A 50,225-nucleotide genomic window follows, 5' to 3' on the forward strand; every position below is an offset into this window, starting at 1 on the left:
CGCGTCGTCTATGTCCCCGGCAACCACGACGAGATGGTCAAACCCTTCGACGGCTTCGATTTCGGCGGAGTCGAAATCCGGCGCGAGGCGATCCATGAAACCGCCGACGGCCGCAAATTGCTCGTCGTCCATGGCGACGAATTCGACGCGGTGATGCTGGCGCACCGCTGGCTCGCCTTCGTCGGCGACGCTGCCTACACCGCGCTGATGAAATGCAATGTGGTCGTGAACCGCATCCGCAGCGCGTTCGGCCTGCCCTATTGGTCGCTGTCGATGGTCGCCAAGCACAAGGTCAAGAACGCGGTCCAGTTCATCGGGCGCTACGAAGAAGTCGTCGCCCACGCCGCCCGCTCGCGGGGGGTCGACGGTGTCGTGTGTGGCCATATCCACAGCGCCGAGATGCGCGAGATCGAGGGCACCGAATACTATAACGACGGCGACTGGGTTGAAGGTTGCACCGCGTTGGTCGAGCATCATGACGGCACGATGGAAATTTTGCACTGGGCCGAGGAAGTCGCGGCACGCGCCGTGCCCACCGTTCTGGAACTCCCCGCCCCGGCGCGCGCCGCATGAGGATATTGATCGTCAGCGACGCATGGGAACCACAGGTCAACGGCGTCGTCCGCACGCTGCAGGCGACCGTCGCCGAACTGCGCAAGGCGGGGCATGAGGTCGGCGTCGTTTCGCCCGACCTGTTCCGCTCGGTCCCCTGCCCTTCCTACCCCGAAATCCGCCTCGCCTTTGCCGGGTGGCGCAAGGTCGGACGGCATATCCGCGCCTTTGCGCCACAAGCGATCCATATCTCGACCGAAGGCCCGCTGGGCCTGGCGGCGCGGCGCTGGTGCCTGAAGCACGGCTTTCCCTTCACCACCGCCTATCACACCCGCTTTCCCGAATATGTCGCGGCGCGGCTGCCGCTGTCGCCAACATTCGTCTGGCGCTTCATCCGCTGGTTCCACCGCCCCGCGCGGCACATCATGGTCGCGACGCGCAGCCTGGCGCGCGAGCTCGCCGAACAGGGGCTGGGCCAGACGATGATGTGGGAACGCGGCGTCGACCACGACCTGTTTCGCTCCGACCGCGCGCCGCATCCCGCCTATGCCGACCTGCCGCGGCCGATCCAGCTCTATGTCGGGCGCGTCGCGGTCGAGAAGAACATCGGCGCGTTTCTCGATGTCGCCCGCCCGGGGACAAAAGTCATCGTCGGCGATGGCCCTGCGCTTGGGGCGCTCAAGGCGCAGCATCCTGGCGCGCTGTTCCTCGGCAAGCTCGGCGGCGAAGCGCTGGCGTCAGCCTATGCAGGCGCCGACGTCTTCGTGTTTCCCAGCCGCACCGACACCTTCGGCCTGGTCGTCATCGAGGCGCTGAGCTGCGGCACGCCGGTCGCCGCCTTTCCCGTTCCCGGCCCCGGCGACATCATCCGCAATGGCGCGGGAGCGCTCGACGAGGATCTCGGCCGCGCGATCGACACCGCATTGGCGTGTGACCGCGCCGATGCCGCGGCGCTTGGCGCGCGATACAGCTGGGAAAGCTGCACCGCGCAGTTCGCAAAAGCGCTGTCCTTCGTTCCCACTGATGCGGAAATATTAAGCCCCTCCCCTTCAGGGGAGGGGTTGGGGTGGGGTCTGTCGGCATAGGGCAAGGCCGCGAAACCCCACCCGCTGCGACTAACCAGCAAGCTGGTAAGTCTCGCTGCCCTCCCCTGAAGGGGAGGGACAAGTTCGTTAAAACGTCTTGCGCCACTCCAGCTCGATATAGCGGCCCAGCGGGTCGATATACCCGGGCTGGTAGTTCAGCGGCACCACGCCGTTCGCATCGGTGATCCGGCGCTGCGCATCGAACAGATTGTCGAATGACAGGCGCAAACGCGATCCCTTCAGGAACGGCAATTTCTCGATCAGCTTTGGTTGCTGATTCAGATCGGCAAACAGGCGCAGGTTGAAGGTCGCGAGGTCGCCAAAGTTCAGGTCACCCGCGGTGCCGCCGGTGACGGTGCTGCCGCTGTCATATTTGGCGCTGAGCCGCACACCCATGCCCTTGTAGAACAGGCCGCCATCGAGTTCGAGCAGGTGGCGGTTGCTGCCGCCGCCGCTGCCCGTCGCCGATCCGTCGAGCAAATCAAGTTCGGGAACACCGGGACGGATCAGGATTTTGTCGGTCAGTTTGTAGGTGTGATACAGCGACACCGACCAGCGGCCGCCCTGAGGCCCGCCGCCAAACATGGCGCCGGGGCCACCGCCGCCACCACGACCGCCGCGGCCGCCCGCCCGCGGACCACCACCGCCGCGCGGCCCCACCGCACCAACTCCCGGTCCACCGCCGGGACGACCGGCCTGATCGGGCTGGCCAAAGCTTTTCCCGAAATTCAGCCCCCAGCGAATCTGCGAATTTTCGACTTGGTCGAAATTGACTGGCCGCTGATCAAGCGCAATCAACACGCCATTGGCGTCGCGCGTCACGCGGTCGGGAAACGCCGCTTCGATCTCGGGCGTCAGCAGCGGCAGGCTGTTCGATGTGTCGCTGCTCTTGTTGCGGTTATAATTGACCGACAGCCGCAGCCCTTCGACCATCGGCACTTCCCAGTTCAGCCCGAGTTTCAGGTCGCGGCGCTGTTCGGCGAGCAGGAAAGGATTGCCGCCGGTCGTCGTCGTGATTTCCACCGTCTGGCCGGTCGCAAAGTCGTAATAGGTGACCGCGGGGGTAACCAGCGGGGCCGCGCCCAGCTGCTGGATCCCGGGCGCCGCCTCGTCATTGTTGAAGCTCGCAATGAGCGACAGATTGTCGGTGACGCCCCAGTTGAGGCTCGCGCCCCAGCTTTTCAGCGCTTCGAAATCGCTGGGATTGGCAACCTGACCGCTCAGCGTCAGCGAGACGCGGCCGATGTTGCCGATCTCATATTCTGGATCGAGCAGCGGCACGGTCAGCGACCCGAACACGCTGGGCGTATCGCGCCCAAGGTCGGTGGTCGTGATCAGGCCCGAGCGTTCGGACTGGCTGTCGAAGCGCAGCCCCGAATAGCTGCCGGTCATCGACAGGCGGATCGGGCCGGCCCAACCCTCGGTCACCGTGCCCGACAGGTTGGCGCTCCCGCCAAAGCTTTGCTGGCTGCTGTCGAACCGGTCGCGCGCGCCGGTCACCCGGTCGGTGAAGGTGCGCTGATCGGCATCCCCATAATTGCCCGACAGCGACCAGCGCCAGTCGCCGAGCATGCCGTTGACGCTGGCGGTCGTCGTCAGGTTACGACTGCGGCTGTCGCGTTCGAGCGGGACATCGCCGCCTGACACCACGGGGCCGAGTAGCGACAGGCTGTCGGTCTGGTCCAGCCGCACGTTGAGTGAGGCGTCAGTGACCTTGTCCAGGCTGCGCTGGATCGTCGCATCGATCAGATAGGTGTCGCTTTCGGGCAGCAGGCTGCGCGTCGCGGGGCCAAGCCCGCGCTCATCCTCGGTGAGCATGGTCGATTGCTCCCAGCCCGCGTTGATGTTGACGCGGCCATTCTCGCCGATGGCTAGAAAGCTGCCCTCGACTTCGCTCTGGAACCGTCCGCCCTGCGTCGGAATGCCGCCTTCGGCCTCGACCGCGACCTGCCGGAAATTGGGCTTGAGCACCATATTTACGACGCGTTCGTCGGCCGAATAGCCATATTGCAGCGCGACTTCTTCGGGGAAGATCTCGACCTTGGCGATCGCCTCGGGGGGCAGGTTGCGCACCTCGCCAAAGCCGCCGATCCGGCGTCCGTTGACCAGGATGATCGGCCGCCCGCCGCCACGCCCGCGGCCCGAGCGGGTTTGCGGCGCCAGCGCCTCAAGCAGTTCGGACACATTCGACACGCCATAGCTGGCGATCGCCGCCTCATCGAGCTCGGCCTCGGCCTTGATGTCGGTTTCTAACTGTCCGGCCAGACGCGGCGCGGTCACGACAATTTCGTCGCCGTCGATCTCGTCATAATCGTCTTCGGGGTCGCTGGACGCGCTGACGACTGGCGCCGACGGCTTGTCGGCGACCGCAGTCACTGCGGCGCTGGAAGGCATCGCGTCGGTTTCGGCCATCGCGGGCCAGGCGAGCGCGGCGCTGGCAGTAAGCAGCAGGGCGCGCGCGGAAAGGGAGAGGTGGGCATAGGTCATTGGGGGAGAGCCTTTTGTTTTTTCTTGCTTCTTATTGGCGCGGCAGGACTGAACCCTTGCTGACGCGCATCTTTGTGGCCGGTTCATTTATGTCGCAATTGTCGCAACAATGTGTCGAGGCGAGCGCGGTTCCACGAACGGGTCATATCGACCGCTGGACAGCATGGCGCGCTACCCTTATCGGCCAGCCATGCCGACTCCAGCCCCATCCGCCGCGCCAACGTTCGATCATGGTGAATCCATCCTGATCATCGATTTCGGCAGCCAGGTGACCCAGCTCATTGCCCGCCGCGTCCGCGAAGCGGGGGTATATAGCGAGATCGTCCCCTTCACGCAGGCCGAAGGTGCGCTTGAGCGCATGCAGCCCAAGGGGATCATTCTTTCCGGCTCGCCCGCCTCGGTCCCCGCCGACGGCAGCCCGCGCGCGCCGCAATCGGTGTTCGATAGCGGCCTGCCAATCCTCGGCATCTGTTACGGGCAGCAGGTGATGAGCCAGCAGCTCGGCGGCCAAGTCGAACCCGGCGGCGCCGACGGCGAGCGCGACGGCGAATTCGGCCGCGCCTTCCTGACCGTCACCGAGCCCTGCGTGTTGTTCGACGGATTGTGGGAGGTCGGTGAGCGCCATCAGGTGTGGATGAGCCACGGCGACAAGGTCACGCAGTTCGCCCCCGGCTTCCGTATCGTCGCGGTCAGCGACGGCGCGCCTTTTGCGCTGATCGCCGACGATGAGCGCCGCTATTATGGTACCCAGTTCCACCCCGAGGTCGTACACACGCCCGACGGCGCCAAGCTGATCGCCAATTTCGTCCGCCATGTCTGTGGGTGCAGCGGCGACTGGACGATGGCTGAGTTTCGCGCGACCAAGATCGCCGAAATCCGCGCCCAAGTCGGTGACAAGCGCGTGCTGTGCGGCCTGTCCGGCGGGGTCGACAGCGCGGTTGCGGCGGTGCTGATCCACGAAGCGATCGGCGAACAGCTGACTTGCGTCTTCGTCGACCACGGCCTACTGCGCATGAACGAGCGCGAGCAGGTCGAGCGGCTGTTCCGCGACCACTACAACATCCCGCTTGTCGTGGTCGATGCAGAGGAACGCTTCATGGCCGGGCTCGCCGGGGTCACCGACCCCGAGGCGAAGCGCAAGTTCATCGGCGGCGAATTCATCAATGTGTTCGACGAGGAAGCGCAAAAGCTCGGCGGCGCCGACTTCCTCGCGCAAGGCACGCTGTACCCCGACGTCATCGAATCGGTGTCGTTCACCGGCGGGCCGAGCGTGACGATCAAGAGCCACCACAATGTCGGCGGCCTGCCCGCGCGGATGAAGATGGCGCTGGTCGAGCCCTTGCGCGAATTGTTCAAGGACGAGGTAAGACTGCTCGGCAAGGAGCTGGGACTGCCTGATATTTTCGTCGGCCGCCACCCCTTCCCCGGCCCCGGTCTCGCGATCCGTATCCCCGGCGAAGTCTCAAAAGACCGGTGCGATATCTTGCGCAAGGCCGACGCGGTCTATCTCGACGAGATCCGCAACGCCGGCCTGTACGACGCAATCTGGCAGGCGTTCGCGGTGCTGCTGCCGGTCAAAACGGTCGGCGTGATGGGCGATGGCCGCACTTATGATTTCGTCTGTGCCCTGCGCGCGGTAAACAGCACTGACGGCATGACCGCCGACATCTACCCCTTCGACGCCAGCTTCCTCAGCCGCTGCGCCACGCGCATCATCAACGAGGTGCAGGGCATCAACCGCGTGGTGTACGACTATACCTCGAAACCGCCGGGCACGATCGAGTGGGAGTGACGCATCATGGGCAGCGCCGAACGACTTGACGTCGAAGCCTCGGGCGGCTGCCAGTGCGGCGCAGTGCGCTATCATGTCACCGCGGTGCTCGACAGCTCGCATATCTGCCATTGCCGGATGTGCCAGAAGGCCACGGGGAATTTCTTCGCGGCGCTGATCGGCGTTCCGCGTGACGCGATCACCTGGACGCGCGGCAGCCCGGCAACCTTCAACAGCTCGGACAAGGCGGCGCGCGGATTTTGCCGGACATGCGGGACGCCGCTGCTGTACGACTATGCCGACAGCAAGCACATCAACGTGACCACCGGATCGCTCGACGAGCCCGCGCGATTTGCGCCCAAGGTTGAATTTGGCCTCGAAGGCCGCCTGCCCTGTTTTGCCGACCTGCCGTTAAAGGCAGAGGGTACGACCGAGGAAACGACGGCGGCCTATGTCGGCGCGATCAAGGCAAGCAATCATCAACACCCCGACCATGACACCGAAAGCTGGCCATCATGACCCCCACCGCCACCATCCTGCTGCTCGGTTCGGGCGAACTCGGCCGCGAATTTGTCATTTCGGCGAAGCGGCTCGGTTGCCGTGTCATAGCCTGCGACAGCTATGCCGGCGCGCCCGCGATGCAAGTCGCCGATGATTTTGAGGTCTTTTCGATGCTCGACGGCGACGCATTGCGTGCGACGATCGAGAAGCGCCGGCCCGACCATATCGTTCCCGAGGTCGAGGCGATCCGCACCGAAGTGCTTGTCGACGTCGAGGCCGCCGGTTTCCACGTCGTCCCGTCGGCCCGCGCGGCGCAGCTCACCATGAACCGCGACGCCATTCGCGATCTGGCCGCGAGCGATCTTGGCCTGACGACTTCGACCTTCGAATATGCCGAGACGCGCGAAGCCTTGCACGCGGCGGCGGCGCGCATCGGTTTCCCGCTGGTGGTCAAACCGGTGATGTCGTCGTCGGGCAAGGGCCAGAGCACGGTCAAGGACGCGGACGGCATCGACGCGGCGTGGGACTATGCCGCCGCCGGGATGCGCGGCGACCGGCTGCGGGTCATCGCCGAGGCGTTCATCGATTTCGATTATGAAATTACGCTGCTGACCGTCCGCCACAAGGACGGCGTAACCTTTTGCCCCCCGATCGGCCACCGCCAGGAACGCGGCGATTATCGCGAAAGCTGGCAGCCCGCGGCCATGTCGGACGCGGCGCTCGCCAGCGCGCAGGCCATGGCGATCAAAGTCGTCGATGCGCTGGGCGGCCACGGCATTTTCGGGGTCGAGTTTTTCGTCAAGGGCGACATGGTGATCTTTTCCGAACTCAGCCCCCGTCCGCACGACACCGGCATGGTCACGCTGATCTCGCAATCACTGTCCGAATTCGACCTTCACGCCCGCGCGATCCTTGGCCTGCCGATTCCCGACATTTCGGTTCCCGACGCCAGCGCCAGCGCCGTCCTGCTTGCCGACCGCGATGCCAGTGATTTCGCAATCGTAGGCCTCGCCGATGCCTTGACCCCGCCGAATGCCGCTACTTCGATCGACGTCCGCATCTTTGGCAAACCCGTCACGCGCCCGTATCGGCGCATGGGCGTAACGCTGGCGCGGGTGGCAGGCGGCACGACCGATGAGGCTAGGGCCGCGGCGGTCGCAGCTGCGGCAAAGCTGACGATCGATTATCGATGACCGGCGCCGTTCGCCGCCTCGGCCCGGGCGACGTCGCGGCGATGCGCGACCTCAATGCCCTCTATGCCGCGGCTTTCGAGGATAGCGAAACCTATCGCCGCGACACGCCCGACGACGCGTGGCTGGCCCGCCAGCTTGGCAAGCAAGCAATCATCCTGCTCGTCGCCGAATGCGAGGGCCGCATTATTGGTGGTCTCACCGCGTACGAACTGCCCAAGCTTGAGGCCGCGCGCAGCGAGATCTACCTTTATGATCTTGCGGTTGACGCGGCCCATCGCCGCCGCGGCGTCGCTACGGCGCTGATCGCCGAACTCCAGCATATCGCTGCCGAAACCGGCGCCTGGGCGGTGTTCGTCCAGGCTGACTATGGCGACGATCCCGCGGTTGCGCTATATACCAAACTCGGCGCGCGCGAGGATGTGATGCATTTCGACCTGCCACCTTTGCCGCGCGCCAAGGGCTGAACCCGCTGAAGGGGAAGCGCGATGCTGCGCTGGTTCATTCGTATCATCCTGGCGCTTGTCGCGACCGTCGCCGCGCTTTGGCTGACCGTTAGCTATATCACCCCGCAGCCGGCCATCTGGGCGATCCGCGCGCTGTTCGATTCGGGGTCGGACGCGGCGAGCGCGAAATTGCTTCCCAAGGTGCCAGCCGATGTCGAGACGATTGCGGCGCTCCGCTACGACCCCGGCGATCCCGACGCGCTGCTCGACGTCTTTCGCCAGAAAGATGCGACCGCGCTGCAACCCGCGATCGTCTGGGTGCACGGCGGCGGTTTCGTGTCGGGCAACCGCCGGATCGTCGCCGAATATCTGAAGATCCTCGCCGCGCAGGGCTTCGTCACGATCACTGTCGATTACACGATCGCTCCCGAAGCGCGCTATCCGACCCCGATCCGGCAAACCAACATGGCACTCGGCCATGTCGTCGCCAACGCAGCGCGCTACGGGATCGACCCTGACCAGATCCTGATCGGCGGCGACAGCGCGGGCGCGCAGATCGCGGCGCAAGTCGCCACGATCGCGACAAATCCCGCCTATGCAAAAGCCGTGGGGATCGCGCCCGCGGTCGTGCCCGACCGGATCAAGGGCGCTATCCTTTTCTGCGGCGCGCACGATGTGACGATGCTCAATCTCGACGGCGCGCTCGGGCCGTTTCTGCGCGCCGTCGTCTGGGCCTATGGCGGTAGCCGCACCGCGATGAACGATCCGCAGTTCCGCCTGATGGCCCTGCCCGATCATGTCACCGGTGATTTCCCGCCTGCCTTCATCACCGCGGGCAATGGCGACCCGCTGCTCGGCCAGTCCGAGCGGCTGGCCAGCCGCCTGAAAGCGGCAGGTGCGCCGGTCGAAACGTTGTTCTTTACCAAAGATCACACCCCCGCACTGGGCCATGAATATCAGTTCGATCTCGACAGCGCCGCGGGCCAGGAGGCGTTTGGCCGCACCGTCGCCTTTGCGCGCCGCGTGACCGAGAAGAAAGCGGGAACCTCGCCCTAGGCCACCCGCGCCGCCGCTGCTACACCGCCGCCATGTCCGAGAAGAATCATCTCTATCTGGTCGATGGCTCCAGCTACATCTTCCGCGCCTATCACCGCCTGCCGCCGCTGACCAACCCGCATGGGGTGCCGGTCGGTGCGGTTTATGGCTACACGACGATGCTGTGGAAACTGGCGAAGGATCTCCACGACGCCGACGGGCCGACGCACCTCGCGGTCATTCTCGACCATAGCAGCCAGTCGTTCCGCAACGAGATTTACGACCAGTATAAAGCAAACCGCCCCGAACCGCCCGAGGATCTGCGCCCGCAATTCCCGCTGATCCGCGACGCGACGCGCGCCTTTTCACTGCCGTGCATCGAGACCGAGGGGTTCGAAGCCGACGACCTGATCGCTAGCTATACCGAAGCCGCTGTCGCCGCGGGATGGGACGTCACCATCGTGTCGTCGGACAAGGATCTGATGCAGCTGATCCGTGAGCCAGCGGACAGTCCGCATGTCGATATGCTCGACACAATGAAGAACGTCCGCCTCGGCCTCGACGCGGTGAACGAGAAGTTTGGGGTCACCCCCGATCTGGTCGGCGATGTGCTCGCGTTAATGGGCGACAGCGTCGATAACGTCCCCGGCGTGCGCGGGGTTGGACCCAAGACCGCGACCAAGCTGATCGTCGAATATGGTGATCTGGAAAAGGCGCTCGCGGGCGCCGAGACGATGAAGGCGTCGAAGCTGCGCGACAATCTGATCGAACATGCCGACATGGCGCGCTTGTCGCGGGTGCTGGTCGAGCTGAAGCGCGACTGTCCGTTGCCCGATGCGCTCGACGACCTGAAGCTGGGCGCGATCCCGCCCCTGCCGCTCAAGGCGTTTCTCGACGAGCATGGCTTCCGGTCGCTGTCGGCGAAACTCGACTTGGGCGGCACTCCCGGTGGGCCGCCGACCTTTCCGCGTGCGGACACCGCGCCCGTTGCGAGCGCGAACACAGCGCCGTCGACCCCGGCGCTGCCGCCGATGCCCGCGATCGACCGCTCGGCTTACGAATGCGTCACAAGCCTTGACGAGCTCGACCGCTGGATCGCCGAGGCCCGCGCCGCGCATATCGTCGCCATCGATACCGAAACCGCCAGCCTCGACAGCGTCACCGGACGGCTGGTCGGCGTCAGCCTCGCGACGGCGCCGGGCAAGGCGTGCTACATCCCGCTCGGCCATGGCGGCACCGATATGTTTGCCGAGAAGCCCGAACAGATTGCAATGGACGCCGCACTGGCGCGGCTCGGCGACCTGTTCGCCGACGATGCGGTGCTGAAGGTCGGGCACAATCTGAAATATGACATCGGCGTGCTCGCGCAGCATGGCATTACCATCGCGCCTTATGACGACACGCTAGTGATGAGCTTCGCGCTGGACGCAGGCAAGCATCAGCACGGCCTCGACGAGTTGGCCAAGCTCCACCTCGATCACACTTGCCTGACCTTCAAGGAAATGTGCGGGACGGGCAAATCGCAGATCAGCTTTGCCGAGGTCCAGCTCGACCGTGCGACCGAATATGCCGCCGAAGATGCCGATGTCGCGCTACGACTATGGAAGCTGCTCAAGCTGCGCCTGCCGATTGAGGGCGGGACACGCGTGTATGAGATGGTCGACCGGCCGCTCGCGTCCATCGTCGAGGGCATGGAGCGCGCCGGGATCATGGTCGACCGCGACTATCTGGCCAAGCTGTCGGGCGAATTCGCGACCGAAATGCTGCGGATCGAGGGCGAGATCCACGCGCTGGCCGGCCAGCCCTTCGCGATCGGCAGCCCCAAACAGCTCGGCGAAATCCTGTTCGACAAGCTCGGGCTGAAGGGCGGGCGCAAGGGCAAGTCGGGCGACTGGTCGACCGACCAGAATGAACTGGAACGGCTCGAACGTGACGGCGTGCCGATCGCGCGCAAGATTCTCGAATGGCGCCAGCTCGCCAAGCTGAAATCGACCTATACCGACGCTCTCCAGCAACAGATCAATCCCACCACTGGCCGCGTTCACACCAGCTACAGCCTGGTCGGCGCCCAGACCGGGCGGTTGTCGTCGACCGACCCTAATTTGCAGAACATCCCGATCCGCACCGAGACCGGCCGCCAGATCCGCGACGCCTTCATCGCCGCGCCAGGCCATGTGCTGATCGCCGCCGACTATAGCCAGATCGAGCTCCGGCTTGCGGCGCACATGGCCGATGTCCCCGAACTGAAGGAAGCGTTCGCACAGGGGCAGGACATTCACAGCGCGACCGCGATCGAATTGTTTGGCGAAAGCAACCGCGACACCCGCGGCAAGGCGAAGACGGTCAACTTCTCGATCCTCTATGGCATTTCGCGCTGGGGTTTGGCGGGACGCCTCGAGATCACCCCCGACGAGGCGCAGGCGCTGATCGCGCGCTATTTCGAGCGCTTCCCCGGTATTTCCGATTATATCACCGACACGCTCGAACGCGTGCGGGCGACCGGCTATACCGAGACGCTGTTCGGTCGCAAAACCTGGTTTCCCCGCATCAAGGCGGCGAGCCAGAACGAGCGCGCAGGCAGCGAACGCGCCGCGATCAACGCTCCGATCCAGGGAACCAGTGCCGACCTGATCAAACGGGCGATGGCGCGGATGCCCGCGGCGCTGGCCGATGCGGGGCTGTCCGACGTCAAGATGCTGCTCCAGGTGCACGACGAACTGGTGTTCGAGGCGCCTGCCGATAAGGCCGAAGCCGCTGGCGCGGTGATCCGATCCGTAATGATGGGCGCCGCCGAGCCCGCGCTCACGCTATCCGTCCCGCTGGAGGTCGAAATCGGCATCGGCAAAAGCTGGGGCGAAGCGCATTGATGGCCGCCCTGCTGTACGTTGCGGCGCTCGTCGCCGATCCCGCTGCTGCGTCGGCCCCGGCTGCCGTGGCGGCTGCGGCGCCCATCGCCGACGCTGATCTGCGCGAATTTGTTGCGATCGCCGGGCGCAAGGTTGCGGGGCGTCCGGTCGGCGGGCCGATTGCAAGCGCCGACAAGGTGCTGCTGATCGCCCGCGACGACAAGGGGTTTCCCTTAATCGCCACCAGTGTCGGCTTTCCAACACGCCAAGCATTGCCGACTCCGCCCCAAGGGACGCTCGCGGTCGTTCGCTTGCGCCAGCGTTACGAAACCCCTGTCCCTGGCCCCAGTGCGAGCGACCTTGCGTTCGTCGCCGCGAATCGGATACCGCTGTTCGTCATCGGCGAATGGGCGCGTCCCGCCCCGATGTGGGAGGTCGCGTGGACCGACGACGCGGTGCGCTATCGCACCGTCGGCGATGTGGGTGAAATCGGTCCCTGGCAGGACTGAACGACGCCCCGGTGCGCCATGCTGTCGGCACCGCCCTTTCCCACCCGGACATTTCGCTCTATGACGCGTTGATGACATTTGGCTGGCGATAATGTGACAGCCAGCATCAAAGGGTTTCCATGAGCAAGTTTCAGCCCGTCGCGCAGGCGCCGGTTCGTATTCAGCAAAACATTCTCGCGCGCAGCGAACGCCGCCTCCTCAACTGGATCTGCCCGCACCTGCCGCAATGGGTGACGCCCGATAAGCTGACCGCGCTCGGGTTTTTCGGTGCCGTCATGGTGGCGGCGGGATATATGCTCAGCTGGCTCGATAGCGAATGGCTGGGGCTTTGCCTGATGGGCTACATCGTCAACTGGTTCGGCGATTCGCTCGACGGCAGCCTCGCGCGCTGGCGGGGCATCGAGCGCCCCAATTATGGCTATTTCGTCGATCATAGCGTCGATGCGTTGGCGACCTTGCTGATGGTGAGCGCGATCGGGATGAGCCCCTATATGCGCTTCGACGTCGCGCTGATGGCGGTCATCGGCTATTTCCTGCTGTCTATCCACACCTTCATCGCCGCCAAGGTCGTCGGTGAGTTTCGCCTGTCGTACATGGCGGGCGGGCCGACCGAGCTGCGGTTGATGCTGATGGCGATGACGATCGCGATGCCGATCGTCGGCGGCGCCGACATCCGCGGCACCAATTTTTCGGTGTTCGACCTGTTCGCGCTGGTCGTGTCCAGCATCCTGGTGACGTTGTTCATTGTCCAGACGTCGGCAACCGCGCGAATGCTGCGCCGCCGCGGCGCCTGAGCGGATCAGGGCCGCGGGCGCGCCTGCGGATAGGTGCCGAGCAGACTGAGCGACTTGGTCTGGAAATCCAGTTCCTCCAGCGCGCGATCGACGCGCTCGTCGCCGGGCGCCCCGACGATGTCGGCGTAAAACTTGGTCGCGGCAAAGCTGCCGCCGACCTGGTAGCTTTCCAGCTTCGTCATGTTGACGCCGTTGGTCGCAAAACCGCCCAGCGCTTTGTACAGCGCCGCCGGGATATTCTTCACCTCGAAAATGAAGGTCGTCATCGACGCCACGCCGGCAGGCGGCGGCATCGGTTCACGCGCCAGAACGACAAAGCGCGTCATATTATGGTCGGCATCCTCAATCCCCGCTTCGTGCAGCGTCAGCCCGTACAGTTCGGCGGCATGTGGCGGCGCGATTGCGGCCAGCCCAGCCTCGTCGCTGTCGGCAACCCAGGCGGCGGCGCCCGCGGTATCGCTGTGCGCGACGGGCGAGATATGATGGGCGCGCAGCCAGTGGCGGCATTGGCCAAGCGCCTGTTCGTGGCTCATCGCGCGCGTGACCGGACCCAGATTGCGACTCATCAGCCCGTGGCGGATGCGCAAAAAATGTTCGCCGACGATCGACAACCCGGATTCGGGAAGCAGGAAGTGGATATCGGCGACGCGGCCGTGCAGGCTGTTTTCGATCGGAATGATCGCGCGATCGACGCGTCCGTCGCGCACCGCGTCGATCGCATCCTGAAAGGCGTAGCAGGGCAGCGGCAGCGCGTCCGCGTCATATTCGCGCGCGGCGAGGTCGCTGTTGGCGCCGGGCGCCCCCTGAAACGCCAACCCGCGCGCAGGTTCGGCAAGCGCCTTCATCCGCATATCGTCGACCAGATGCTGTGCCGAAGCCGAATAACTGCCCATGATTGCCTTCCCGCGTTACCGCGGCGGCGCATAGCCGCAGGGCCGCACCCGCGCAACCGGTGTGCGTGGTCGCAATCGCCGACTTCATCCCCTTGCGCCGCCGTCGCCGCGCCAGTAAGGGAGCGTCCAAATCAGATATGCGTCCGACAAGCGGGCGCCAGCTAACGGGGCTGCAAGAGCATGGATAATCGCAACAACACGATCGCTGGCTGGGTGCTTTTTGCCGGTATTTGCGCGCTGGGCTTGACCATCGGGTCGGGCATGTTGTTCGCCGGTCACAGCCCGGAGAAGCCCGGTTATCCGATTGAAGATGCGGAAGCCGGTGCGGGTGCCGCAGCCGCGGTGCCGATCGCCAACCTGCTCGCCGCCGCCGATCCGGTGAAGGGTGAAGCCGTGTTCGCGAAATGCGCCGCATGCCACACCATCGCCTCGGGCGGCGCCAATGGCATCGGCCCGAATCTGTGGGGCGCGCTTGGCAAGTCGCACGGCCATGTCGCTGGCTTTGCCTATTCGGATGCGCTCAAGAGCGTTCCCGGCAATTGGACGTTCGAAGCCATGGACGCCTGGCTCGCCAGCCCACGCAAATATGCACCGGGTACCAAAATGTCGTTCGCGGGTCTCAGCAGCGCCGAAGACCGCGCGAACCTGATCCTGTATATGAACACCCAGGGTTCGAACCTGCCGCTGCCCGCCCCCGAAGCCGCTGCGCCTGCCGAAGGCGCTGCCCCGGCCGAAGGCGAAGCGGCTGCCGCACCCGCTGAAGGCGCCGCCGCCGCGCCGGCTGCAGACGCCGCCGGTGCTCCCGCTCCGGCCGAAGCCAAGAAATAATGCGGATTGCGCCTGTCCTGCTGGCGGGCGCCTTCGCCCTCGCCAGCTGCGGCAAAGGCGAAACGCCGCCGGCCGACGTCGCCTCTGGTGACGCGGTGGACTCGCCTGCGGCTGTCGTCGCGCCGACCGCGGCAATGGGCGAGCAGGTCTTCAAACGCTGCGTCGCCTGTCACACGGTGGACAAGGGCGGCCGTAACGGCATCGGCCCCAACCTGCACGGCGTCGTCGGCGCCGCGGTGGCCGCAAAGCCCGATTTTTCCTATTCAAGCGCGATGAAGGCCAAAGGCGGCGTCTGGGACGAAGCGACGCTGGATGCCTATCTCGAAGCGCCGATGAAGGCGATACCCGGGACGCGAATGGCGTTTGCCGGGGTCATCGACGCCGCGGATCGCCAGGCGTTGATCCTGTATCTGGAAAGCCAGAAATAACATGGTCGCCCGCGCGAAGGCGGGGCTGCTGTTGGTTTAGAGCGGTGTGCGTCAAGTTTGAACCATTCGCCCTGAGCTTGTCGAAGGGCCGTTCTTCTTTGGGACGCTGAAAGAAAGAGCGGTGCTTCGACAAGCTCGGCACGAACGGGGTCGGATGATGATCCAGATTCAACGCAAAAAGGTTTGGTGAGCGGCGCAGGAGTAGGCCGGTAGCGGCCCCCGCCTGCGCGGGGCGACGGCTCGATTACCTACTCCTCGATATGCGCGTAAAAATCCTGCACGATCTGCCATGCCTCGTCGGCAGTCTCGACAAATTTGAACAGCCCCAGGTCGCGCGCGCTCACCACCCCCTCTTCGACCAGCGCCTCGAAATTGACGACGCGTTCCCAGAACTCCTGACCGAACAGGACGATCGGGATCGGCTTGATCTTGCCGGTCTGGATCAAGGTCAGCAATTCGAACATCTCGTCGAAGGTACCGAACCCGCCCGGGAACACGCACACCGCGCGGGCGCGAAGCAGGAAGTGCATCTTGCGCAGCGCGAAATAGTGGAACTGGAAGCTGAGATCCGGCGTGACGAAACGGTTCGGCGCCTGCTCGTGCGGCAGCACGATGTTCAGCCCGACCGATTCCTTGCCGACGTCGTCAGCGCCGCGATTCGCGGCTTCCATGATCGAGGGCCCGCCGCCCGAACAGACAACGAAGTGGCGACAGCCATTTTCGTCCGGTGGCACCTGGCTCGCCAGCCGCGCCAGCTTGCGCGCCTCTTCATAATATTTCGCCTTGGCTTTCAAACGGCGCGCGATATTGCGCTGGACATCGTCGGTCGCCGCGGCTTCGAGCGCGTCGGCCTCGGCGGGCTCGGGAATCCGCGCCGAGCCATAGATGACGAGCATCGATTCGATCTTCGCCTCGTCGAGCAGCAATTCGGGCTTGAGCAGTTCCAGCTGGAAGCGCACCGGGCGCAAATCTTCGCGCAGCAGGAAATCATTGTCCTGAAATGCCAGCTTGTAAGCGGCGCTTGCCGTCTGCGGAGTGGTGGTCGCCTGCTTGGCGAACTGCGCGTCGTCCTTGGCTTTGTGGAAGCGCGAGCGATGGGGTTGTTTATCTTCTGCCATTGAACAGCGGCTAGCCGTTCGGCGTGACTTTGCCAAGTCGGTGGCGTCGTCGCGAACCCTAACTCCACTTCGTCATCCCGGCGAAGGCCGGGATCACTATCAAATCAGGGGCGCCAGCTCAGCTAACGGCAATATCCATTGCCGCTCATGTCGAAGTGAAAATGGTTGTAATGCGCGGCGTTATAGTCCGGCCCGAGCACGGTGCCGAAGCGGCGGCAGCCCGATTTGTGCAGCGCGCGGAGGAAGTCCTGTGACGCCTTGTCGCCATGCCACCCGCCGTCGAGCATGATCCGCCGTCCGTCGGCGAGCACGAAACCCGATACATCGACCGCGTTCGAATAAGCGTGCTGCGACAGTCGGCCAGAGCGGCCGCCGTAAATGTTGCGGCAGCTATAGGTGCCGAACGTCTCGATCTTCACCACCTCTTCCCCAAAATATTTCCGCGCCGCGGGCTTCACCGCAAACTGCGCCCAAGCTGCGAAACTCCTTGCCAGCGGACAGGTCATCGCGCCCAGATTGGTCGTCGGGGTGCCGATGTCGAGCAGCTTGACCGAGTCGATCGAGCTACACCCCCCGCCATGATCCTGATTGGGAAGCGGCGTAAAGCGCACACCGGCCTGCTTCAGTTCGAAGGCGCATTGCTGCGCTTCGGCGCTGGTGAAGGACGGAGTCGGCGCCACTTGCGGACGCTTCGGCGCGCTGGCTATTGGACGCTTTGGGTCACCACGCTTCATCACGTCAGGGCTGCCGAAACACGCCGAGACCGCCAGCGCTGCGGTGGCGGCGATCAGGATCCGGGGCTGCAAGAACGACGGAAACGGCATGGCGTCAAAATACCGACAAGATGGTTAACAAGCTCTTTATACTTGCCTCAACTCACCCGAAATATGGCGCGGCCCACGCATTTTGTTTGACAGTTGCGTGTCCGACCCTAAACGCGGCGCCGGGCCACGCGGTCCCAACGCCGCGCGAGCTCTCTGCAAGGAGAGACTAAATGAGTGAAGTGCCGAAACCCGAATTGCGCCCTGCGCGCCCGTTTTTCTCGTCCGGACCCTGCGCCAAGCCGCCGGTCTGGTCCCCCGACAAACTAGCCACCGAATCGCTGGGTCGCTCGCATCGTGCGAAGATCGGCAAGACGCGGCTCGCTTATTGCATCGACCTGATGCGCGAGATGCTGCAGCTGCCCGATACGCACCGCATCGGCATCGTCCCGGGCTCCGACACCGGCGCTTTCGAAATGGCAATGTGGACGATGCTCGGCGCCCGCCCCGTCACGACGCTCGCATGGGAGAGCTTCGGTGAGGGCTGGGTTACCGACGCCGCGAAGCAGCTCAAGCTCGATCCGACCGTCATCCGCGCCGACTACGGCGAGCTCCCCGATCTGACGCAAGTCGACTGGTCGAACGATGTCCTGTTCACTTGGAACGGCACCACGTCAGGCGTCCGCGTTCCGAACGGCGACTGGATCGCCGACGACCGCGAAGGGCTGAGCTTCGCCGACGCGACCAGCGCGGTGTTCGCTTACGACCTGCCGTGGGACAAGATCGACGTCGCGACCTTCAGCTGGCAGAAAGTGCTCGGCGGCGAAGGCGGTCATGGCGTGCTGATCCTCGGCCCGCGCGCAGTCGAGCGCCTCGAAACCTACACCCCTGCCTGGCCGCTGCCGAAGGTCTTCCGCCTCGTGTCGAAGGGCGCACTGACCGAAGGCGTGTTCAAGGGCGAAACGATCAACACCCCATCGATGCTCGCGGTCGAGGATGCGATCTTCGCGCTCGAATGGGCGAAGTCGCTCGGTGGTCTCGATGGCCTGAAAGCGCGCAGCGACGCCAACGCTGCAGCGCTCGACAAGATCGTCGAAGAACGCGACTGGTTGAGCCACCTCGCCGCCGATCCCGCCAGCCGGTCGAAGACATCGGTCTGCCTGTCGGTCGCGGGCGCCGACGCGGATTTTATCAAGAAATTCGCCGGCCTGCTCGACAAGGAGGGCGCAGCATACGACATCGCTGGCTATCGCGATGCGCCTCCGGGCCTTCGCATCTGGTGCGGCGCGACCGTCGACACCGCCGATATCGAAGCGCTCGGCCCGTGGCTCGACTGGGCTTACGCCAGCCTTTCGGCCTGACCCCTTAATCGTCATTCCCGCGAAGGCGGGAATCCCGCTTTTTCCAAGTCACGCCCAGCATCGAACAAGAAAGCGGGACCCCCGCTTTCGCGGGGGTGACGAGAAATAGGATTATCGAAATGACCGCACCCAAAGTTCTGATTTCCGACAAAATGGACCCCAAAGCCGCCGCGATCTTCAAGGAACGCGGCATCGACGTCGACGTCATCACCGGCAAGACCAAGGACGAGCTGATCGCGATGATTGGCGCCTATGACGGCCTTGCGATCCGTTCGGCCACCAAGGTCACCGCCGACGTCCTCGCCGCCGCGACGAACCTGAAAGTCGTCGGCCGCGCCGGGATCGGCGTCGACAATGTCGATATTCCGGAGGCGTCGAAAAAGGGTGTCATCGTGATGAACACCCCCTTCGGCAACAGCATCACCACCGCCGAACATGCCATCGCGATGATGTTCGCGCTCGCGCGCCAGATCCCCGAAGCCAATGCAGGGACGCAGGCGGGCAAATGGCCGAAGAACGACTTCATGGGGGTCGAACTGACGTCGAAGACGCTCGGCCTGATCGGCTGCGGCAACATCGGCAGCATCGTCGCCGAGCGCGCGCTGGGCCTGCGCATGAAGGTCGTCGCCTTCGATCCCTTCCTGACTCCCGAGCGCGCGATAGAGCTCGGGGTCGAAAAGGCCGATCTCGACACGCTGCTCGCCAAGGCCGATTTCATCACGCTGCACACCCCGCTCACCGACCAGACGCGCAATATCCTGTCGGCCGAAAATATCGCCAAGGCCAAGAAGGGCGTGCGGATCATCAACTGCGCGCGCGGCGGGCTGATCGACGAAGCGGCGCTGAAGGATGCGCTGGAATCGGGCCATGTCGCGGGCGCCGCGCTCGACGTGTTCGCGCAGGAGCCCCCTGCGGCCGATCATCCGCTGTTCAGCGCGCCGAACTTCGTCTGCACCCCGCACCTCGGCGCCTCGACCGACGAAGCGCAAGTCAATGTTGCGATCCAGGTGGCCGAGCAGATCAGCGACTATCTGCTCACCGGCGGCATCACCAACGCGCTCAACGTCCCCAGCCTGTCGGCCGAGGAGGCGCCGAAGCTGCGCCCCTATATGAGCCTCGCCGAAAAGCTCGGCAGCCTCGTTGGTCAGCTCGCGCACGACAATCTGACCACCATCTCGGTCGAGGTCGAAGGCGCCGCCGCCGAGCTGAACCTCAAGCCGATCACCGCCGCGGTGCTCACCGGCCTCATGCGCCGCTATTCGGACGCAGTGAACATGGTCAACGCCCCGCACCTCGCGCGCGAGCGCGGGCTCGACGTCCGCGAAGTGCGCCATGACCGCGACGGCGACTACCACACGCTCGTCCGCGTCACCGTCGCCACCGAACAGGGCGACCGCTCGGTCGCGGGCACCTTGTTCAGCAACGGCGACCCGCGCCTCGTCGAGATGTTCGGGATCAAGGTCGAGGCCGATCTTGACGGCCACATGCTGTATATCGTCAACGAGGACGCCCCCGGCTTCATCGGCCGCATCGGCACCGCGCTCGGCGAAGCCGGACTCAACATCGGCACCTTCCACCTCGGCCGCCGCGCCGCAGGCGGCGAAGCGGTGCTGCTTTTGAGCCTCGACTCGCCGATGCCCGAGCCGCTGCTGTGGCAGCTGTGTCAGCTTCCGGGCGTGAAGACGGTGAAGGGTTTAAAGTTCTGACCAAGCTTTCCCCTCCCGCAAGCGGGAGGGGCAGCGAGGCTTACGAGCTTGCTCGTTAGCCGCAGTGGGGTGGGCTGATCGCAACGTCGCTGCCCACCCCCGACCGCTCCCGTCTGCGCGAGGGGAGATTTGTTGAACTCCCTTCGCCACCCGCCTAAGGCCGCACCCATGCCTCGCACCCCCGCCCTGCTGCCCGAAGGCCTCCGCGACCGCCTCCCCCAACAGGCGGAAGCTGCGTCGCGCGTCACCCGCGCGCTCGTCGATGCCATGCGCGCGCATGGCTATGGCCGCGTCGCACCGCCGCTGGCCGAGTTTCGCGAAACGCTGGGCGGCGACGACGATCGCACCACTCGTGACCTGCTGCGCTTCACCGACCCGGTGTCGCAGCGCACCCTCGCGTTGCGCCCCGACATCACGCGGCAGGTCGGCCGCATCGCGACGTCGCTGCTTGCCCAAGCACCGCGTCCGCTGCGCCTTTGCTACGCTGGACAGGTCGTCAAACTTCGCGCCAGCCAGCTCCGCCCGGCGCGCGAAATGCTTCAGGTCGGCGCCGAGCTGATCGGCAGCGACAGTGTCGCCGCGGCGCGCGAGATCGTTGGTGTCGCGATCGACGCGCTCGAAGCCGCCGGCATCGGCCCGGTGACGATCGATTTCACCCTGCCCGACGTCGTCGACCTGCTCGCGAACGGCCCGCTGCCCGTCGAAACCGACATCCAGCAGCTGCGCGACGAACTCGACGCCAAGGACGCCGGCGCGCTGACCCGCATCGGCGCCGCCGCCTATCTGCCGCTGCTCCGCGCCACCGGGCCGTTCGATCAGGCCATCGTCGCCCTGCGCGCCTTCGACACGTCGGGCGTGCTCACCGCACGCATCGATGCGCTTGAGGCCATTGCGACACCGGTGCGCGACCGCGTCACGCTGACCCTCGACCCCACCGAACGCCACGGCTTTGCCTATCAAAGCTGGTTCGGATTCCAGATTTTCGTTCCTGGTCAGGGCGACGCAGTCGGGCGCGGCGGCGGTTATGCGATACCGGTCGGCGAACAGGAAGAGGCCGCGGTCGGCTTTTCGCTTTATCCCGATCCGTTGATCGACGCGGGGCTTGGCGCCGAAGATGACAGCGATCGCCGTATTTTCCTGCCGCTCGGCCATGATCCCGCGCTGGCCGCCAGCCTGCGCGCCGACGACTGGCAGACGGTGGCGGCGCTGTCCGACGCCGACGATGCGCTGGCGCTGGGATGCGGGTGGCGGCTGGGCAGCGATGGACCGGTCGAGGTCTGAACACCCGATAGTGATCGTCATCCCGGCGAAGGCCGGGATCTCACACTCACGCCAATAAGCAACGTCGAGATCCCGGCCTTCGCCGGGATGACGGATGTGTCAAAAATCCGAAATCCCGAACCGCGGCACGCCCTGGTTGACCCCCGGTGGATCGAGCACGGTCACATCCAGCACTACCGGCTCGCCGATCCAGTGCGCCAACGTCGTATGGTCGGCCAAATCGTCGTCGGTCAGTGGATGCACCAGCGCGCGCAGGCCGGTCGCTTCGATGGCTGCCACCACGGCGGCTTGCGAACGCGCCCGAAAATGCACCTCATATTGCGCAATCGGATGCGGCCCTGCGGCGCCATCGGTCATCGCGCCGACGAAGAGGATCGCAGGATCATCCGCAAAATCCTCGCGCAACGCCGCGGCGGCAGGCCGCTCGGCAGCGTCGTAATAGATATGGGCGTGATAGGGCGCGTCGGGGTTAGTCATGACACGGTGCCTTCCTTGATCCTCGTCACCCCGGACTTGATCCGGGGTCCAAGCGACTAACGTGGTCATGGACCCCGGATCAAGTCCGGGGTGACGAGATGGGGATCATCACTTGCAATTCTGGATCTTTCAGGCGCGCTCTATCCCCCGAACACCCGCTTCAACCACGCATCGACCGTCGCGGTCGCCGCGTAGGCCGGATCGCCTAGGCTGCGGTTGATCTCGGCATGGCCTTTCAGCCCCTCGCCGGGGAAACTGCCATGTTCGACCCGGCTGCCACCCGCTGTCAGCGCGGAGCCCAAAGCCTTCGCCTGCCGCACCCCATCGGGCCGCTGGACATAGAGCAGGAGAAACTCCGGCGCGTTAGGTGCCGATGCATGCGCGGTCGGCGACAAGGCCTTTTGCCGCGCCGGATCGGTGCCAAACGCCTGCGCATAGGTTTTTTGCATGATCGACGGACCGTCCTTCATTTGCGCCGGCACATCGTAAGCGGCGCCGTCATTGGGGATTATCCCCGCGACGTCAGCGAACGACAGCCCGGAGCCCTTCAGATAGCGTTCGTCGGTCCCGACCAGCGCGACCAGATGCGCGCCCGCGCTGTGCCCCATCAACACGATTCGCCGCCGGTCGATACCGAGCGCCCCGGCGCGATCGATCACCGCCTTCACCGCACTAGCCACGTCCGCCGCCTGTTGCTCGACCGTCTCGGCGGGGACGAGGCGATAGTTGATCGAGGCAAAGGCATAGCCCTGCTCCGGATAATGCACGGGCTTGAACCGCCCGGTCGCATTGTCCTTGCTGCCGCGCTTCCACCCGCCGCCATGGACATAGACGATCAGCGGCGCCGGCCCTTTCGCGCCCTTCGCGCGCCAGATATCCAGCACCTGTAGCGGGTCGCTGCCATAGGCTATCGTCTCGCTGCCCGGCGCCCTCGGCCCTTGCTCGGCGCCCATGCGTTCGGCCATCCGCTCGCGCAGGCGGTCGCGCAATTTCTCGCGGGCATCGCTTGTCGGCATGCCGCTCGCTATCACAGCGGTCGCCGCGAAAAAGCCGATCCAGTATCGCTTGCTCATATCCACACCTCCATCGCCCCCCGGCGCGCGCACCTTGTCCGACGCAATTGTCGCAAATTCATCCCACCGCACCTTGCCTCGCCGCCCAAATCGGCTAAGGCCGCGCCGGGTCAAATGACCTCGTTCAGCAGGACAGCATCATGGCAAATGTTACCGTCATCGGGTCGCAATGGGGCGACGAGGGCAAGGGCAAGATTGTCGACTGGCTCGCCAGCCGCGCCGATGCCGTCGTCCGGTTTCAGGGCGGGCATAATGCCGGTCATACGCTCGTCGTCGGCGAGCAGGTGTACAAGCTGTCGCTGCTTCCCTCGGGCATCGTCACCGGGACGCTGTCGATCATCGGCAACGGCGTCGTGCTCGATCCGTGGGCGCTGCGCGACGAGATCACCAAGCTGCGCGGTCAGGGTGTCGTCATCAATGCCGAAAATTTTGCGATCGCCGACAAGTGCGCGCTGATCCTGCCGTTCCACCGCGATCTCGACGCGCTGCGCGAGACCGCTGCGGGCGCGGGCAAGATCGGGACGACCGGGCGCGGCATCGGCCCGGCCTATGAGGACAAGGTCGGGCGCCGCGCGCTGCGCGTCTGCGACCTCGCGCACCTCGACAAGCTCGAACCGCAGCTCGACCGCCTCACTGCGCACCACGACGCGCTGCGCGCCGGGTTCGGCGAACCACCGATCGACCGCGAGCGCCTGATCGCCGACCTCACCGAAATCGCCGACTATGTGCTCGAATATGCGCAGCCCGTCTGGAAGCGGCTCAAGAAGGTCCGCAAGGCGGGCGCGCGCATCCTGTTCGAGGGCGCGCAGGGCGTGCTGCTCGACGTCGATCACGGCACCTATCCCTTTGTAACCAGCTCGAACACCGTGAGCGGCACCGCCGCGTCCGGTTCGGGCCTTGGCCCGGGCGCGGTCGGCTTCGTCCTCGGCATCGCCAAGGCCTATACGACACGCGTCGGCAGCGGCCCCTTCCCCACCGAACTTGAGGACGCCATCGGCCAGAAACTTGGCGAGCGCGGGCATGAATTCGGCACCGTCACCGGGCGCAAGCGCCGCTGCGGCTGGTTCGACGCGGTGCTCGTGCGCCAGAGCTGCGCCGTATCGGGCGTCACCGGCATCGCGCTGACCAAGCTCGACGTGCTCGACGGCTTCGACACGATCCGCATCTGCACCGGCTATCGCCTCCGCGGTAAGATCCTCGACTATTTCCCCGCCCATTCGGCCGATCAGGCCGAGGTCGAGCCGATCTACGAGGAAATGGACGGCTGGCAGGAAACGACCGCCGGCGCGCGCAGCTATGCGGACCTGCCCGCGCAGGCGATCAAATATATTCAGCGCGTCCAGGAACTAATCGAAACCCCGATCGCGCTCGTGTCAACCAGCCCCGAGCGCGAAGACACGATCCTGATCCGCGATCCGTTCAGCGACTAACAGCCCGCCAGTCGTCGCACTGGCGCGGCGACTGGACGCGGTTTCGACCGCTGTCACCGAACTGCCTTCGCGTGTCGCTAGTCGGCGTCGGGATGACCAGCCGCGACACCACGCACCTCCTCGCTCGCCCCGACATCTACGATGCCTTGCCGCGCCCCGCGCGCGAGCGTCTGGAGGTTGTCGCCTTTGGCGCGATCCAGTGGCCATGGTTGCTGCGGTCGCTATGGGGTGGCCGTAAAGCCGATAAAGCGGCCCTCCTGCACCGCCTGAACCTTGCCGATGACGCGTTGCCGCACCTCGGCAGCTGGAAAGCCGACACCCGCTTTCTGATGCATATCGTCGATGCCATTGAGCAATCGCGCCCCGCGACGGTCGTCGAACTCGGCTGCGGGGCGAGCAGCCTCGTGATCGCCAAAGCCTTGTCGATGTTCGGCGGCGGTCGGCTGATCAGTTATGACCAGCACCAGGAATTCGTCACCGCAACCGGCGAATGGCTTGCGGGGCAAGGCGTCGCAAGCGAGATTCGCCACGCACCGCTCGGCCCGCCGCCCGGTGACTGGCCGGGACTCTGGTATCAGCTTTCCGACCTGCCAACCGATATCGGCCTGCTGGTGATCGACGGACCACCTTGGGCGCTCCATCCGCTGGTGCGCGGCGCCGCCGAATCACTGTTTCCGCGCCTCACGGACGGCGCGATGATCCTGCTCGACGACGCGGCGCGGCCCGGCGAACGCATCGTCGCGCGGCGTTGGCAGAAACGCTGGCCGGGGATCGACTTCGCCTTCGATCGCCGCGGCGCAAAAGGCACCTTGGTCGGCCGCGTGACCACCTAACGTGTTGCCGTTGCCACGTCGCGGATCGCGGCGACGAATCCCGCGGGATCATCCTCCTGAATGAAATGCCCCCCATGCAAGGTTCGGTGCGCCATGCCGTGTGCGCCCGGCACGCGTCCGGTGAACAAGGCATCACCGCCGCGCGTGATCGGATCGCCGTCGGAAAAGCAGCACAGGAACGGCTTGTCGAACGTCTCCAGCGCCGCCCAGGCGCGTTTCTGGTCGGGGACTGCGACATTGTCGCCCAGCGGCACGAAGGATGGATAAACCCTGGCGGCGACCTTTGACGCGCGGGTCGGGAACGGCGCGTTATAAGCGGCAATTTCGGCGGCGCTCAGTTCGCGCTTGGCGCCCGCGTTGATGATCTTGCCGATCGGGAACACCGGGCTGTAGCGCGAAAAGGCGCGCCAGATGGCGAAGGCGCGCGGCGCAGGCTGGCCCTCGGGCAACCCGCCGTTCGACAACGCGACCCCGGCAAATCGTTCGGGCATCTCGGCAACCAGCCGCAGGCCGATGAGCGATCCCCAATCCTGACAGGCAAGGATGATGTCTTTCAGGTCGAGCGCCTCGATCCATTGCCGCATCCACGCAACCTGCGCCGCATAGCTGTACGCCGCGCGGTCGAACGGCTTGTCCGAGCGCCCGAAGCCAATCAGGTCGGGCGCCACGACACGAAAGCCAGCCTCCACAGTGGGGCCGATCATATGGCGATACAGATAGGACCACGTCGGCTCGCCGTGAAGCATCAGCACCGGCTGGTCATCGGACGCGCCCTCGTCAACATAATGAACGCGCAGGCCGTCGGCGATCTCGGCATAGTTTGGCGCAAACGGCCAATCGGGCAAATCCGCAAAACGCTCGTCCGGTGTCCGATAAATGCGCATCCTATTCTCCCCACCCTCGATGGCGATCAGCTTAGGGGACTTCCGCTCCGGCGCAAGCCGTGCCACCGTCGCGCCATGACCCGACACATCCTCGTCTTCTATGGCAGCTACCGCCGCGACCGACAGGGCATCAAGCTTGCGCAATGGCTCGTCGATGCCATCGTCGCCCGCGGCGACAGCGCCGAACTGATCGATGCCAAGGCGGTCGACCTGCCCATGCTCGACCGCATGTACAAGGAATATCCGAAGGGCGAGGCGCCGCCAGCGATGGCGGAACTCGCCGCCAAGATTCGCGCCGCCGACGGCTTCATCTTCGTCACCGGCGAATATAATTGGGGGCCGCAGCCGGGGCTGAAGAATCTGACCGACCATTTTCTGGAGGAATGGTTCTGGCGGCCCGCCGCGATCGCCTGTTACTCGGCGGGGCCGTGGTCGGGGGTTCGCGCGATGATGGGGTGGCGCGATACGCTCGGCGAAATGGGGATGGCCGTCACCTCGTCGATCCTGCCGGTCGGGCGGATCGGCGGCGCATTCGATGCCGACGGCCAGCCGACGGGCGAGGATGGGGCGCGGTTGGTCAAAAGCTTCCCGCGCTTCGCCGACGACCTCAATTGGTGGATCGACGCCGCCAAGGCGCAGCGCGCAAAGGTCGACCCGCCCTATTAACCCGACTTCAGCTCGGCCTTGAGTCGCAGGCTGGCGCGCCAGAAGAAGAACGCCGGGATCAACCCCAGCCAGGCGGCGCCATACAGCACCCAGCGCACGCTTTCCTGCCCCGCCACCGGCTGCAACGCATCGGACAGCACCCCGAACAGGAACGGCCCAAGCCCGAGCCCGATCAGATTCTGCCCGAACAGCATGATGGACGCCGCGACCGCCCGCGCACGCGGCTGGACCAGTCCCTGCACACAGCCATAGGCGGGGCCATAATAGGCCGAATTGAGGATCGTCGGGATGATCAGCATCGCGACCGCGACGCGCCAATCCTCCATATAATAGCCGAGGAACAGGATCGGCGCGGCAACCGCCATCCCATAGGCGGGAAAGGTCAGCAGATGCTTTTTGTCGCGCGGGCCATATTTGTCGGCCATCTTGCCGCCGAGCCACGTACCGAACGCCCCGGCCAACCCGAGCACGACGGCCATCGACAGGCCTGCTTCGGTCGTCGACAGCCCGTGGCTGCGAATGAAGAAGCTGATCGTCCACAGCGCCTTGCCATAGCCGAGCACGGCAACGACAGACGCGGCAATCAGAATATAGATGAAGGCGCGCGAGCTGAAAATTTCGCGCAGCGCTTCGCCAGTCGATAGCGGCACGACGGCGCGCGCTGTCGCGACCGCCTCCGCCGTCCGGCTGTGCCGCGGTTCGCGCATCACAAATAGCACCACCAGCGCCAGCAAAATCCCTGGCGCGCCAACCATCATCAACGCGATCCGCCAGCCATAGATGTCGTTGACCACCCCGCCGATGATCAGCCCGAGCAGTGACCCGATTGGCACGCCAAGCCCGTAAAAGGCGATCGCCGACGATCGCTTTTCGACCGGCACGCTGTCGGAGATCAGCGAATGCGCCGCGGGCGTACAGCCCGCCTCACCAACCCCGACCCCGACGCGCGCGAGCAACAGCTGAACGAAATTCTGCGCGAGCCCGCACACCGCGGTCATCGCCGACCAGATCGCCAGCGAGATGGCGATCAGCCGCACCCGATTCGTCCCGTCCTTGTCGGCGTAGCGGGCGATCGGGATACCAAGCAGCGCGTAGAAGACCGCAAAGGCCGGCCCCGCCAGCAGCCCCAGCTGCGTGTCCGAAAGCCCAAGATCAGCCTTGATTGGTTCGGCCAATATGTTGACGATCTGGCGGTCGAGGAAGTTGAAGATATAGACGATCAGCAGGATCCACAGCATCGTCCGGGTTTGCGCGGAAACCCCGTCGGCTGATGGCGCGGCGATGCCCCCGGCGAGGGCAGGCTTGTCAGTCATATCAATCTCCCGTCGCCATGGGAGCAGACCGGGGGGATCGGTGTCAACGCCGTTGCGGCATCCCGAAAATCGCCGCTTGCAATTGCCGCTACGGCTGGCAGCGTGTTGCCCATGCAAAAAATTTCGCTGCTCGCCGCCTCCGCGCTGCTGACGATCGCTCCCACAATGGCCATGCCGCCGCCCCTGCCGCCGGTCGAGGGCAAAGATGCCGCGACCCTGCAAGCCGAAATGGCCAGCGGCACGCTGTACGACAGCCTGCTGACCACCCTCTATCTCGACCGGATATCGAAGATCGATGATCATGGTCCGGAACTGAACGCCGTCATCGCCACCTTTCTGTCGGTCGAGCGCGAAGCCAAGCTGCTCTATGGCGAGCGCCATGCAGGCAAGCTGCGCGGGCCGCTTCATGGCATTCCCATCTTGCTGAAGGACAATATCGAGGCAAAGGGCGCGCTGCCGACCACCGCCGGTTCGCTGGCGCTGAAGGACAATGTCACGGGCCGCGACGCGCCGCTGGTGGCGCGGCTGCGCGATGCCGGGGCCGTCATTCTGGGCAAGACCAACCTCAGCGAATGGGCGAATATCCGTTCGAACAATTCGACCAGCGGGTGGAGCGCCATCGGCGGGCTGACCAAGAACCCGCACGCGCTCGATCGCAACACCTGCGGCTCGTCCGCGGGCAGCGCCGCCGCCGTGGCCGCTTCGCTGGCGCCGCTGGCGATCGGGACCGAAACCGACGGATCGATCACCTGCCCCGCCGGGGTCAACGGGATCGTCGGGTTCAAACCTACGGTGGGACTGGTCAGTCGTACCCATATCGTGCCCATCAGCCATAGTCAGGATACCGCGGGACCAATGACCCTGACGGTGCGCGACGCGGCGCTCGTGATGACCGTGATCGCGGGCAGCGACCCCACTGATCTGGCGACCGCCGAGGCCGACGCGCGCAAGGTCGATTACACCGCGGCGCTGTCGCCCGACGCGCTGAAGGGCAAGCGCATCGGCGTACTGCGCGACCGCATCGGCGACCGCGCCGACATTGCCGCGCTGTTCGATGCCGCGTTGAAGCAGATGACCGCCCTCGGCGCGACGGTGGTCGAGATCGCCGACAGCCGCAAAGGGCTGGAAGAATTGGGCGCCGCCGAGTTTGAAGTGCTGATGACCGAACTCAAGGCGGACATGGCGACCTATCTCGCGGGACTACCCAGCAAGGACGGCCCCAAAACCCTTGCCGACCTGATCGCGTTCAACAAGGCCAATCCCGCCGAACTGCAATGGTTCGACCAGTCATTGTTCGAACTGGCGGAGAGCAAGGGCGGGTTAGACAGTCCCGCCTATGTGACGGCGCGCGACAAGGCGGCCCGGCTCGCCGGACCCGAAGGCATCGACCGGTTGATGAAAGAGCATAACGTCGACCTGCTTGTCGGCGTGACCAACGGCCCCGCCTGGACGAGCGATCTGGTGAACGGGGATCACTATACCGGCCCCAGCGCTAGCCAGCTTCCGGCGGTCGCGGGCTATCCGCACCTGACCGTGCCGATGGGGACGGTGCAGGGGCTGCCGATCGGGGTCTCATTTATCGGTGGCAAGTGGACCGATGCTGAGGTGTTGGCGGCGGGCTATGCGTATGAGCAGGCGAGCCGGAAGCGGGTAAGCCCGACCTATCGAGTGGGCGTGGCGCCGTAAAAATCCTCCCTGTCGCGAAGCGATGGGGAGGGGGACCGCTTGCGAAGCAAGGGGTGGAGGGGCGGCGACGGTTACGTAAAAGCCCCTCCGTCAGCGCTTCGCGCTGCCCCCTCCCCATCGCTTTGCCACAGGGAGGATCGCTTCACCGTTTATCACGCCGCCGCTGCCAGCCCATTTCTTCCAGCTCCAGCAATTCCATCGGCACATGGATGGTACGGATCGCCAGCCGCACTTCGATCAGGAACAGCACCAGCGACACCAGCAACAACAGCATCGCCAACGCAAACACCCACGCCGCTGCCAAGCCCAGATTGAACCCGGCAAAGGCCTGCGCAAACAATAGCGCGACCAGGAAACAGACGACGATGCCGCACGCGACAGCGGCCGCGATCGAATTGTTGATCACGTCAATCCGCCGGTCGACCACGCGCAGTTCGGCGACGATACGCTCATGATCCTGCCCCTCGGTCTCGGCCCAGCGCTCCATCAGGACGCGCGACCGATCGATCACGCGCGCCAGCCGCCCGGTGAAGACGTTGAGCAGGCTGCCCGTCGCGACGAGCAGGAACACCGGCGTGACCGACAGCTGGATCGTCTCGGCGATCATCGCCGAGCCGGTCATGCTCATCCCTCGCCGCCCGCCGCGACCGACGGCGTGTTGATGCCATGCATCGCCAGGAATTTGCGGACATTGCGCGCGGCCTGACGGATCCGCTGTTCGTTCTCGACCATCGCGATGCGGACATAGCCCTCGCCGTCCTCGCCATAACCGACCCCCGGCGCAACCGCGACCTTGGCGTGGGTGAGCAGCTGTTTCGAGAACTCCAAACTACCCATTTCTTTGAGCGCGGGCGGGAGGGGTGCCCAAGCGAACATCGACGCCTTGGGGCTCGGAATATCCCACCCGGCGCGGCCAAAGCTTTCGACCATCACGTCGCGGCGCTTCTGATAGAGCTCGCGGTTCTTGGCGACGATATCCTGCGGCCCGTTGAGCGCCGCGCATGCTGCGGCCTGAATCGGCGTGAACGCGCCATAGTCGAGGTAAGATTTGACGCGCGTCATCGCCGCGATCAGCCGCTTGTTGCCGACCGCAAAGCCCATACGCCAGCCCGCCATCGAGTATGTCTTCGACATCGAGGTGAATTCGACCGCGACATCCTTCGCGCCCGGCACCTGCAGGATCGAAGGGGTCGGGTTACCGTCGTAGTAAAGTTCGGAATAGGCAAGATCGGACAACACCCAGACCTTGTTCTCTTTCGCCCACGCGACGAGCCGTTCATAGAACACAAGGTCCACTGCCTCTGCGGTCGGGTTCGACGGATAGTTTACGACCAAAATCGACGGGCGCGGGACAGTGAACGCCATCGCGCGGTCGAGCGCGCGCCAGTAATTTTCGTCCGGCGTCGTCGGTACGCTGCGGATCGTCGCCCCCGCGATGATGAAGCCGAAGGTGTGGATGGGGTAGCTGGGGTTCGGCGCCAGCACGACATCGCCCGGCCCGGTGATTGCGGTCGCGAGGCTCGCCAGCCCTTCCTTCGACCCCATCGTCACGACGACCTCGCTTTCGGGATCGAGTTCGACGTTGAAGCGGCGGGCGTAATAATTGGCCTGCGCCTTGCGCAAACCCGGGATGCCCTTCGACTGCGAATAACCATGCGCGTCGGGCTTCATCGCGACTTCGCACAATTTATCGATCACATGCTGCGGCGGCGGCAGGTCGGGGTTGCCCATCCCCAGGTCGATGATGTCTTCCCCCGCGGCGCGGGCGGCCGCACGCATCGCATTGACTTCGGCGATGACATAGGGCGGCAGGCGCTTGATGCGGTAGAATTCATCTTCGGACATGGGAAACTAGAACAACTCCTTTTCGTTATCGATATAGGTGCGAACGGCGCCTCGCCAGCCGCACCGCGGCTTGTTATAGGCTTCTATCGGCACTGACCAGCAGGAACGAACATGCGCGACGCAGGCACCAGCGACACGACCGACGCTCCCAACCCGTTTCTGCCGTCGCCCGACGACATGCAGCATTGGGCCAGCGTGATCGGGCGGGCGCAGCAGATGATGCTCGAATATGCGCTGGGTCAGGCCAATGACGGCAAGACCAGCGCCCCGGCGATGTTCGATCCCGCGACATGGCTCGAAAACCCGGCGACCCAGATGTGGGCGCAACAATCGACCAAGATGTGGGAACAAGGCGTCGCCTTCTGGACCTCGCTTGCGACCCTGAACCCGATGACCCCGCCCGCGTTGGAAACCGCGACCAAAGACCGCCGTTTTGCCGACCCCGATTGGGCGTCGAACCCGGTGTTTGCGATGATCCGCCAGACCTACGGCCTGCTCGCCGAACAGATGCTGACGACGACGCGCCAGTTCGAGGGGGTAGATCCCGCCGCGCGCGCCAAAATGGAGTTCGCTGCAAAAAGCATCGCCGATGCGATGGCGCCGACCAACCTCGCGCTGACCAACCCCGAAGTCATCAAGCGCGCGGTCGAAACGCGCGGCGAAAGCCTGCTTAAGGGCTTGCAAAATATGCTGACCGACCTGTCGCGCGGGCAGCTTAGTCATGTCGACCCGGACGCGTTCGAGGTCGGGGTGAATATCGCGACCACCCCCGGTAAAGTCATCCATGAGACTGACCTCTATCAGCTGATCCAATATACGCCGACGACCAAAGAGGTCTATGCCGTCCCGCTCCTCATCTTTCCGCCATGGATCAATCGCTTCTACATCCTCGATCTCAACCCGGCGAAAAGCTTTGTCGCCTGGGCAGTCGAACAGGGGCTGAGCGTGTTCATGGTGTCGTGGAAATCGGCCGACGCATCGATGAAAGACATTGTGTGGGACGATTACATCGCGGCGCAGGTCGATGCGATCGACACGGTGCGCGCGGCGCTCGATGTTCCGGCGGTTCACACCATCGGTTATTGCGTGGCGGGGACCACGCTGGCCGCAACACTCGCGATCCTTTCAGCAAAGGGCGAGGCCGATCGGGTGAAGTCGGTCACCTTCTTCACCGCGCAGGTCGATTTCGAGCAGGCGGGCGACCTCAAGATGTTCGTCGACGACAGCTATCTGGCATTGCTCGAACAGCTTTCGGCGCCCGGCTACCTCGACGGGCGCTATATGGCCGCGACGTTCAACAGCCTGCGCGGACGCGACCTGATCTGGAATTATGTCGTCAGCAATTATCTGCTCGGCAACGACTATCCGCCCTTCGACCTGCTCTACTGGAACGGCGATACCACCAACCTGCCCGCGAAATGGCACCGCCAATATCTGGTCGACCTGTACCGCGACAACCGCATGGTGATCCCGAACAGCCTGTCGGCATGCGGCACACCGATCGACCTCAGGAAAATCGAGACCCCCGCCTATATCCAGGCGGGACGCGAGGACCATATCGCCCCCCTCGCCAGCGTCTGGCGGTTGATGGACAATCTGGCCGGTGCCAAGACGTTCCTGCTCGCCGGATCAGGCCATATCGCCGGTGTGGTCAACCCGCCCGCCGCAGGCAAATATCAATACTGGACCGGCGACAGCAACGCCGCGACGCTGGACGAATTCATCGCGAGCGCCAGCGAGACCAAGGGCAGCTGGTGGCCGCACTGGATCGACTGGATTGCGGCGCAGGATGACGAAAAGGTCGCGGTCAAGGGCGCCCGCATTCCCGGAAAGGGCGCCAAAAAGGCCATTGAGGACGCCCCCGGCCGCTATGTCAAACAGCGGTAATATCTAGCGATTATCGTGCCTGCGGGCGGCGACGAGAATTTTTTTGTGCACCGCACAAAAATATCCTTGAAATCGACGAACCACTCCTATATTGTGCACTGCAACATAAAGGAGTTTTACCCATGGCTACCAAGATGGATAGTGCCGAAAAGGCTTTCGAAGCCGCGACGCTGGAAACCGCCGCCAAGCCGGTGGAAGCTCCGGCTGCCCCTGCCGTAGTCGCTGCTCCCGCAGCGGTGAAGGCTGCGGCCCCTGCCAAGATCAAGACGGTGAAGGCAAAAGCCAAGCCGACCGCAAAAAAGGCTGCTGCTCCCAAGGCAGTTGCCAAGAAGGTCGCCCCCAAGAAGGCGACCGTGCAGAAAATTTCCCCCAAGCTTGCCCCCAAGGCCGCGCCGAAGCCGGTTGCCGCCGTCAGCAAAGGAATCAAGACCATGAACGACACCGTCAAGAAATTCGCCGACGAAGCGAAGACCCGCACCGAAGCCCTGACCGCCGACTTCAACGAGAAGGCCAAGGAAGCGATGAGCAAGACCAGCAAGCTGGCCGAAGAAGCCGTCGAATTCAACAAGGCGAACATCGAAGCGATGGTCGAAGCCGGCAAGATCGCTGCCAAGAACATGGAAGTCCTGGGCCAGGAAGGCGTGACCTTCGCTCGCAAGAGCTTTGAAGACACGACCGCCGCGCTGAAGGGCTACACCTCGGTCAAGTCGCCGACCGAATTCTTCAAGCTCTATGCCGAAAACAGCAAGAAGGCGTTCGACGCCGCCGTTGCCCAGACCTCGAAGACCAGCGAACTGGTCGTCAAGATGGCTAACGACAGCTTCGCGCCGATCTCGAACCGCGTTTCGGTGATCACTTCGAAGATGAAGGCCGCTTAAGGCGCCTTTACCTTCTGTTGGCGCGGGCACCCTCCCCCTCCCCCCGCCTGCGCCGACACTCGCAAGACCGCTCGCTTCCCATGGAAGCGGGCGGTTCTTGTTTTGGTGCGACCAGCCGACCCGGCTGGCGAACAAGAGGTTAAAAACCGCGCGCGCGCCTCTTGCGCTTCGCCCGCGGCTTGCGATATTCCTGACCATGATGTTTCCCGTTTCGATCACCCCCCCTATCCGCGCCATGGCGGACAAGGACGACGGCTCGCCCGGCACGCCCGGCGTGGGCATCGCCACGCGCACTCGCGCCAAGGCCAAAAAGCCGTCGATGTACAAGGTGCTGCTGCTCAACGACGATTACACCCCGATGGAATTCGTCGTGATGGTGCTTCAGCGTTTTTTCAACATGGACATCGAACAGGCGACGCAGGTGATGCTGCACGTCCACCAGCAGGGCGTCGGCGTGTGCGGCGTGTTCAGCTACGAAGTCGCCGAGACGAAGGTCAATCAGGTGATGGACGCCGCGCGGCAGAACCAGCACCCGCTGCAATGCACGCTGGAAAAGGCGTAAACTAGACCGCGCGCCGCGCCCGCTCCGCCTTGAGCGCCGCCGACGGCTCGCCCTTCAAATCGCCATAGCCCAGCGGCTCGCCGCATCCCGGGCACACCACCGCGGTCCCTACGTCGGTGCCACACGCACGGTGGATGTAACGCATCGCCGGGCCGCCGCCCGTCTCCCCCTCGCGGTACGCCCAACGCTCGGCCCAGCCCCGCATGGCGTACAGGACATCAAACAGGTCCTTGCCCTTGTCGGTCAGCCAATAATCGTAGCGAACGGGGCGCTGCTGATACGCGCGCCGCTCCACCACGCCTTCGCTTTCAAGCAGCTTGAGCCGCGCCGATACGAGCTGCGGGCCGAGCCCGGTGTTCGCGGCAATGACCTCAAATCGCCGATTGCCGAAGAACAGGTCGCGCAGGATCAGCAGCACCGCGCGGTCGCCGAGCAGTTCGGCTGAGCGGCCAACGGGGCAAAAGGTGTCGGATAGAACGGTGCGTTTGGGCATCGGGTTAATCGACCTACGTCATTGCGAGCGAAGCGAAGCAATCCTGGGTAGCGTAAACCGCTCTGGATTGCTTCGCTTCGCTCGCAATGACGACATTCTTACGCGCAACCTCAACAGCTCTCTTTGGTGTCCCCAAAAATCTCTTGTCACTATGATTATCATAGTTACTATCGGACGCAAGAGGAGAGTCGCTTATGCCCAATCCTGCAGCCATCATCATCGGGGCCGGCGACGCCACAGGGGGCGCCATCGCCCGCGCGTTCGCGGCCGAGGGTCTGACCGCCTGCGTCAACCGCCGCGAACGCAACGCCGATCAGCTCGAAGCACTGGCGCAGTCGATCCGCGACGACGGCTATAGCGCCCGTGCCTTTCCGGCCGACGCCCGCGACGAAGCCGCAATGATCGCGCTGTTCGATCAGGTCGAGGCCGAGGTCGGCCCGGTCGAGGTCGCGGTGTTCAACATCGGCGCGAACGTCAATTTCCCCATCACCGAAACGACGGTGCGCGTTTACACCAAGGTGTGGGAAATGGCCTGCCTCGGCGGTTTCCTGATGGGGCGAGAGGCGGCGAAGCGGATGACCTCGCGCGGCCGCGGCACGATCATCTTTACCGGCGCCACCGCGAGCCTGCGCGGCGGGTCGGGCTATGCTGCCTTCTCGGGCGCCAAGGGCGCGCTCCGCATGCTCGCGCAGGCAATGGCGCGCGAACTGGGGCCGCAGGGCATCCATGTCGCGCACACCGTCATCGACGGCGCGATCGACACCGACTTCATCAAGGGCCGCCATCCCGATTTCGACAATGCCAAGGCGCAGGATCTGATCCTCAATCCCGCAGCCATCGCCGCCAATTATGTGATGCTCCACAATCAGCCGAAAAGCGCGTGGACGCATGAACTCGACCTTCGCCCCTGGGGAGAAAAATGGTGACCAAGACCCTCGAACTCATCTTCGATTTCGGCAGCCCCAACGCCTATCTGTCGATGAAGACGCTGCCCGAACTGCTCGACCGCACGGGCGCCGACCTGCTCATCACCCCGTGCCTGCTCGGCGGTATTTTCAAGGCGACGGGCAACAAGGCGCCGATGACCCAATATGCCGATGCCCCCGCCAAGCTCGCCTATGAGAATCTGGAGATGCGGCGTTTCATCGAAAAACATGGCTTGAGCAAATTTCGCCTCAACCCGCATTTCCCGGTCAACACGCTGACGATCATGCGCGGCGCGATCGTTGCCGACGAAGAGGGCGTGATCGACGATTACATCGACGCGGTGAACCGCGCGATGTGGGAGGACGGGCTGAAGATGGACGATCCCGAAGTGATCGCGACCTTCCTGTCGGCAAACGGCTTCGACGGCCCCGCGCTTCTGGGGCGGACGCAGGAGCCCGAGATCAAGGCGAAGCTGGTCGCCAACACCGACGCCGCGGTCGCGCGCGGGGCGTTCGGCATCCCGACCTTCTTTGTCGGCGATGCGATGTTTTTTGGCAAAGATCGGCTGCCACAGGTCGAAGAGGCACTGTTGGGGTAATCTCAGTCCCCAATATCGTCATCCCGGCGAAGGCCGGGATCTCCACAGGGCGTCATATCGCGACGGCGAGATCCCGGCCTTCGCCGGGATGACGACAAAAAGGGGCAAAACTCCCGCTACGAAAAATCGAGCTGGATGATGTCACTCGGCGTCGCGCGGCAATACATTTCGATCGGGCGGGCGCCGTCGGGGTAGGTCGCTGTCATCGCCGCACGGATGCGCCAACCGCCATTGCCCTGTTCGAGCGACACCAGCTTGTCATAGGACAGGCGAGTGCCGCCCGTCACTCCGATCTGGCGCGCTGCATCGGTCATGCAATTTTGCACCGACGGGCGCGCCGCGCTCGGCAAGCTGCTTAGATTCGCGCTGAGCGTCGCGGGCGGACCTGGAGGATAGGATGTCTCGGCGCTTTCGGGCGCTGCGGTTTCGGCCTTCTTTTTCTTTTGGCTGGCGAGCAATGCCAGCAACCCGCCAGCAACCACGATGCCGCCGATGATCAGTCCGGTGCTCGGCCCCTTGTCCTTTTCGGGCGCGATCGGCCGCACATTGCGGTACCCATAACCAAATTCCGCCCGGCAACCATTGTTCACCCAGACATAGTCATTGGTGTAACCCCACTGCCGCCCGGCATTGCATTTGCCGCCGAGCTTGCGCAGCAGATCGACACGGTTGCTGGTGGGCACATTGCATTGTTCATAGCGGTTGCTGCGCGATTCGCAGCGCAGCGTGCCCGCATAATCATCGACAGGTTGCGGCAACGGGGTCGGATAACCGCCGCCGCTTGCATAACCATAGCCGAATTCGGCGCGGCAGCCGCCCGACACCCAGATCTGGTTCGCGGTGAACCTCCAGTCGCGTCCCTTCGAACAGCGCCCGCCGATCACGCGCAGCAGATCGACGCGATTGTCGGTGCGGACGTTACAGCGCTGGATCTTGTTGTTGCGCGATTCACAACGGATCGTCCCCGCGTAACCCTGATACCCCGGTCGCGGCGGCTGGATCTGCGGCCCTCCCGGCTGAGGATAGGGATAGGTCGATTGCGGCATCGCCGGGACAGCTAACTGGCTGGCGATCAACGCCGTTGACGTAACGATCGTGACGATATTGCTCCGCATGACCTTCTCCCCCCGTGAAAAGCCGCTCAGATCGCACCGCCCGTGTTTGACCTGAATATAGTGATGGATAGTTTCACATTTCGCACTGGAAAGCCACGGCGAAAGGCGCGCCCGCTTGCGCGCCCGCGCCCGTGCGCTAAAGACGGAAAATGGATCAAATCGTCATTCGCGGCGGCCAGCGACTCAAGGGCCGTATCCCCATCTCCGGCGCCAAGAATGCGGCGCTCACCCTGCTGCCCTGCGCGCTGCTCACCGACGAGCCGCTGACACTGCGCAATCTGCCGCGACTGGCAGACGTCGACGGCTTTGGTCATTTGCTCAACCAGCTCGGTTGCTCAACGACGATCGAGGGTTCGCGGCCCGAGGATTTTGGCCGCGTGATGACCGCGCGCACGACGACGCTGACCTCTACCGTCGCGCCATATGACATCGTCCGCAAGATGCGCGCTTCAATCCTCGTTCTTGGACCGCTGCTCGCGCGCGCCGGCGAGGCAACAGTATCGCTTCCCGGCGGCTGCGCGATCGGCAATCGCCCGATCGACCTGCACTTGAAGGCGCTGGAAGCCTTTGGCGCCCAGATAGAGCTGACGTCGGGTTATGTGAAAGCCGTCGCGCCCGGCGGACGCCTTGCGGGCGGCAAGTTCACCTTCCCCGTCGTATCTGTCGGAGCGACCGAAAATGCGCTGATGGCTGCGGTCCTCGCCAAAGGCACCTGCGTCCTCAAAAATGCCGCACGCGAGCCTGAGATTGTCGACCTGTGCAACTGCCTGGTCGCGATGGGGGCACATATCGACGGCATCGGCACCGAAACGCTGACCATCGAGGGCGTCGATCGCCTGCACGGCGCCACCTACCGCGTGATGGCCGACCGCATCGAAGCGGGCAGCTATGCTTGCGCAGCAGTGATTACCGAGGGTGACGTCGAGCTGGTCGGCGCCAAGGCGGATGAGATGGAAGCCACACTGTCGGCGCTGCGTCAGGCAGGCGCCACGGTCGAGGAAACCAAGACCGGCATTCGCGTTGCGATGTCGGGCCGCGCCGAACCCGTGACCCTGTCGACCGCGCCCTATCCCGGCTTTGCCACCGACATGCAGGCGCAGTTCATGGCGATGGCGACGCTGGGCAAGGGCGCGTCACTGTTCACCGAAACCATCTTCGAGAACCGTTACATGCACGTTCCCGAACTGGCGCGCATGGGCTGCGACATCGATGTGCGCGGCCGCAGCGCCGTCGTGCGCGGTGTCGATCACCTTGTCGGCGCCCCCGTTATGGCGACAGACCTGCGCGCTTCAATGAGCCTGATTATTGCGGGCCTCGCCGCGCAAGGCACGACCGAGGTGAACCGCGTCTATCACCTCGACCGCGGTTACGAACGGCTCGAAGAAAAGCTCCAGGCGGTCGGCGCCGACATCGAACGGATCAGCGCGGGGTAACGCCTGCGTTCAATCGGTGTCGACAGGCACCGACACTGTATTCCCGCTGACCGACGGCCGGTCGGGTCGTTTGGCGACCGCGATCACCAGTCCAATCAGCGCGACGACCCCGCCGCCGATCGACAGCGGCGCCCAGCGATAACCCTCAAACAGCGTTGAAAAGCCCATCGCGATGATCGGGATCAACACGCTCGACCACGCCGCCTGCCCCGGCCCCACGGCGCGAATGATGTTGAAATAGAGCGGGAAGGTGACCGCGCTCGCGATCACGCCCAGATAAAGTACGCCGCCCAGATAGCTGGGGGTCATTTCAATCGTCGGCGGTCCCGTGGTTATCCAGGCAAACACCGCGTCACCCAGCGCGCCGAACAGCATGGCCCACGCGATCATCACCACCATCGACTGTGCGCGTGCGACGTTCGATCCCTGCATGACGTTGGACGCCGACGCGCTCATCACCCCGCACAACGTCAGCAAAGTACCGATCAGCACCTCTTCTGGGCCGACGTTTGCAGCGCGATATTCGTGGAGGATCATCATGCCGACGCCGACGATCGCGATCCCGGCGCCGAGCAGGAAGCGGCCCTCAAGCTTGGTTTTCAGGAACACGCGGCCGAGCAAGGTGTTCGGGACGATCAGCAGCGCAAACAGCACAGCGACCAGCCCGGATGTGATATGCTGTTCGGCGCGATAGACGAAGTTGAAGTTGAAGGCGAACTGCGCGAAACCGAGTAGCGCCGCGAACCACCAGCCCGGCCCCGACAGCGTCAACCGCTCGCCGCGCCACATCGCATAGGCAAACATCGCCGCCGCGCCGACGAAGAAACGATAGGCGACCGACCAGCTGGGCGGCACAACCCCGAGTTGCCCGGTGATCACGATCCACGTCGATCCCCAGATCAGGGTGACGAAGAGAAACGGGATTAATACGCGCGGCGTCAGCAGGCCGGGCGGCGCACTCACAGCGCCGCGATCGCGGCGGCGAGCGGCGCGACTGCGTCGGCGTCTTGATCCCAGCTGACCACCAGTCGCGCGGCGCCTTCGCCCCAATCGTAAAAGTCGAATCCGGCACTGCGCAATTTTGCAGCCTCGTCCGGCGTCAGCCGCACGAACAGCTCATTCGCCTCGACCGGGTGCATCAACCGGTCGCCGCACGCCGCGGCGAGCGTCGCCGCACCCGCATTGGCAGCACGCGCGTTGTCGAGCCACAAATCGTTGGTCAACATCGCGCGGATCTGCGCGGCGACGAACCGCCCCTTGCTGAGCAAATGGCCGCCGCGTTTCTTGAGCTCGCGAACCCCCGCCCCGCCGCTGCCGCCGAAAAACACGATCGCTTCGGCCATCATCGCGCCATTTTTGGTGAAGCCGAACGACAGCGCATCGACTCCGGCGCGCCAGGTGACGTCGGCCGGCGCGCAGTCGAGGAAAGCCACCGCGTTGGCAAAGCGCGCGCCATCCATGTGGAGCTTCATGCCGTTGGCGCGCGCGATCTGGCTGATCTCGCCAAGCTCGTCAGGGCGCCAGACGAGGCCATATTCGGTCGCATTGGTGATGCTGATCGCCGCGGGCTGCACCTGATGCACATCTTGGCGAATCCCTGCGATCCGCGTCTTCAAGGCTTCGGCGTCGATCTTTGCGCCGCGTCCCGGCAGCGTCATCAGTTTGGCCCCGCCGGAATAGAAGGTCGGGGCGCCGCATTCATCGACCTCGATATGCGCCTCCTCGTAACAGAGAATCCCCTGCCACGGCCGCACGAAATGGGCGAGAATGATGCTGTTCGCGGCGGTGCCCGTGGGGATCCACACGACTTCACAGTCGGTTTCGAACAATTCCGAAAAGGTCGCGTCGAGTGACTGGCTGAGCGCATCGCCGTCATAAGCGGTGTCGACATGATTGGCAGCCGCCAGCGCTTCCATCACCACCGGATGCACCGTTGCAGCATTGTCGGAGAAAAAGCGGGTCGCGGTCACGAATCGCGCCTTAGCGTAGGTCTGTCGGTCATGCTAACCCTTCATTTCGGTTGCGTTTCATTGACAGCCTCGCCGCCCGCCGCATCAGCAGCGCCCCCGGCAATTGTTGCACCCCCGGCGACACCCAGCCCGCCAGCCATGCCAACGCCGCCGCCGCCCATGCCGCCTCCCACGCCGCCACCGCGTCCACCGCCGCCGCCACCTTGACCGCGCCCCGAACCGCCGCCCTTGCCGCCGCCGCTCGACGGGCGGGTCGGGCCTTGCATCGGGATAACGACATCATCGGGCACCGGGTCGAGATCGAGCGCCTGTCGAATGAAATCACGCAGCGCGATCACCAGGTCGTGAACATGCACCGGCCGCCCATCGGCCAGTTCGCGCGCGGCGCGGCTCGCGAGGCGCACCTGATCCTCGGTGCCGAGCAGGATGATATCGGACAGCGCCGCTTCGACGGCATCGCGGATACGGCGCGGGCGGTCCGATTCGCCCTCGCTCGAATCGCCGTTCCCAGCTTCACCCGAGAGGTCGATGGGCGGCGCAGCTTCGCCGTCGACGGGCACAGGCCGCCGCATGTCGCGCAAATGCCGCGGGTCGACCGTCAGGTCGCCGGTGAACGAGCCGCCCAGCGTCTTGTACGCCGCCATCAGCGTGCGCAGCCGCTCGTTGATCTGGCGGTTCATCCGTTCGCGACGTTGCTGGATGGTCATCATCACCATCAGCCGGATGCCGACCCCGATCAGGGTGACGAGCGCCAGACCGAGTAACGTGGTGCCGATGCTTTGCCATGACGAGAAATCGAACAAGCGCATCGGCGTCTTCCTATCGGTCGCGTTTCGCCAGCAGCTTCAGGCGCAGAGCGTTCAGCTTGATGAACCCTGCCGCATCCTTCTGGTCATAGGCACCCGCGTCATCCTCGAACGTCACATGGCGCTCGCTGTACAGGCTGTTCGGCGACTTGCGGCCGACGACGTTCGCATTACCCTTGTAGAGCTTGAGCCGGACGGTGCCGCTGACCTTTTCCTGGCTGTGGTCGATCGCCGCCTGCAACATCTCGCGCTCGGGCGCGAACCAGAAGCCGTTGTAGATGAGCTCGGCATATTTCGGCATCAGCTCGTCTTTCAGATGCGCCGCGCCGCGATCAAGGGTGATGCTTTCGATGCCGCGATGCGCGCGGGCATAAATCTCGCCGCCGGGCGTTTCGTACATGCCGCGCGATTTCATGCCGACGAAGCGGTTCTCGACGAGGTCGAGGCGGCCGATGCCGTGCTTGCGGCCAAGGTCGTTGAGCGCTGCGAGCAGGGTCGCGGGCGACATCGCCTGACCGTTCAGTGCCACCCCGTCACCGCGCTCGAAATCCACCGTGATATATTCGGGGGTGTCGGGCGCGTCCTCGGGATTGACGGTGCGCGAATAGACATAGTCGGGGGTCTCGTCCCACGGATTTTCGAGGACCTTGCCCTCGCTCGATGTGTGCAACAGATTGGCGTCGGTCGAAAACGGGCTTTCACCGCGCTTGTCCTTCGGCACCGGAATCTGATGCTGTTCGGCCCAGGCGATCAGCGCGGTGCGGCTGGTCAGATCCCACTCGCGCCACGGCGCGATCACCTTGATGTCGGGGTTCAGCGCATAGGCCGACAGTTCGAAGCGCACCTGGTCATTGCCCTTGCCCGTCGCGCCATGCGCCACGGCATCGGCGCCGGTTTCCCTGGCAATCTCGACCAGTCGCTTCGAAATCAGCGGACGCGCGATGCTGGTGCCGAGCAGGTAATCGCCCTCGTAGCGCGCATTGGCGCGCATCATCGGGAACACGAAGTCGCGGACGAATTCTTCTTTCAGGTCGTCGATATAGATATGTTCGGGCTTGATCCCCATCAGCTCGGCCTTGGCGCGCGCGGGTTCCAGTTCCTCGCCTTGCCCCAGATCAGCGGTGAAGGTTACCACTTCGCAGCCATAGGTGACCTGCAGCCACTTCAGGATGACGCTGGTATCGAGTCCGCCCGAATAGGCGAGGACGACGCGCTTTATGGAATCGGACATGGCTGTACCTTTGGCGATGGGATGACGCGGGCGCGGCTAGCAGCCCCGCCCCCGCGACGCAACGCCCGCCATGCCCGCGGCGCGGAGCGGGAGGCGGAAGTTGTCAAACTTGTCACTCGTCTTTCCCCCCAAAATTCGTTGCCCGTGTGGAGCGCCCGCCGACGCGCCGTACAAGAGAAATGCGGCCATCTAGCGGAGCGCCCACACGATTTTGCTGACGATGAAAGCACCGCAGAACAATGTAGAAAAGGCCCACACGGTCCTATTTTATCGCGCCGTCGAAAGGCATTAGCTTTCGTTTGGCGTCATGCATATTCGCTTGGCCGCGCGGACGAGCGCCGCTAGTGTCCATTGAAACTATATGTCTTGGACGAGGAATTATATGCGCCTGACCCTTGCTTTCGCCACCGTTGCCGCCGCTTTTGCCGCCTCCGCTCCCGCCGCAGCCGAAGAAGGCATGTGGACCTTCGACGGCGTACCGACCGACGCGATCCGCAAGGCCTATGGCTGGGCGCCTGACGCCCAGTGGCTGGGCCGGACCCAGGCCGCCGCGGTGCGGCTGACCGGCGGCTGTTCGGCGTCGTTCGTGTCGAGCGAGGGGCTGATCCTGACCAACCATCATTGCGTCATCAGCTGCCTGCAAAATCTGTCGACCGCCGACAGCGACCTGGTCGCCGGCGGCTTCAACGCTGCCGACCGGGCGCGCGAGCGCCAATGTCCGGGGCAGCAGGCCGAGGTCGTCACCTCGATCACCGACGTGACTGGCGACATTCAAGGCGCGATTGCGGCGCTGACCGGCGAGGCGCTGGTCAAAGCCCGCGACGCGCGCATCGCCGAACTGGAGTCGGCCGGCTGTACCGACCGCGCCAAGACGCGCTGCCAGGTCGTCACCCTGTTCGGCGGCGGCCAGTACAAGCTGTATCAATATCGCAAATATAGTGACGTCCGCATCGCATGGGCGCCCGAGTTTCAGGCGGCTTTCTTTGGCGGCGATCCCGACAATTTCAACTTCCCGCGCTACGCGATGGATGCGGCTTTCCTGCGCGCCTATGAGGACGGCAAGCCGGTGGCGACGCCCACTCACCTGAAGTGGAACCCGCGCGCGCCGCAGGAAGGCGAGATCACCTTCGTCGTCGGCAACCCCGGTTCGACCCAGCGCCTGCTGACCGAAACGCAGCGTGAGTTCCAGCGTGCCGAGCGTCTGCCGCTGACGCTGATCCTGCTGTCCGAATTTCGCGGCCGGTTGATCGCCAACATGGAGGGCGATGCCGCCAAGACGCGCGAAGGCGGGGACGAGCTGTTCGGATATGAAAACAGCTTCAAGGCGCTGTCGGGACAGCTGCGCGCGCTCAACGATCCCGCCTTCACCGCCAAGCTGGCGGCTGAGGAAGCCGACCTGCGCGCGCGGGTCAAAGGCAATGCCGAAATCGCCGATCCCTGGTCGGAGATCGACAAGGCCATGGCCGAGCGGCGCAACACCTATCTCGACAGCGTATTCCTGCAAAGCGGCCCTGCCAGCTATTCGACGCTCGCCGGCTATGCCCAGACGCTGGTGCGCGCCGCGGCCGAGCGCGGCAAACCGAACAGCGAACGCCTGCCAGGCTTTACCGACTCGGCACTGCCGCTCACCGAAAAGCGGCTGACCGACCCGGTGCCAACCTATCCGTGGCTGGAAGAGCTGGGCGTCGGTTTCTGGGCCAGCAAGGCGCGCGAATATCTGGGCGCCGACAATGCCGACGTCAAAGCGCTGCTCGGCAAGGAAAGCCCCGAAGCCTTGGGCAAGCGGCTCGTCGCCGGAACGAAGCTCGCCGATCCCGCCTATCGCAAGCAATTGTGGGAAGGCGGCGCCGCGTCGATCGCTGCATCGGACGACCCGATGATCCGCTTTTTCGCCCAGCTTGACCCGCGCGCCCGCGCGATCAAGACCGCGGTCGACCGCGATTATAACGCGCCGGTCACCGCGGCGCAGGCGCGGCTCGCAAAGGCCCGTTTCGCTGCCTATGGCGACAAGCTCTACCCCGACGCGACCTTCACGCTGCGCCTGTCCTATGGCCAGGTGAAGGGATGGACCGAGCGCGGCAAGCCGGTGCCGTCAACCACCATGATGGGCGGCACCTACGACCGCGCGACGGGGCAGCTCCCCTACAAGCTCGCCGACGGCTTCGTGAAGGCCGAGGCGCAGATCGACAAGAACACCGTCTATGACTTCGTCACCACCAACGACATCATCGGTGGCAATTCGGGATCGCCGGTGATCGCGCGCGACGGCAGCGTGATCGGGACTGCTTTCGATGGCAATATCCACTCGCTGGGCGGCAACTTCGGTTACGACGGCACGCTGAACCGGACGGTCGCGGTATCGACCGCAGCGATCCAGCAGGGGCTGGAGAAAATCTGGCCCGCCCCGGCGCTGGTCGCCGAGCTGGCAGGCAAGCGCGCGCGGCGCTGACGGGCTTTCGGCGCGCGGACGGCAGGTCCGTCCGCGCGCCGACTGGATTTTCTGAACCGCGGCGCTATCCTCCACCAAGGGGAGACGCGCGATGGGCAAGACCGAGATCAAGACCAAAGCCACCGAAGTCGGCGTCGCCGATTTCATTGCCGCGGTGCCCGACGCGCGGCGGCGCGAGGAGGCGGCGGTCATTGATGCGATCCACCGCCGGGTGACAGGGCTGGAACCCAGGATGTGGGGGCCGTCGATCATCGGTTACGGCAGCTATGACTACAAATATGACAGCGGCCGGTCGGGAACCATGTGCCGCGCCGGGTTCAGCCCGCGCAAGGCGGCGATGACAGTTTATCTGATGGGGAACTATTGCAACCGGCAGGACGAGGCCGACGCGCTGTTCGCGCGGCTGGGCAAGCACAAGACCGGCAAGTCCTGCCTGTATATCAACAAGCTGGCCGACGTCGATCTGACGGTGCTGGAACAGCTGGTGGCGCTCAGCTGGGACAGCATGAACGAGTTTTATCCCGCCTAGAGCATTGTGCGTTAAATCTGGATCATCACCCCACTCCGTTCGTGCTTAGCTTGTCGAAGCACCGCTCTTTCTTTCAGCGTCCCAAAAAAGAACGGCCCTTCGACAAGCTCAGGGCGAACGGTTCAGATTTAACGCACCCGGCTCTAGATCCCCGCATACCATTCATAATCGATGCGGTCTTCCCAATAGCCGCCCTTGCCCGCACCAATGCCGTCGAGGCTGGCGACCGCTTCGATACCGGTCACATATTTGGCATGCTTGTAACCCAGCTGGCGTTCGATGCGCAGCCGCAGCGGCGCGCCATTGGCGATCGGCAGAACCTTGTCGTTCAACGCCCAAGCCAGAATCGTCTGCGGATGGCGCGCATCGACCATGTCGCAGCTTTCGTAGTAGAGCGCATCGCCGATGCGGTCGGCGCAGCGGAAGACGATGTAACGCGCGCTGTCCTTGACTCCTGCTGCCGTCAGGATGCGCGACAGCTGCACCCCCGTCCATTGGCCGATCGCGCTCCACCCCTCGACGCAGTCGTGGCGGGTGATCTGGGTGCGCTGCGGCATCGCGCGAATATCGGCCAGCGACAGCGACAGCGGCCGCGTCACCAATCCGGTCACCGCGACGCGCCAATCGGCAAACCCGCTGGCCGCATGGGCGGCATAGGCGGCGCCAGCGGGCAGGCGGGTGCCATTGGCGCGAAAAATCGGTGACAGATCGGCACGGCTGAACTCGCGCGCCAGGGCATTGCGGTCGATCAGCGCGCGCTGGCTCGCGCGGTTCATCTCCTCGCCCATCGACAATATCTTGCGCACCGCGGGCGCTTCGTTGATCGCATCGCAAGCCGACAGCATCGGCAGCGTCGCGGCGAGGCCGCCGACCCGCGCGATCAGCTGTCGCCGTGGCATCGTAAAGCTTGTCATGCGCGCTCCCCTCGCTCGGGCGGCAGACGGAACCAGCCGGTCACCATCGACCGGATCTCATTCACCGGCCCCGCCAGCAATACCATGGCGATATGGACAAAAAAGAATGCGACCAGCGCCCATGCCGCGATGAAATGGATCGAGCGTGCCGACTGGCGCCCGCCGAACAGGTCGAGCAGCCATGGCGCCCCCGCATTGACGCCCGGCGACATGGTGAGGCCGGTCGCGATCATTATTGGCAGCAGGATGAAGATGACCCCGATATAGCTTAATTTTTGCAGGATGCCGTAGCGCGCAGCTTCCTCGCCCCTTGGAAAGCGCAGCCGCGCATGTTGCTTGATGTCATGCCAGATGTGGCGCGGCGACCATTCGCCGCGGCGGACATGCAGGTCTTTTTTCAAATGCCCGCCGAACGCCGTCCACAGCATGTAAAGCGTCAGCCCGATCGACAGCACCCAGGCAAAGAACAGATGCCAGCGCCGCGCGTCGGCCAGATTGTAACTCGTCGGAATCGTCGCCCAACCGGGAAACGCCCACGTTTTCTCAACCCCTTTTGCATCGGTCCAGCGGCCCAGCACGCCGGTCGTTTCGACCCTGAGCGACCCGATCCGCAAATAGCCGCTGTCGGGCGTCGAGCCGATCACCAGCCAGGCAGGGTCGTTGTTCGCACCATATTCGCCCCAATACAGCCGCGGATGCGCGTTAAAGATCATCAGCCCGCTCATCAGCAGGATCAGCAGCGTCGCGGCATTGATCCAGTGCCAGATGCGCGTCGCGCGCCGGTGGCGATAGACGCGCACCGGCGCCGTTGCGATAGGCGCCGACGGAGCGGCGGGAGTTTCAGCCATGGCCATGATCCCGGTTCGCTCCCCGACGAGAAAAAGTTACGCGGCGACCTCCGCGGCATATTCGGCGCGATAGCGATTGCGCAAGCTGACCTTGTCGATCTTTTCGCTGCCCAGCTTGGGCAGCGCGTCGTTCGACATCCAGATTTTGCAAGGCACCTTGTACGGCGCGAGCCGCGCGCTGAGGAATGAGCACATATCCTCGGCCGTGAGGGTGCTGCCGGGCTTGACCCAGATTACCGCGCCGACCACTTCACCCAGCCGCTCGTCGGGCAGGCCGAACACCGCGCATTCGTTGACCTCGGCATGTTCATAGATGGCCGCTTCGACTTCCTGACAGCTGATATTTTCGCCGCCGCGGATGATGATGTCCTTCTTGCGATCGACGATGTACAAATAACCGTCCTCGTCGACATAACCCAGATCGCCGGAGCGGAAATAGCCATTGTCGAAGAACGCCGCTTTGGTCGCGGCGGGATTGTTCCAATAGCCTTCGAAATTGGCGACCGACCGAATGCACACTTCACCGACGCTGCCCTGCGGCAGTTCGTTGCCATTGTCGTCGAGGATCGCCATGTCGACCAGCGGTTTCGACGCCGGCCCGGTCGACATCGGCTTGGCGAGGTAATTTTCGTTGATGATCCCGCACCCGACCGCGTTGGTTTCGGTAAGGCCATAGCCGAGCAGCGGCTTGCCCTCCCCCATTTCGGTCGCGAGCCGTTTGACATGCTCGGGCGGCCGCGCCGCGCCGCCGCCCGCATAGCTTTTGCACGTCGACAGGTCGTAATTTTTGCGGTTGGGATGGATCATGATCTCATAGCTCATCAGCGGAACGCCGACGAAATAATTGCATTTCTCGTCCTGAATCAGCCGCATCGCCTCTTCGGCATTCCATTTCGGCATCAGCACCAGTTTGCGGCCGAGCGCGAAGCTTTGCAGGAATACGGGGATTTCCGCGGTAACGTGGAACAGCGGGGTACAGATCAGGGTCGCGGGCTGGATGTCCGACATCTGACCGTCTTCGGTCAGCAGGTGGACGATGCTGGCGGTCTGCGTCACATAGTTGAAGATCGCTTGCACCACCGCTTCGTGGCGCGAATAGGCGCCCTTCGACTGGCCGGTCGAGCCCGAGGTGAACAGGATCGTCGCCAGATCCTGTCCGGTCAGCACCGGCAATACCGTCGCGGCGCTGCCGCCGGCGCCGGTGATCGGCGCGATCGCCTGATCGATCGGCTGGCGAATATCCAGCGTGATGACCTTGGCGCCATGCGCAACTTCTTCGAGCCGGGCCGCACGCTGTTCGTCGGCGATCACCAGCTTGGTCTCGCTATCAACGATGCCCGCCGCCAGCTCGCCGCCCTGCCACCAGCCGTTGAGCAGGGTCGCGCAGCCGCCCGCGAGCAATATGCCGATATAGGAAACGCACCACGCATTGGCATTGCGCATCGCCAGTCCGACCCGGTCGCCGCGCTGGACGCCATAGCCGTCGATCAGCCCCGCCGCGACCTGGCGCGCCGCCATATAGACCTGTTTGAACGACAGCCGTTCGTCGCCTTCGACCAGGAACGTCGCGTCGCCATGCTGCATCGCGAAATAGGCGACATAGTCGGCCAGATTCGTCGGCGCGTTGGTGATGAAGGGAAGCTGTCGGCCGAAGCGTTCGACGGACCCGACCTGGATCGGTCCGCCCGGACCGGTGATCAGATTATAGGCGGCTTCCAGGCGCAAATCGAGCGCTGATGGCATCTTGTATCTCTCCTCTTGGTCTCGCTGGCCTAACCCCTTATGG

At 64.4% G+C, this 50,225-nt stretch carries 46 protein-coding genes (1 of these 46 only partly in view); 27 read left to right on the forward strand and 19 right to left on the reverse strand.

Features of this window, described 5'->3' with window-relative positions; all coding sequences use genetic code 11:
* Window positions 1-573 carry the 3' portion of a UDP-2,3-diacylglucosamine diphosphatase gene (locus VGN68_RS12195; RefSeq protein ID WP_327477028.1) on the forward strand. It extends 309 nt beyond the left edge of the window, so 573 of the gene's 882 nt are visible here — the last part of the coding sequence; its start codon lies off the left edge, out of view; its stop codon occupies window positions 571-573.
* Window positions 570-1,637, forward strand: a complete 1,068-nt coding sequence (locus VGN68_RS12200) for a glycosyltransferase family 1 protein (RefSeq protein WP_327477030.1) — start codon at window positions 570-572, stop codon at window positions 1,635-1,637. Before VGN68_RS12195 ends, VGN68_RS12200 begins: the two co-directional genes overlap by 4 nt.
* An 87-nt stretch (window positions 1,638-1,724) precedes the next feature.
* Here the strand turns inward: VGN68_RS12200 and VGN68_RS12205 are convergent, their stop codons facing one another.
* On the reverse strand, window positions 1,725-4,124 hold the full coding sequence (locus VGN68_RS12205) for an ABC transporter ATP-binding protein (protein ID WP_327477032.1): 2,400 nt from the start codon (window positions 4,122-4,124) through the stop codon (window positions 1,725-1,727).
* Between the two features lie 190 nt (window positions 4,125-4,314).
* Between VGN68_RS12205 and guaA the strand changes: the two genes are divergently transcribed.
* The 8 genes from guaA to VGN68_RS12245 all read left to right on the forward strand — a co-directional run bounded on the left by guaA (window position 4,315) and on the right by VGN68_RS12245 (window position 13,216).
* A complete protein-coding gene (gene guaA / locus VGN68_RS12210; protein WP_327477033.1) occupies window positions 4,315-5,916 on the forward strand; it encodes a glutamine-hydrolyzing GMP synthase in 1,602 nt (533 codons plus the stop codon).
* Window positions 5,917-5,922: 6 nt separating this feature from the next.
* Window positions 5,923-6,414: a GFA family protein gene (locus VGN68_RS12215; RefSeq protein ID WP_327477034.1), complete on the forward strand. Its 492-nt coding sequence runs from the start codon at window positions 5,923-5,925 to the stop codon at window positions 6,412-6,414.
* Window positions 6,411-7,589: a formate-dependent phosphoribosylglycinamide formyltransferase gene (gene purT / locus VGN68_RS12220; protein WP_327477035.1), complete on the forward strand. Its 1,179-nt coding sequence runs from the start codon at window positions 6,411-6,413 to the stop codon at window positions 7,587-7,589. The genes VGN68_RS12215 and purT overlap by 4 nt, the downstream gene beginning before the upstream one ends.
* The gene (locus tag VGN68_RS12225) at window positions 7,586-8,053 is read left to right on the forward strand and encodes an AAC(3)-I family aminoglycoside N-acetyltransferase (RefSeq protein ID WP_327477037.1); all 468 of its coding nucleotides are present in this window, start codon (window positions 7,586-7,588) and stop codon (window positions 8,051-8,053) included. The genes purT and VGN68_RS12225 overlap by 4 nt, the downstream gene beginning before the upstream one ends.
* 21 nt (window positions 8,054-8,074) lie before the next feature.
* Window positions 8,075-9,088: an alpha/beta hydrolase gene (locus VGN68_RS12230; protein ID WP_327477039.1), complete on the forward strand. Its 1,014-nt coding sequence runs from the start codon at window positions 8,075-8,077 to the stop codon at window positions 9,086-9,088.
* A 32-nt stretch (window positions 9,089-9,120) separates the two neighbouring features.
* On the forward strand, window positions 9,121-11,934 hold the full coding sequence (gene polA / locus VGN68_RS12235) for a DNA polymerase I (protein ID WP_327477041.1): 2,814 nt from the start codon (window positions 9,121-9,123) through the stop codon (window positions 11,932-11,934).
* Window positions 11,934-12,422, forward strand: coding sequence for a hypothetical protein (locus VGN68_RS12240; protein WP_327477043.1), 489 nt, complete (start codon window positions 11,934-11,936; stop codon window positions 12,420-12,422). Before polA ends, VGN68_RS12240 begins: the two co-directional genes overlap by 1 nt.
* 119 nt (window positions 12,423-12,541) lie before the next feature.
* Window positions 12,542-13,216: a CDP-alcohol phosphatidyltransferase family protein gene (locus tag VGN68_RS12245; RefSeq protein ID WP_327477045.1), complete on the forward strand. Its 675-nt coding sequence runs from the start codon at window positions 12,542-12,544 to the stop codon at window positions 13,214-13,216.
* Window positions 13,217-13,221: 5 nt separating this feature from the next.
* Here the strand turns inward: VGN68_RS12245 and VGN68_RS12250 are convergent, their stop codons facing one another.
* A complete protein-coding gene (locus VGN68_RS12250) occupies window positions 13,222-14,109 on the reverse strand; it encodes a prephenate dehydratase (protein ID WP_327477047.1) in 888 nt (295 codons plus the stop codon).
* A 180-nt stretch (window positions 14,110-14,289) separates the two neighbouring features.
* Between VGN68_RS12250 and VGN68_RS12255 the strand changes: the two genes are divergently transcribed.
* Both VGN68_RS12255 and VGN68_RS12260 read left to right on the forward strand, forming a co-directional pair.
* On the forward strand, window positions 14,290-14,937 hold the full coding sequence (locus tag VGN68_RS12255; protein ID WP_327477049.1) for a cytochrome c family protein: 648 nt from the start codon (window positions 14,290-14,292) through the stop codon (window positions 14,935-14,937).
* Window positions 14,937-15,365: a cytochrome c family protein gene (locus VGN68_RS12260; protein WP_327477051.1), complete on the forward strand. Its 429-nt coding sequence runs from the start codon at window positions 14,937-14,939 to the stop codon at window positions 15,363-15,365. Before VGN68_RS12255 ends, VGN68_RS12260 begins: the two co-directional genes overlap by 1 nt.
* Before the next feature lie 248 nt (window positions 15,366-15,613).
* Here the strand turns inward: VGN68_RS12260 and VGN68_RS12265 are convergent, their stop codons facing one another.
* Together VGN68_RS12265 and VGN68_RS12270 are read right to left on the reverse strand one after the other, a co-directional pair.
* Window positions 15,614-16,483 (reverse strand): LOG family protein, encoded by an 870-nt coding sequence (locus VGN68_RS12265; RefSeq protein WP_327477053.1) that lies wholly within the window; start codon window positions 16,481-16,483, stop codon window positions 15,614-15,616.
* Between the two features lie 122 nt (window positions 16,484-16,605).
* Window positions 16,606-17,163, reverse strand: a complete 558-nt coding sequence (locus tag VGN68_RS12270; RefSeq protein WP_327477055.1) for an extensin family protein — start codon at window positions 17,161-17,163, stop codon at window positions 16,606-16,608.
* Window positions 17,164-17,477: 314 nt separating this feature from the next.
* Between VGN68_RS12270 and VGN68_RS12275 the strand changes: the two genes are divergently transcribed.
* From VGN68_RS12275 to VGN68_RS12285, 3 genes are all read left to right on the forward strand, one after another.
* Window positions 17,478-18,605, forward strand: coding sequence for a phosphoserine transaminase (locus VGN68_RS12275; protein ID WP_327477057.1), 1,128 nt, complete (start codon window positions 17,478-17,480; stop codon window positions 18,603-18,605).
* A 119-nt stretch (window positions 18,606-18,724) separates the two neighbouring features.
* Window positions 18,725-20,311: a phosphoglycerate dehydrogenase gene (gene serA / locus VGN68_RS12280; protein WP_327477059.1), complete on the forward strand. Its 1,587-nt coding sequence runs from the start codon at window positions 18,725-18,727 to the stop codon at window positions 20,309-20,311.
* A 168-nt stretch (window positions 20,312-20,479) separates the two neighbouring features.
* Window positions 20,480-21,592, forward strand: coding sequence for an ATP phosphoribosyltransferase regulatory subunit (locus tag VGN68_RS12285; protein WP_327477061.1), 1,113 nt, complete (start codon window positions 20,480-20,482; stop codon window positions 21,590-21,592).
* A 99-nt stretch (window positions 21,593-21,691) separates the two neighbouring features.
* Here the strand turns inward: VGN68_RS12285 and VGN68_RS12290 are convergent, their stop codons facing one another.
* Window positions 21,692-22,069 carry a DOPA 4,5-dioxygenase family protein gene (locus VGN68_RS12290; RefSeq protein ID WP_327477063.1) on the reverse strand — a complete coding sequence of 126 codons (378 nt, stop codon included), beginning with the start codon at window positions 22,067-22,069 and terminating at the stop codon, window positions 21,692-21,694.
* A gap of 140 nt (window positions 22,070-22,209) precedes the next feature.
* Window positions 22,210-23,142, reverse strand: coding sequence for an alpha/beta hydrolase (locus VGN68_RS12295; protein WP_327477065.1), 933 nt, complete (start codon window positions 23,140-23,142; stop codon window positions 22,210-22,212).
* A 140-nt stretch (window positions 23,143-23,282) separates the two neighbouring features.
* Here VGN68_RS12295 and VGN68_RS12300 point away from each other — a divergent pair, with 140 nt between their 5' ends.
* Window positions 23,283-24,572: an adenylosuccinate synthase gene (locus VGN68_RS12300; RefSeq protein ID WP_327477067.1), complete on the forward strand. Its 1,290-nt coding sequence runs from the start codon at window positions 23,283-23,285 to the stop codon at window positions 24,570-24,572.
* A gap of 92 nt (window positions 24,573-24,664) precedes the next feature.
* Entirely contained in the window at window positions 24,665-25,405 is a 741-nt protein-coding gene (locus tag VGN68_RS12305) for a class I SAM-dependent methyltransferase (protein WP_327477069.1), read from the forward strand.
* Here the strand turns inward: VGN68_RS12305 and VGN68_RS12310 are convergent.
* Complete coding sequence (locus tag VGN68_RS12310) at window positions 25,402-26,289, reverse strand: haloalkane dehalogenase (protein ID WP_327477071.1); 888 nt, start codon at window positions 26,287-26,289, stop codon at window positions 25,402-25,404. The genes VGN68_RS12305 and VGN68_RS12310 overlap by 4 nt on opposite strands.
* Before the next feature lie 75 nt (window positions 26,290-26,364).
* On the opposite strand from VGN68_RS12310, the gene VGN68_RS12315 reads away from it, so the two are divergent.
* Window positions 26,365-26,955 (forward strand): NADPH-dependent FMN reductase, encoded by a 591-nt coding sequence (locus VGN68_RS12315; RefSeq protein WP_327477073.1) that lies wholly within the window; start codon window positions 26,365-26,367, stop codon window positions 26,953-26,955.
* Here VGN68_RS12315 and VGN68_RS12320 read toward each other — a convergent pair.
* Window positions 26,952-28,268, reverse strand: a complete 1,317-nt coding sequence (locus VGN68_RS12320; RefSeq protein ID WP_327477075.1) for an MFS transporter — start codon at window positions 28,266-28,268, stop codon at window positions 26,952-26,954. The two genes, VGN68_RS12315 and VGN68_RS12320, sit on opposite strands and share 4 nt — an antisense overlap.
* A gap of 111 nt (window positions 28,269-28,379) precedes the next feature.
* Here VGN68_RS12320 and VGN68_RS12325 point away from each other — a divergent pair, with 111 nt between their 5' ends.
* Window positions 28,380-29,954: an amidase gene (locus VGN68_RS12325; RefSeq protein WP_327477077.1), complete on the forward strand. Its 1,575-nt coding sequence runs from the start codon at window positions 28,380-28,382 to the stop codon at window positions 29,952-29,954.
* Between the two features lie 142 nt (window positions 29,955-30,096).
* On the opposite strand, the gene VGN68_RS12330 is transcribed toward VGN68_RS12325, so the two are convergent.
* Together VGN68_RS12330 and VGN68_RS12335 are read right to left on the reverse strand one after the other, a co-directional pair.
* Entirely contained in the window at window positions 30,097-30,582 is a 486-nt protein-coding gene (locus tag VGN68_RS12330) for a DUF2721 domain-containing protein (protein ID WP_194953799.1), read from the reverse strand.
* Entirely contained in the window at window positions 30,579-31,799 is a 1,221-nt protein-coding gene (locus tag VGN68_RS12335; protein WP_327477082.1) for an LL-diaminopimelate aminotransferase, read from the reverse strand. The genes VGN68_RS12330 and VGN68_RS12335 overlap by 4 nt, the downstream gene beginning before the upstream one ends.
* A 111-nt stretch (window positions 31,800-31,910) precedes the next feature.
* On the opposite strand from VGN68_RS12335, the gene VGN68_RS12340 reads away from it, so the two are divergent.
* The 3 genes from VGN68_RS12340 (at window position 31,911) to clpS (ending at window position 35,126) form a co-directional block, all read left to right on the forward strand.
* Complete coding sequence (locus VGN68_RS12340; RefSeq protein WP_327477084.1) at window positions 31,911-33,686, forward strand: class I poly(R)-hydroxyalkanoic acid synthase; 1,776 nt, start codon at window positions 31,911-31,913, stop codon at window positions 33,684-33,686.
* A 122-nt stretch (window positions 33,687-33,808) separates the two neighbouring features.
* Entirely contained in the window at window positions 33,809-34,564 is a 756-nt protein-coding gene (locus VGN68_RS12345; protein WP_327477086.1) for a phasin family protein, read from the forward strand.
* Window positions 34,565-34,763: 199 nt separating this feature from the next.
* Window positions 34,764-35,126 (forward strand): ATP-dependent Clp protease adapter ClpS, encoded by a 363-nt coding sequence (clpS, locus tag VGN68_RS12350; protein WP_414713044.1) that lies wholly within the window; start codon window positions 34,764-34,766, stop codon window positions 35,124-35,126.
* Between the two features lies 1 nt (window position 35,127).
* Here the strand turns inward: clpS and VGN68_RS12355 are convergent, their stop codons facing one another.
* Window positions 35,128-35,619, reverse strand: a complete 492-nt coding sequence (locus VGN68_RS12355; protein WP_327477091.1) for a helix-turn-helix domain-containing protein — start codon at window positions 35,617-35,619, stop codon at window positions 35,128-35,130.
* Window positions 35,620-35,813: 194 nt separating this feature from the next.
* On the opposite strand from VGN68_RS12355, the gene VGN68_RS12360 reads away from it, so the two are divergent.
* Window positions 35,814-36,545, forward strand: coding sequence for an SDR family oxidoreductase (locus tag VGN68_RS12360; protein WP_327477093.1), 732 nt, complete (start codon window positions 35,814-35,816; stop codon window positions 36,543-36,545).
* Entirely contained in the window at window positions 36,539-37,144 is a 606-nt protein-coding gene (locus VGN68_RS12365; RefSeq protein ID WP_327477095.1) for a 2-hydroxychromene-2-carboxylate isomerase, read from the forward strand. The genes VGN68_RS12360 and VGN68_RS12365 overlap by 7 nt, the downstream gene beginning before the upstream one ends.
* Window positions 37,145-37,260: 116 nt before the next feature.
* On the opposite strand, the gene VGN68_RS12370 is transcribed toward VGN68_RS12365, so the two are convergent.
* Window positions 37,261-38,259: a DUF3011 domain-containing protein gene (locus VGN68_RS12370; RefSeq protein WP_327477097.1), complete on the reverse strand. Its 999-nt coding sequence runs from the start codon at window positions 38,257-38,259 to the stop codon at window positions 37,261-37,263.
* 149 nt (window positions 38,260-38,408) lie between these two features.
* Here VGN68_RS12370 and murA point away from each other — a divergent pair, with 149 nt between their 5' ends.
* Entirely contained in the window at window positions 38,409-39,692 is a 1,284-nt protein-coding gene (murA, locus tag VGN68_RS12375) for a UDP-N-acetylglucosamine 1-carboxyvinyltransferase (protein ID WP_327477099.1), read from the forward strand.
* A gap of 9 nt (window positions 39,693-39,701) precedes the next feature.
* On the opposite strand, the gene VGN68_RS12380 is transcribed toward murA, so the two are convergent.
* Genes VGN68_RS12380 through VGN68_RS12395 form a run of 4 tightly spaced genes read right to left on the reverse strand, consistent with a single transcriptional unit; the run spans window position 39,702 to window position 43,699 of the window.
* Complete coding sequence (locus VGN68_RS12380) at window positions 39,702-40,655, reverse strand: DMT family transporter (RefSeq protein WP_327477102.1); 954 nt, start codon at window positions 40,653-40,655, stop codon at window positions 39,702-39,704.
* Window positions 40,652-41,662: a threonine aldolase family protein gene (locus VGN68_RS12385; RefSeq protein WP_327477104.1), complete on the reverse strand. Its 1,011-nt coding sequence runs from the start codon at window positions 41,660-41,662 to the stop codon at window positions 40,652-40,654. The genes VGN68_RS12380 and VGN68_RS12385 overlap by 4 nt, the downstream gene beginning before the upstream one ends.
* Before the next feature lie 41 nt (window positions 41,663-41,703).
* Window positions 41,704-42,471, reverse strand: a complete 768-nt coding sequence (locus VGN68_RS12390) for a hypothetical protein (protein WP_327477106.1) — start codon at window positions 42,469-42,471, stop codon at window positions 41,704-41,706.
* A 10-nt stretch (window positions 42,472-42,481) separates the two neighbouring features.
* On the reverse strand, window positions 42,482-43,699 hold the full coding sequence (locus VGN68_RS12395) for an argininosuccinate synthase (protein WP_293976219.1): 1,218 nt from the start codon (window positions 43,697-43,699) through the stop codon (window positions 42,482-42,484).
* 382 nt (window positions 43,700-44,081) lie between these two features.
* Here VGN68_RS12395 and VGN68_RS12400 point away from each other — a divergent pair, with 382 nt between their 5' ends.
* Together VGN68_RS12400 and VGN68_RS12405 are read left to right on the forward strand one after the other, a co-directional pair.
* The gene (locus VGN68_RS12400) at window positions 44,082-46,148 is read left to right on the forward strand and encodes a S46 family peptidase (RefSeq protein ID WP_327477113.1); all 2,067 of its coding nucleotides are present in this window, start codon (window positions 44,082-44,084) and stop codon (window positions 46,146-46,148) included.
* Window positions 46,149-46,239: 91 nt separating this feature from the next.
* On the forward strand, window positions 46,240-46,677 hold the full coding sequence (locus VGN68_RS12405; protein WP_327477115.1) for a DUF1801 domain-containing protein: 438 nt from the start codon (window positions 46,240-46,242) through the stop codon (window positions 46,675-46,677).
* 143 nt (window positions 46,678-46,820) lie between these two features.
* Here VGN68_RS12405 and VGN68_RS12410 read toward each other — a convergent pair whose 3' ends face one another.
* Genes VGN68_RS12410 through VGN68_RS12420 form a run of 3 tightly spaced genes read right to left on the reverse strand, consistent with a single transcriptional unit; the run spans window position 46,821 to window position 50,182 of the window.
* Window positions 46,821-47,591, reverse strand: a complete 771-nt coding sequence (locus VGN68_RS12410) for a molybdopterin-dependent oxidoreductase (RefSeq protein ID WP_327477118.1) — start codon at window positions 47,589-47,591, stop codon at window positions 46,821-46,823.
* Window positions 47,588-48,439, reverse strand: coding sequence for a cytochrome b/b6 domain-containing protein (locus VGN68_RS12415; RefSeq protein ID WP_327477120.1), 852 nt, complete (start codon window positions 48,437-48,439; stop codon window positions 47,588-47,590). The genes VGN68_RS12410 and VGN68_RS12415 overlap by 4 nt, the downstream gene beginning before the upstream one ends.
* Before the next feature lie 36 nt (window positions 48,440-48,475).
* Window positions 48,476-50,182, reverse strand: a complete 1,707-nt coding sequence (locus VGN68_RS12420) for a class I adenylate-forming enzyme family protein (RefSeq protein WP_327477122.1) — start codon at window positions 50,180-50,182, stop codon at window positions 48,476-48,478.
* Window positions 50,183-50,225 lie beyond the last annotated feature (43 nt).

It is taken from the genome of Sphingopyxis sp., assembly GCF_035998965.1.
Lineage (GTDB): Bacteria > Pseudomonadota > Alphaproteobacteria > Sphingomonadales > Sphingomonadaceae > Sphingopyxis.

Bases quoted from the DNA above. Each gene is read 5' to 3' on its own strand.
- VGN68_RS12360 (WP_327477093.1), top strand. From the start codon at position 35,814: ATGCCCAATCCTGCAGCCATCATCATCGGGGCCGGCGACGCCACAGGG.
- polA (WP_327477041.1), top strand. From the start codon at position 9,121: ATGTCCGAGAAGAATCATCTCTATCTGGTCGATGGCTCCAGCTACATC.
- VGN68_RS12250 (WP_327477047.1), bottom strand. From the start codon at position 14,109: ATGGGCAGTTATTCGGCTTCGGCACAGCATCTGGTCGACGATATGCGG.
- guaA (WP_327477033.1), top strand. From the start codon at position 4,315: ATGCCGACTCCAGCCCCATCCGCCGCGCCAACGTTCGATCATGGTGAA.
- VGN68_RS12400 (WP_327477113.1), top strand. From the start codon at position 44,082: ATGCGCCTGACCCTTGCTTTCGCCACCGTTGCCGCCGCTTTTGCCGCC.
- VGN68_RS12245 (WP_327477045.1), top strand. From the start codon at position 12,542: ATGAGCAAGTTTCAGCCCGTCGCGCAGGCGCCGGTTCGTATTCAGCAA.
- VGN68_RS12395 (WP_293976219.1), bottom strand. From the start codon at position 43,699: ATGTCCGATTCCATAAAGCGCGTCGTCCTCGCCTATTCGGGCGGACTC.
- purT (WP_327477035.1), top strand. From the start codon at position 6,411: ATGACCCCCACCGCCACCATCCTGCTGCTCGGTTCGGGCGAACTCGGC.
- VGN68_RS12320 (WP_327477075.1), bottom strand. From the start codon at position 28,268: ATGACTGACAAGCCTGCCCTCGCCGGGGGCATCGCCGCGCCATCAGCC.
- VGN68_RS12240 (WP_327477043.1), top strand. From the start codon at position 11,934: ATGGCCGCCCTGCTGTACGTTGCGGCGCTCGTCGCCGATCCCGCTGCT.
- VGN68_RS12260 (WP_327477051.1), top strand. From the start codon at position 14,937: ATGCGGATTGCGCCTGTCCTGCTGGCGGGCGCCTTCGCCCTCGCCAGC.
- VGN68_RS12365 (WP_327477095.1), top strand. From the start codon at position 36,539: ATGGTGACCAAGACCCTCGAACTCATCTTCGATTTCGGCAGCCCCAAC.
- VGN68_RS12405 (WP_327477115.1), top strand. From the start codon at position 46,240: ATGGGCAAGACCGAGATCAAGACCAAAGCCACCGAAGTCGGCGTCGCC.
- VGN68_RS12315 (WP_327477073.1), top strand. From the start codon at position 26,365: ATGACCCGACACATCCTCGTCTTCTATGGCAGCTACCGCCGCGACCGA.
- VGN68_RS12390 (WP_327477106.1), bottom strand. From the start codon at position 42,471: ATGCGCTTGTTCGATTTCTCGTCATGGCAAAGCATCGGCACCACGTTA.
- VGN68_RS12230 (WP_327477039.1), top strand. From the start codon at position 8,075: ATGCTGCGCTGGTTCATTCGTATCATCCTGGCGCTTGTCGCGACCGTC.
- VGN68_RS12205 (WP_327477032.1), bottom strand. From the start codon at position 4,124: ATGACCTATGCCCACCTCTCCCTTTCCGCGCGCGCCCTGCTGCTTACT.
- VGN68_RS12340 (WP_327477084.1), top strand. From the start codon at position 31,911: ATGCGCGACGCAGGCACCAGCGACACGACCGACGCTCCCAACCCGTTT.
- VGN68_RS12355 (WP_327477091.1), bottom strand. From the start codon at position 35,619: ATGCCCAAACGCACCGTTCTATCCGACACCTTTTGCCCCGTTGGCCGC.
- VGN68_RS12325 (WP_327477077.1), top strand. From the start codon at position 28,380: ATGCAAAAAATTTCGCTGCTCGCCGCCTCCGCGCTGCTGACGATCGCT.
- VGN68_RS12370 (WP_327477097.1), bottom strand. From the start codon at position 38,259: ATGCGGAGCAATATCGTCACGATCGTTACGTCAACGGCGTTGATCGCC.
- serA (WP_327477059.1), top strand. From the start codon at position 18,725: ATGACCGCACCCAAAGTTCTGATTTCCGACAAAATGGACCCCAAAGCC.
- VGN68_RS12335 (WP_327477082.1), bottom strand. From the start codon at position 31,799: ATGTCCGAAGATGAATTCTACCGCATCAAGCGCCTGCCGCCCTATGTC.
- VGN68_RS12310 (WP_327477071.1), bottom strand. From the start codon at position 26,289: ATGCGCATTTATCGGACACCGGACGAGCGTTTTGCGGATTTGCCCGAT.
- VGN68_RS12275 (WP_327477057.1), top strand. From the start codon at position 17,478: ATGAGTGAAGTGCCGAAACCCGAATTGCGCCCTGCGCGCCCGTTTTTC.
- clpS (WP_414713044.1), top strand. From the start codon at position 34,764: ATGTTTCCCGTTTCGATCACCCCCCCTATCCGCGCCATGGCGGACAAG.
- VGN68_RS12410 (WP_327477118.1), bottom strand. From the start codon at position 47,591: ATGACAAGCTTTACGATGCCACGGCGACAGCTGATCGCGCGGGTCGGC.
- VGN68_RS12300 (WP_327477067.1), top strand. From the start codon at position 23,283: ATGGCAAATGTTACCGTCATCGGGTCGCAATGGGGCGACGAGGGCAAG.
- VGN68_RS12225 (WP_327477037.1), top strand. From the start codon at position 7,586: ATGACCGGCGCCGTTCGCCGCCTCGGCCCGGGCGACGTCGCGGCGATG.
- VGN68_RS12200 (WP_327477030.1), top strand. From the start codon at position 570: ATGAGGATATTGATCGTCAGCGACGCATGGGAACCACAGGTCAACGGC.
- VGN68_RS12345 (WP_327477086.1), top strand. From the start codon at position 33,809: ATGGCTACCAAGATGGATAGTGCCGAAAAGGCTTTCGAAGCCGCGACG.
- VGN68_RS12285 (WP_327477061.1), top strand. From the start codon at position 20,480: ATGCCTCGCACCCCCGCCCTGCTGCCCGAAGGCCTCCGCGACCGCCTC.
- VGN68_RS12415 (WP_327477120.1), bottom strand. From the start codon at position 48,439: ATGGCTGAAACTCCCGCCGCTCCGTCGGCGCCTATCGCAACGGCGCCG.
- VGN68_RS12330 (WP_194953799.1), bottom strand. From the start codon at position 30,582: ATGAGCATGACCGGCTCGGCGATGATCGCCGAGACGATCCAGCTGTCG.
- VGN68_RS12305 (WP_327477069.1), top strand. From the start codon at position 24,665: ATGACCAGCCGCGACACCACGCACCTCCTCGCTCGCCCCGACATCTAC.
- VGN68_RS12420 (WP_327477122.1), bottom strand. From the start codon at position 50,182: ATGCCATCAGCGCTCGATTTGCGCCTGGAAGCCGCCTATAATCTGATC.
- VGN68_RS12255 (WP_327477049.1), top strand. From the start codon at position 14,290: ATGGATAATCGCAACAACACGATCGCTGGCTGGGTGCTTTTTGCCGGT.
- VGN68_RS12290 (WP_327477063.1), bottom strand. From the start codon at position 22,069: ATGACTAACCCCGACGCGCCCTATCACGCCCATATCTATTACGACGCT.
- VGN68_RS12295 (WP_327477065.1), bottom strand. From the start codon at position 23,142: ATGAGCAAGCGATACTGGATCGGCTTTTTCGCGGCGACCGCTGTGATA.
- VGN68_RS12265 (WP_327477053.1), bottom strand. From the start codon at position 16,483: ATGGCAGAAGATAAACAACCCCATCGCTCGCGCTTCCACAAAGCCAAG.
- VGN68_RS12215 (WP_327477034.1), top strand. From the start codon at position 5,923: ATGGGCAGCGCCGAACGACTTGACGTCGAAGCCTCGGGCGGCTGCCAG.
- murA (WP_327477099.1), top strand. From the start codon at position 38,409: ATGGATCAAATCGTCATTCGCGGCGGCCAGCGACTCAAGGGCCGTATC.